Origin of the sequence: Parasphingorhabdus marina DSM 22363, from assembly GCF_900128895.1 — a bacterium.
GTDB lineage: Bacteria > Pseudomonadota > Alphaproteobacteria > Sphingomonadales > Sphingomonadaceae > Parasphingorhabdus > Parasphingorhabdus marina.
This window is the reverse complement of the sequence record NZ_FSQW01000001.1, coordinates 904924-960589: the sequence shown is the minus strand read 5'-3', so window position 1 is coordinate 960589 and position 55666 is coordinate 904924. Positions and strand designations below refer to the sequence as shown.

Genomic DNA, 55666 nt, shown 5'->3' with positions numbered 1-55666 from the left:
ATCTCGGCAGCCGAAATCAGCAATGCCGATGCGATCCATCCCGGCTATGGCTTCCTTTCCGAAAACGCCCATTTCGCGGAAGTGGTCGAAGCGCATGACATCAAGTGGATCGGACCCAAGCCCGAACATATCAAGGTCATGGGCGACAAGGTGGCAGCCAAAAAGACCGCTGGCGAGCTCGGCATTCCGCTGGTGCCAGGATCGGATGGTGCAGTCAGCGAACTCGAAGTTGCCAAACAGGTTGCGAAGGATGTCGGCTATCCGGTGATCATCAAGGCCGCATCCGGCGGCGGTGGCCGCGGCATGAAAGTGGTCAATAGCGAGGCCGAACTCGAGACCCAGATGAAACAGGCGGGGACCGAGGCCAAGGCGGCCTTTGGCGATGCGACGGTCTATATCGAGAAATATCTCGGCGATCCCCGGCATATCGAGTTTCAGGTATTCGGCGATGGCCGCGGCAATGCCATTCATCTTGGCGAACGGGATTGCTCGCTGCAGCGGCGTCATCAGAAGGTTCTGGAAGAGGCCCCATCCCCGGTAATCAGTGCCGAACAGCGCAAGCGGATGGGTGATGTCTGCGTCGAGGCGATGAAGGGCATGGGCTATCGCGGCGCCGGGACGATCGAATTTCTGTACGAGAATGATGAATTCTACTTTATCGAAATGAACACGCGGCTTCAGGTCGAGCATCCGGTGACCGAGATGATCACCGGATTTGATCTTGTCCGCGAACAGATCCGGATCGCCGATGGCCGGGACCTGTCGGTCAGCCAGGACGAACTGGAGTTTACCGGCCATGCCATTGAATGCCGGATCAATGCCGAAAATCCCAAGACCTGGGCACCGTCACCGGGCAAGGTGACCGGCTACCATCCGCCGGGCGGCATGCATGTCCGCGTCGACAGCGGGCTTTACGCCGGTTATTCGATCCCGCCCTATTATGACAGCATGATCGCCAAGCTCATCGTCTATGGCCGCACCCGGGATGGCTGCATGATGCGGCTCGCCAGGGCGCTGGACGAATTTGTCATCGAGGGCGTCGAAACCACGATCCCGCTGCATCAGAAGCTTGTCTACGACGAAGGCTTCCAGTCGGGAGACTATACGATCAAATGGCTGGAAGAGTGGCTCGAGCAGGACGACGGTTAGTCGAACGCAGCCGACGTTCGCCGAAAACCGGTTGGCCTTGTTTTTATTATGATCTCCTGTGACCGGACTTGGTTTTGGGGGAAACAATCATGACATATCACATTCCGGTGCTTGTTTTGGCAGCGTCAGTTGCCGCAACCGCCGCTTGGGCGAACGAAGAACCGGATCCGGCTGCGGCGGAAGAAGCCGTAACCATGGAAACGGACAAGCTGGTGGCCGGCCGCCGGGCGGGCTTCTGGATGTCCGCGGGGCTGTTTGGCAGCATGAACGGGGTCATCAAAAGCGGCGGTGAGGTCAAAGGCCTAGCCTTTGCAGCCCGGACCCTGAACGGCTGGGCCACGACCATGCCCGGCCTGTTTCCCGAAGGTTCCGTCAATGACCGGTCCAACGCCCTGCCCGCCGTGTGGGATGACCGCGAAGGTTTTCTGGCCACCGCAAAGCTCTATCAGGAACGCACCGCAAAATTGGCGGAACTGGCAGCTGCCGGGGACCAGGAGGGGTTTGCGACACAATGGACGGTCGTGCGCCAGACCTGCAGTACCTGCCATGACACCTATCGCAAGAAACGGGATTGATCAGATATGACCATCTCCCGCTCATAGGCTTATTTCGTTCAGATAACTCCAACCTTTCCTGAACATAACAGGTCAGTTCAGCAGACTGACAGGGTTAACAGACTATGACTTGTGCCACTGATGCGGCAAATGGAGTCGCCAGAAACCGGAACGGGGACAAGGACCAGAATCCGGGAACGGGACAAGGAGTAGTGCCATGCGTATTTTTTTCATTACCGGCCTGATGGCGGCCACCATGCTGACGCCCGCAACGGCTTCCGCCGCAGATATCGCACCAAAGATCAACAACGGTGCCAGCATGCTGGCAGTGGACCTGACCGGCAGCGCGGCATTGCAGCGAGACAGCCGTTCCGAGCGACGAGCCAATCGCCAGGGCAATCGCGGTGAGCGCCGCGCCAACCGGCAAGGCAATCGCAGCGAGCGTCGCGCAAACCGTCAGGACAACAGGAGTGAACGCCGGGCAAACCGCCAGGGCAACCGCGTGGATCGTCGCGCGAACGAGGGCCGTCGCCTGTCACATGGTGAGCGCCTCGAGCGTCAGAATATTCGGCGCGCCGCGGATCGGCGAGCCGAAAGACGCGGGGATCGCCGCGCATACCGTCAGGCGGACCGCCGCGCTGACCGCCGTTCGCAACGTCGTGCCAACGCCCGCGGTGACCGCAACCGCGATGGCCGGGTAGACCGGCGTTTCGACCGCAATCGTGACGGACGCATTGACCGCCGTTTCGACCGCAACAATAACGGCCGCGTGGATCGCCGGGTGGATCGCAACCGTGATGGCCGTATTGATCGTCGCTATCGCGAAGCACGACGGGACCGGTATCGGGATAACCGACGCTATAATGATCGCCGCGACCGGTATCGCGACAACCGCCGCGCCTATCGGCAGGGATATCGCGAAGCGCGCCGGGATTACCGGCGGTGGAACCGCAGCTGGCGCAATGACCGGCGCTATAACTGGAAGCGGTACCGGAAATATAACCGCGGTTACTACCGGGTCGGACGCTATTACGCGCCCTATCGCGGCCACAATTATCGCCGCTGGAATATCGGGATCTATCTGGGCTCGGCCTTTTACGGATCGCGCTACTGGATCAACGATCCCTGGCGCTACCGGCTGCCACCGGCCTATGGAGGATATCGCTGGATCCGTTACTATGACGATGTACTCCTGATTGACACCTATGATGGCCGTGTGGTCGACGTGATCTACGACTTCTTCTACTGAAGCCCATAATCGTCACAGAAAGACCCGTTGCCCGGAAAGGCAGCGGGTCTTTTCTATTGCAACTATCGCCGGCTGGTCGCACAATCGATCCCATCAATTTTTTGGGGGATGATGTGTTTCGACTGATTGCATTTCTGGTTTCACTTTCTCTGTCGACGGCGGCGCTGGCGCAGGATCAGGTCATTCTCGCGGGCAATCTGATTGCCGATCCCGAACAGGGGGCAACCGGACCGGCCACGATCCGTGTGCGCGATGGCCAGATTGTTTCGGTCACCTCCGGCATTGACCGCACCAATGTTACGGATGCCGAGATTGTGGACCTGTCCGACAAGACCATATTGCCCGGACTGATTGACCTGCATGTGCATCTGACTGGTGATCCTGGCGGAGACTTCTGGAAACAGGCCACCGAACCGACGGAATGGGGCGTGGTGGTTGGTGCCAAAAATGCGCTGCTGACGGCGAGGGCCGGATTCACGACCGTTCGCGAAGCGGGATCCGCACAATATACAGCCTTCTCCCTGCGCCGGGGCACTGCGGAAGGTACCATCGCCGGCCCGCGCATCATCGCGGCCGGGCCAGCACTGGCCATCGTCGGTGGCCACGGAGATACGACGGGCTTCACCGAATCGATCAACGATCAGCTGGCCAGCGGCTATAGTTGTACCGGACCGGTGGAATGTGCGGAAAAGGTGCGCAAAGCCTCTCGCGCCGGATCCGACATCATCAAGATCACCGCCACGGGCGGAGTGTTGTCGCAGCAGGGTCGCGGGCTGGAAGCACATTTTTCTGACGCGGAAATGCGGTCCATTGCTGACACGGCCCATTCGCTCGGACTGAAGGTCATGGCGCATGCCCATGGGGCCCGGGGAATCGAAGCGGCCGCCCGTGCGGGGATCGACACGATTGACCATGGCACATTTGCCGACGAAGCCGCACTCAGGGTCATGAAATCCAATGGTACCGTGCTCGTCCCGACGTTGATGGCCTTCAAGGGCGTGGGTGAAGGGCTCGGCAAGGGGATTTACACGCCCGTTGTCGAGAACAAGATCCGAATGACGCTCGGGGAAGTTGGCAAGGCCGTAACCCGGGCGCGCGACATGGGCGTCCCGGTGGCCTTTGGCACCGATGCGGGCGTGTTTGACCATGGCCGCAATGCCGAGGAATTTCAGCTGATGGTCAATGCCGGTCTCACCCACCAGGAAGCGGTGGTCAGCGCGACGACCCTGGCAGCGAAAGTGCTCGGAATGGAAAACCGGATCGGGCGCATTGCCACCGGGTACTCGGCCGACATGATCGCCGTCACCGGCAACCCGCTGGAAGACGTGACCCGACTGGAATCGGTGCACTGGGTGATGGTTCGGGGGCGGACAATCGACTGAAGACGCCCTGATGACCAGCCAGCTTTCGAAACAGGAAAACCTGAAATATGCCAATCCGAAAAAACTGGCCGAGCTCGGCCGGTCTGTCGCGGACCGGCTGAACGTCCACCCCCAGGTACAATGGCTCGAGAGCCCGCATGTCCAGTTTTTCGTGCATCAGAATTTTCTGTCCGATTCCGATTGTGCGATGCTGATCGACATGATCGAGGCCAATTCCCAACCGTCAAACCTCTACAAGGGCACCGAACGGGAAGGCTATCGGACCAGTGACAGCTGCAATGTCGATATTGCTGATCCCGATATCCGGCGGATCGATGACTCCATCTGCGATCTGATGGGTTTGCCGAACACCCATAGCGAGATCCTGCAGGGGCAGCGCTACAAGGCCGGACAGGAATTCAAGGATCATCACGATTTTTTCCACGAGAGCGAGCCCTATTGGAAGTTCGAGGCAACCAATGGCGGACAGCGCACCTGGACCGCCATGGTCTATCTGAACGAGCCGGAAGAAGGCGGGGCCACCGCCTTCCCGCAGCTGGAATATCAGGTCGAACCGCGCAAGGGCATGCTGCTCACCTGGAACAATATGGGCCTGGACGGTCGGCCCAATCTGAATACGCTCCACGCGGGAACGCCGGTCATCAAGGGCACAAAATATATCATCACCAAGTGGTTCCGCTTCAATCGCTGGAAAGGCCGCTGGTTCGACTAGCCCTTTCCCCGATGACCAACGGTCGACAGGCTTCGACCAACAACATCGGGGATCGTTGCAGGTGAAACCAGACCGTGTTAGCGAGCCACAACAGTCAGAAATTCGGGAACAGACCATGCTCAGAAAATCACTCCTTCTTCTCGCCGGGACCAGCCTGATTGTCACTGGATGCGCCAGTGTATCCAACAATCGTGAAACAGCGACTACGTCTAATCAAACCGTGGCTAATGCCCAGGAGATGACGGAAGGCGAAAAGCTGAAGGCCCTGTTCACGGCCAGCGACGAAGACAATCTGAAGCGCAATCCGATTTCCGGCATTTTCCGGGGAGACCTGCGCTATGCCGATCAGTTCGGTGATTATATCACCGATGAATATATTGCCGGCGAAAAGGCCGCACAGGAGAAGGAGCTTGCCGAACTGCGCAAGATTGATCGCAGCAAGCTGAGTGCCACCGACAAGATCGCCTATGACGTTTTTGAATATAACAAGAAGCGCGCGCTGATTGGTTATTCCGACGAGATTCTGGCGCTGAGCAATCCGCGTCCGGTCAACCATTTCAGCGGCTTTCACACGTTCTATCCGAATTTTGCATCCGGCAAGGGTGGTGCGCCGTTCAAGACCGTGGCCGATTACGAGAATAACCTCAAACGGCATGCAGGGTATATCCTGCTTGGCGACCGGGCGATCGAACGATTTCGTGAAGGCATCCAGAGCGGAGTATTCGAAACCCGGCTGACGATCGAGAATGTGATTGAACAGCTGGCCACCCAAAATGAACTGGGTCTGGAGAAAACCCCGTTCATGGGTCCTGTGCGCAATTTTCCGGAAGACTTCTCCGACGCAGACAAGACTCGGCTGACGGCGGAATATGAGGAGATGACGAAGAAGCTGTTTGCCGGCAATCAGCGCATGCACGACTTTCTCAAGAACGAATATCTGCCCTATGCCCGGACTGAGACCGGGCTCAACGCGATGAAGGGCGGCGAGCTATATTATGACTATCTGATCGAAGGCACGACGACCTTGCCGCTCAAGGCTGGCGAAATCCATGAGCTCGGTCTGAAAGAAGTTGCCCGGATCAAGACCGAGATGGAAGCGATCAAGGACGAAGTCGGCTTCTCCGGCACCTTGTCCGACTTTTTTGAGCATTTCCGGACTGATCCGAAATTCCATCCGGAATCGCGTGAGGCGCTGACTCAGGGATATTATGATCTCGGCAAGAAGGTCGACGAAAAGATCAGCACACAGTTCAAGGTGCTGCCGAAATCACCGCTGGAAATCCGGCCCTATGACAAGTCGATCGAGAAGTTTCAGGCTGGTGGCTCTTATCAGAGCGGCACGCCGGATGGTTCCCGCGCCGGTGTCTTCTATTTCAACGCCTACGACCTGCCGTCCCGCAACACATCGGGCATGACCACCCTGTATCTGCACGAAGGCGCACCAGGGCACCATTTCCAGATATCACTGGCACAGGAAAATACCGCTCTGCCCAATTTCATGCGTTTCGGCGGCAACACCGCCTATGTTGAAGGCTGGGCGCTGTATTCCGAAAAACTCGGTTTCCCGATGGGCCTGTATGATGACCCCTATCAGCGCTTTGGCCATCTGGATGATGAAATGCTCCGCGCGATGCGGCTGGTTGTTGACACCGGCCTGCACAGCAAGGGCTGGAGCCGGGAAAAGGCGATCAAATATATGCTCGACAACAGCAGCATGGGCGAAACCGACGCGACCGCCGAAGTCGAGCGCTATATTGCCATCCCGTCACAGGCGCTCGCTTACAAGATCGGCGCACTTACCATCCAGCGCCTGAAGGACCAGGCCGAGACGGAACTGGGCACGAGATTCGACCCGCGCGAGTTCCACGATCAGGTGCTGAATACGGGGGCCTTGCCGATGACCGTACTCGAAAAGAAAATCAGCGACTGGATCGCGGCTTCGAAATAGGGCTGACCCCGTCAGAGCGGTTTCAGTCCCGCAAATTGTCGAGCAAAGTCCGTACCCGCGTCAGATCAGGCAATAGTCCGCTCCACAGCGAAGCCGGGATCTTGTCCCGCACCAGATCCGCCACCGGTGCAACCTGTGCCACGGCGGCCTGACGGGCGGCTGCGCCCCTGGCCGTCACCTGCACCCGGCGGACCCGGCGATCCTTTGGGTCATGAACCAGCTCGACCAGTCCCCGGTCTTCCAGTTTCCGGACGGTGGATGACATGGTTGGCTGGGTGACCTGCATGTTGCGCGCCAGTTCGCTGATCGTCTCCTGCCGGTCGAGGCGCAGCAAATGGTTCAGCACCCCGAATTGTGCCGCTGTCATGTCCTTTGGCAGATATTTGCGGAACAGATTCTCCGCCAGCTGATTGATGATACCGATTTCGGTCATCACCTGGAACTCAATCGGATCTCCGGGGAGCCCGGCCTCTTTGGGAGCATCTGTCATCGACCTGCTTTAAGCATCAACGAGTCGGGATTCCAAGGGCCAGCGGGGAGAAGGCGGTGCTACAGGACCATATCCGAGGCGAAACAGTCCCTGCACCCGGGCGGGTTCTTCAACGGCGACCCGGGCATGAAACTCGCGATAGAGATCCGCCATCTCGGGAAATTCCTGCAGGATCTGGCTGACCGGATGCATTGCCAGACCCAGCTTCGTGGCGGCCTGATTGATCCGCACCCAGTTCATGCCGGACATCAGCTGATCCGTCCGGCTGTTGCCCGCCGAAACCAGCCAGCCATAATTGCGGGTCTGTTCGAGGATTTCGCGATACATGTCGATCCCGCTATTATAGACAGTGCTGCCTTTCTCCGAGAGCTTCTCCCGCGAGATGATCCCGCCCAGATACATGGCTTCCATCATCGGTCCGCTCATGTCGATCCCGTCCGGGCTGGCGTTGATCTCCCCGGCTCCGATACGCATCAGGTCGACACTTTCCCTGTGTGTACGGGGCACATCATATTCGACTTGCCATGCCCGCCAGGTCAGGTTGCGCAGGCTGTCCACCATTTCGCTTTCACCCGATGTCAGGAAAGACTGTCCGCTCCCGTCGTTCCCGGTCCCGGCCAGTTCCAGCAATTGGGACAAGGTCTGATCATCGATTGCTCGCGCGGCATAGGCTTCCTTGATGCTGCGCCGCTCCAGCGTTGTTGCAAAGAGCGGGTCGGGCCGGGTCGCCGGATCAGCAACGAGACTGACATGCGCGACGGGACGGTCATCCAGCACCGGCTGGGGTTCTCCATCCGGAAATGGCGTGATGTCGGCCCGGAACCCCTTCTCCGCTGCTGCCTGCCGGAAGAGTTCAAGAAATGCGCCCAGGCCAATCGTGATCTGGCGGTTGGGCGGATCCGTTTCCGGCAATCGTTTGTCGAGATCGCAAAACAGGCTGAAACTGTCCTCTGCCTCCAGCCGCACCAGCCAGGGCTGACGATTGTGCGGATTGGGTGCGAGAATCGCATAGGCCAGTGCATCAAGCCGCGGATCGCCAAAACTCTGGCCGGCCCGCTGCCACGGCTCCTGCGCCCGGGCAATCGACCGGGTCCCGACATATCCGCCCAGACCGGACCCGAGAAGCAACAGGGACGCACCGCCCGTCATCAGGATTTTTCTTCTGGTTGGCATCGCAAATCTCCAAGCAATCTAATATATAGATATCTATGTATACTGAAAAGGGAAGTCAATGGATCGGGCGTCCAATCTGTCCAGATCCCGGAATTTGGGGCGTAACACGGCCCGTTCCGGCGCTGTTTGAGTCAATTCGTCTTAACGATGGGGCGGCATATCCGTCTCCGCTATACGGATCACGATAAAGCCAACTATAGGATTTACACCGCCTCAGGCACAGTTTTCTGGGGTTTTTTGCGAAGCGGAATGCCGAATTCAGGGGTCGGCCAGCCGGATGCAACACCGAAACGTTAACTCTTTTTTAACTTTCTCGGTTAATAAAGGTTAACGAAATCAAAGCGAGTGGGGCATACTTAATTTGATCTGGTCTGCGATAGAAAATGACTTGTGCTTACTCCCCCGAAGCCGCCCTGTCCTCAGCAGAACGCTGTGTTCTGGGAACACTTAACCAGGCTTGGCCATCGGCCGCAACGATGACGCCCGACGTGATCCGGTCCTGCGAGACAGGTGAAGATCAGACGGCATTTGTGGATATGGTTCAGAACCTCAGCGATAACGGCATGATCCTGTATGAGGCGTTCCTGACCGGCGCGTCTTCCGAACCGCGTTTTCTTGACAGCATGATCACGGCACGCGGCAAGGCGGCCCTGCAATCCAGCGAAGACTGATTTTACCTGCTCAATTGTGACTGACGGCAGATGCCAGCGCGGCGATATGCTTCAGGGATTCGAGTTGCTCCGCACTCAGTTCACGGTCATCATCATCCGCGCACGCAATCATCCCGATGGTTGATCCGTCGCCGTTGCGCATCGGTACAGCTGCGTAGAGGCCCAGGTGCTGGGCAACCGCGGTACGCGGACTGCCTAGCTGGCTGATATCGACATCCTGATTTGCGGCCTGCCATGCCTTGTCAAGCGCGGTTGCGTTGTGCGCAATGGTCTGAACATCGCCGTCATCGGCACAATCGCGATCATATATGGTGATCGTCGCAACGGGCGTTGCGGTCAGACGGGCTGCCAGTCGCGCCAGCATATCCAGGTTTTCGGCGATGGAGTCTTGCTTGTTCATATACTCGTGAACCCTTTGGCCAATGTGACCATTACACCAAAGTCTTAAACATCTCGTTAACCATAAGTTCATATTCCCCTAGCCAGAAACCTGCGAAGTTCCAACTATTGCGTTGTAACCAGACGTAACGCGCTTGATTCCAAATGCTTTTTTTCGGCCATTTGCTTTTTACTGGCGCGACTCTATGGCGTTAATATGACAAAAACGCTCCAAAACAGGGCTTTGGCGATTCTCGAGTCGCTTATTGCCTTCGACACGACGTCGCGAAACAGCAATCTCGAGCTGATCCGCTGGGTTGAGGCCTGGCTTGCCGATCAGGGCATCACTGCGCACCGGGTCCTGAATGCCGATGGCTCCAAGGCCAATCTCCATGCGACGATCGGTCCGATGGTCGAGGGCGGCGTAATTTTGTCCGGTCACAGTGATGTCGTGCCCGTCGACGGCCAGGACTGGTCGAGCGATCCATTTGTCCTGACGGAGCGCGACGGGAAGCTGTTCGGGCGCGGGACGTCGGACATGAAGGCCTTTATCGCCCTGGCGCTGGCGGCGATCCCCGAATTTCAAAATGCCCGGCGGCCGGTGCATCTCGCGATCAGTTATGACGAAGAAGTCGGCTGCCTTGGCGCCCCCGACCTGATCGCCGATATCGCGGCCAAATTGCCCAAACCTGCTCTGGCAATTGTCGGTGAGCCAACGATGATGAAGGTTGTCACCGGCCACAAGGGTATCACGGTGCACTCGGTCGAAGTCCTTGGCCATGAGGCACATAGCAGCCTTACCCATCTCGGGCTTTCCGCGAACATGGTCGCCGTAGATCTCATGCATGATCTGGCAAATCTCGCAAGAGAGCTCTGGCAAAAAGCCGATCCCGATTCTCCTTTCGTCCCGCCACATGCGACATTGACCATTGGAACGATGGAAGGTGGCACGGCCGCCAACATCCTCGCGCGGCGAGCCAGTTTCATGTTTGATCTGCGCTGTCCCCCGGGCATTGATCCTGAACAGGTGCTGGCGCCGTTCAAGGAGAATATCCGGTTGCTCGACCGCGACATGCGAGAAGCCTATCCGGGTACCGGGATCACGATCACTCAGCTGGCCAGCGCCCCGCCGCTTGCCCCGCGAGATACGGATGCCGAGGCTTTTGTCCGCAAGCTGACCGGAGACAATAGCGCCGCCGGTGCTGTCGCCTATGCGGCGGAAGCCGGTCAGTTTCAGCAAGCCGGCTTTCCTACCGTCATCTGTGGTCCGGGCTCGATCGAGCAGGCCCATCAGCCGGATGAGTTCATCAGTCTCGACCAGATCAGCCGGGGTGCGGCATTCATGACGCGGCTTGCCGAGGAGTTGCGGCATGGCTGAGTGGACAGACTATCGGGGCCGGACTGCCATCGTGACCGGCGCGGGCGATGGTATCGGAAAGATGCTGGCCATGCATCTCGCCGCAAACGGCATGACAGTGGGCGTGCAGGATATTCGCGAAGAGGCGGCCCATATGGTTGCCGAGGAGATCGGACCAAAGGCCTTCCCGATGGTCTTTGATATCAGCGACCGTGAAGCGACAGCAGCGGCGGCTGAACATTTTGCGGCACAGGATCAGGATCTCGCCATGCTGTGGATCAACGCGGGCGTCGGCGTCGGAGCCTCGCTGCTCGAAGGCAAGCCGGAACAGGTGCGCTGGGCCTGGGAAGTCAATGTACTGGGTCCGATCTGGACCGCGCAATGCTTCGTTCCGCTGATGTCAGCCCGCCCCGCCCATGTCGGAATCACCGCCTCGACGGCAGCTTTGCGTCCGCCGGAAGGCCAGTTTCCGCTCTATGCGGCCACCAAACATGGTACCATGGTGATAGCCGAAGCGCTGCGAGGGGAACTGGCGGCCCGAGACATCGAATCCACCATCCTTTGTCCCGGCCTGCTCAACACCGAAATCTGGGATGGGGCAAAAGCCCGGCCCGAGCGCTTTGGCGGCGAACGGCGAATGGACCCGGAAATTGCGGGCATGTGGCGGGATGCAAAAGGCCCGGACGTGATGTGGCCGGATATCGACCGCATGATACGAAACGGCGGGGGAACGCTGGTATGCGCGACCGATCAGGGTGACACGCGCCAGGCGATGCAGGAACGGATTGACGGGATTGCCAGCGGTCTGGTGGAATTATAGTCCGCTGCCTCAGGCGGCGTCTTCGGTGAGGACCAGCTCGTGGGAAATCAGACCCTGACGCTGCATGCTTTCGGCGAGAATCGTCTCGATCAGTTCGTCATGGCTCCAGCCGACTTCCTTTGCCGCGCGACCATAGATTTTCTCTGACCAGAGATTGCAGTTGAGATTGGTTTCCAGAAAAATCAGCTCGCCGCTGTCGGGGTTGATCCGGAACTCGAACCGGCCATAGTCGAATGGGTGGAATACCTCGCACATGGCTTGGGTGTAGCGTGTGATCCGCGGTTCCCATTCGGGATCGTCAAACAGCACCGTCTCATATTTGCCTTCGCGCACATCCAGATCGCGCTTCTCGGCATAGGTCCGCAGATGGTCCGGATCGGCCTGCTGGAACATCAGCATCGGGAACAGGGCGGGCGCGTTGCCGGACAGGATGGCCGGCACCTCGATATCATGGCCGGCCAGAAACGGCTCGACAATGGCATCATGGCCTTCTTCCTGGATTTCCTCGACTGCGTGCCGGACACCGGTCCAGTCGGATGCATCGCGAACGCCCCAGCTGGCCGAGGAGGCATTGGGTTTGATGACCATGCGCTCGGCCATCGGACAACCCGCTTCGGTTACCGGTGCGCCATGCCGGTAGATCGTCCAGGGTGCCGTCGGAATGCCGCGCGCTGCGGCTTCCAGTTTCGTCAAATGCTTGTCATCTGACAATCCGCGCAATATCGGCGATGCGCCCAGAAAAGGAATATCCAGCCGGGTACAAAGTAGCGGCAGCAGCATTTCGGAGTTCAGAAAACCTGCCCGGTTAAGCAGCGGGAAGACAAAATCCACTCCCGGATCGTTGAACAGGATGTCATAATTGTCGGCGAGCGTCAGCCGGGTTCCCATGCGTTCCAGAACCGACCGGATCTCCCGGTGATAGATAGCGTGATTACCATCTTCGGCATGCAGGGTGTTTTCGGAGAATACATGCTTTGCCACAAGCAAAACGTGGATATTGGCGCGGATATCATCGGGGATGGTGGAACGACGCAATGCTCCAATCTCGCAAACCGGCTGTTCCATCACTTATCCCTCACAATTCCGTACACCAAGAACTTCTCACCGACCCGGATGGGGCATAACCGAAGCAATTTTTGAGAAATAATTCCAGTTTTGCGACCCGCTTTTGACGGTTGCTAGGGCCTATAGATCGCAATTGCGACTGGAATATGGCAGAGAAAAGCGATCGCGACGGAGCGGGTCCGCCATGCCGTAACGTCAGCCGCCAAACTTGGAGATTCGCCCGAAACCGGCTATATTCAGCCATGAAAGAGGAACACCATGCCTGCTGTAAAAGCCGCCAGACCACTGGATATTTTCAACCGCGATGACTGGGAGCGGCTGACAAAGGTGTCAAACTGGCGTGGGATCTGGCTGATGCTCCATGCCTGGGCAATGGTGGCGCTGGTCTGTGGTGGCACCGCCCTGATCTGGAAATGGCACTGGCTTGCCGGACTCATCGCAACCCCGTTTGCCATCGCGCTGATCGGCGGGCGGCAGCTGGGCCTCTCTATCCTCATGCACGAAGGTGCGCACGGGCTGCTGCACCCCAATCGCAAGATCAACAATTTCGTCGGACAATGGCTGACTGGCGCGGCGACCGGCAGCGACCTGCACAGCTATCGGGCCTATCACCTCACGCATCACAAATTTACCCAGCAGCCCGAAGATCCCGATCTGGGCCTCTCGAAACCCTTTCCGACAACGCGGGCGAGTATGAGACGCAAGGTCATCCGTGATCTGACCGGCCAGACCTTTTTCAAGCAACGAAGCAATCAGTTTGCTGTCGCCTGGAAAGGTCTGAAGGCGATGTGGAGCGAACGACAGGATGACGAGTTGCAGTCGCCGAAACGCGATACTTCTGCGGGAACGCCTTTCAACCGCAACGGTGCAGCCGGTGTCGCCGCGCCGGTGACCAATCTCGATGGGGCGAAGCGGACAACCCGGACTGTGGGCCGGTTTTTGCTGATCCAGTTTGCGGTTCTCGCGATCAGTCTTGCCACGCTCGGTATCGGGCCCTTCCTGGTCTGGATCGTGGCACTGGCGACGGGTTTTCAACTGTTTCTGCGGATCCGCAATATCGCAGAGCATGCCTGCACCAGAACCGGCGGGGATGATCCGTTTACCCACGCCCGCACCACCTATGCGAATTTTGTCGAACGGCTGACCGTGGCGCCCTATTGGGTGAATTATCACAGTGAGCATCACCTGTTCATGGGGTTGCCCTGCTACAGCCTCGCAGAAGCGCATGAATTGCTCAAGACTGGTGGTATGGAACGCCGGATGACCATTTCTCCAGGATATCTGGATATCCTGAGAACGGTGACCTCGCCCGTCAGCGACTAGGTTGCAAACCGCCCCAGTTTTTCGGGGACAAGATGGCCAGACTTGGTCCACGCCAGACACCCGTTCTCGCTATAGGGTGCGTGCGTCCATCCGGGCGGTGTCCGCTCCCAGCTTCCTGCGGGATAATGGCCATGTTCGTCGGTCAGACTGCCTTCGAGGATGAAAGTCTCGCTGCCACGTTCATGAACATGAGACGGAAACCGGCTGCCCGCCGCCCAGCGCACGATCTTGACTTCTTCGCCTTCAAATTCGTGGAGCCACGCAAATTCGACACCGGGCTCTCCGCTTTCCTCAAAATCCAGATCGTCGATCTGCAGGGAAAACTGGCGTGCATCGGCCGGGTCAAACTGGTGGAGTTTGACGAGGATTGTACAACCGCTTTCGCTATGGGGTTTGTGGCTCGTCCCGATCGGGTTGCGTACATAGGTGCCGGCAGGAAAATCCCCATGTTCATCGGAGAACACGCCGTCGATCACCAGGAACTCTTCACCTCCGCTGTGCACATGGGGATCGAAATAGCTGCCCGGAGCATAGCGAACGAGAGAAGTCGCACGAGCCACTTCTCCGCCGACGCGGTCCAGCATGCGACGATCCACCCCGGGCAGAGGTGACGGCACCCATTCCATTTCGTCCGGAGTGATCAGGACCCGCTGGTCAAATTCGGCGTGAATTCTCATGATTCCTGTTCCTCTTCAGCTGGCGATACTGGGACGTTCGGCCATGCGCGTTCGCCATTCCATCAGGTTTGTGCATGTTTCCGGGATAGTCACTCCGGCAAAATCTGCAAAGCCAAGTCCGGCATAGGCGGTGATGTCGGCAACAGAGAAGTCGGTCCCCGCCAGATAATCCTGATCCGCCAGAACATCGTCAAGATAGTGCATGGTCTCCACGGCCCGGTCGCGCTGATACTGACCCCAGTCCGGACATTGCCAGGTCTCGATATCCGGTCCCAGCCCCGGCGTCGCGTGATGAAAATAGGCCCCGACCGCATCCAGCAATCCGGCCTCTGCCCGGCGCTGCATCATCGCAACAACCGCCCGCTCCTTCGGCGTTTTTCCGGTCAGCTCCGGCTCGCCGGTCCGGCTGTCCAGATATTCGGTAATGGCGGTACATTCCGATATGGCCGTCCCGTCTTCCAGCTCCAGCACGGGAACGGTTGCCGCCGGATTTTTGGCCCGGAACGCCGCCGTCCGGTGCTCTCCCCCGGGGACGTTGATCGCTACAAATTCTACATCCTCAAACAGACCCTTTTCCTTCAGAGCGATGCGTACACGCGCGGGATTGGGGAATCCCTCAAAGTCATAAATCTTCATTCCGTTGTCCTTTCTACGAATCTATCTAGTGATAGGTAGGTAACACTGGAATCAGACTTGTGCAACACCTATCTTGTGATAGGCAGAATTGCAGGAGACAGAAAATCAGCAATACCCGCGAACAGATACTGGACATTGCCGAAACCGGTTACCGGCAAGGCGGATTTGACGGGCTGAGCTTTCGGGATATCGCGGATGAGCTCGGAATTAAAAGCGCATCCGTGCATTATCATTTCCGGCACAAGGAAGATCTCGGCTCCGCGGTGGTCCAGCGCTATGCTGAGGAATTGCTCGCGCGGCTGGGGGAACCCGACAACCCGGCCGAAACGTCGGGCGATCGGCTCGAACGTCTCATAAATGCCTATAAAGCGGCTTATGCAGAGGGGAAAAGCAGTTGTCTTTGCGCGGTGCTTGGTTCGGTCAATCCTCACCTCCCGCCCGCCGTACAAAAGGCGATCCGACAGTTTTTCTCAAGACTGCTGCTATGGGCTGAACAGGGGAAAATCCGCAATCCGGCCCAGATTGTATCGGCCCTGCAGGGCGCGATGATCCTGTCGGTTGCCACGGGTGATGCCGGCCATCTTGATCGGGTAGCACAAGACCTGGCTGGAGCGACCTGAATGTCGGCATTCTATGTCGTTCCCCTCGCCTTCATCCTGGGGTTTGCGCTCGGGCGAGCCGCCACCTGCACCGTCGCCGCAACCCAGCGCTGGATCGTGGATGGCAAGACCGACTGGCTGTTCGGCTTGCTGATTGTCGCCAGCTGGGCCGCACTGGTGCTGTTCGTCCTGGTTGAATTTACCGGCAGAGCACATATTCCGCTCGATATCGAAATCACTGGCCAGTTGTTTTTTGGGGCGGCGCTGATGGGACTGGGCGCGATGATCAACCGGGGCTGCTTTGTCGGAACGGTGGGCTATATCGGGACCGGAAAATTCAGCTATATCCTGAGCTTTGTCGGCCTCGCCATCGCACTCTGGCTGGCCCGGTCCGATGTCCTGAACCTGTTCGGTCCGGTAGAATTCCTGCCCCGGACACCGGTCTCCGAAAGCGTTACCAAGCAGGTTGCATTAGGCCTATTTGGCCTGTTTTGTCTGGTCAGCCTCTGGATGGTTTTTGTGAAACGCCAGAAAGTCTATCTCGCGCTGATTGCCATCGGAATAAGTGCTGCGACCATTTACGGAACCCGCCCCGAATGGGCCTATACGGCACAGCTGAACAGCTTCCTGCAGGGTCAGGGCCTGTCGGTTGGCAAGACAATCGAACTGGCCGTCATCGCCCTTTTCGCTGGCGCGATCTTCTCCAGCTGGCTCAAGGACAGGTTCCGGCCGGAACTGGGCAGCTGGAAATTTGCGCTCGCCAATCTGAGCGGGGGGTTCCTGATGGGTATTGGCGCCAGTGCGGTTCCCGGCGGAAATGACATATTGCTCATGTGGACGATCCCCGGCCTGACCCTTTACGGCGTGGTCGCCTATCTGGTGATGATAACGGCCATCGCGCTGGCAATGCTGTTCGGGAAGCATGTCATGCCCAAAATCAGCGGCCGGTTTCAGCCCGCATCGGGTGGCGCGAATATTTCCTGAAAAGTAAAGGCCTTGGTCTTCGGACCATATTTCTCGAGAAAGCGGACACGGGCGATCGCCTCTGCCGGATCCGGCCGGTGGCCCTCTGGAATCCACCACAGCGCCATGCGGGACACTGTGCTGTCGAACCATTCTTCCCGGCGCTTCAAAACCGCCACATGATCCATCTGTCGATAGACAAAGTTCCGGAGGGACTCGACATCCTTCCAGACCGACAGATTCACGACAAGATTGGGGTCGACGCTGGAACCCGCGGGGATATCCAGCGCGTTGCCGTTTTCTCCCTGCAGCCGCCACACAAACCCGGGAGCGGCATCGGCCGCCGCATTGACCTTTTCAAGTGCATCGACGAAGTCCTTGTTGACCGGATCATCCTTGGGCCGTCGAAAGTTGGCAACATTGACCTGGGCCAGATGATATCCGCTCATTCCAGGGCTTCGGCGATCAACCGGCGCGTGTTTTCAATGCCGTAAAGCGCAATGAAACTTCCCATGCGCGGTCCCTGGGCGCTACCCAGCAGGGTCTCGTACAGGGCCTTGAACCAGTCCCGCAGATTGTCAAAACCGCCTTCCTTGCCTATCGTGTAGACGATGGTCTGGATATCCTCGGCCGGTGTATCAGGTGCCAGATCAGCCAATTGACCGTCCAGTCGTTCCAGTGCGGCGACTTCGACGCCTTGGGGTTTGCGGCGGTTCAGCGACGGCGCAATGAAATCCCGGTGATAGGCCATGGCATTGCCGATCAGCTCGTCCAGATCCGGATATTTGTCCGGCGTGGCGTCTGGTGCATATTGGCGGAGATAGCCCCAGATCTGCTCGCGATCCGCATCGCCCATTACGCCAACCAGATTCAGCAGCAGGCCAAAGGTCACGGGAATCGTGTCCTCGGGCACATCCCCATTGTGCACATGATGCACCGCATTACCGAGCCGCTTGTCCGGCGCCTGGTCATGCCAGTTGGCGCGGAACTGGAAATATTCGTCCACTGCCTTGGGAATCACGCCCATATGCAGCTGCTTGGCCGATTTCGGTTCGCGGTAAATGTAGAAAGCGAGGCTGGTCTCGGATCCGTAACGCAACCATTCCTCGAGACTCAGGCCATTGCCCTTGGACTTCGAGATCTTCTCTCCCTTTTCATCGAGGAACATCTCGTAGATCAGGCCTTCCGGTTTGCGCGCGCCCAGCACCTTGGCGATCTTGCCTGACTGGATGCCGCTGTCGGTCAAATCCTTGCCATACATTTCATAGTCCACACCAAGCGCGGTCCAGCGCATCGCCCAGTCGACTTTCCATTGCAGTTTGGCGCCACCTGAAAAGATACTGTGCTCGATCAACTCGCCATCATCCTCGAACCTTACCAGTCCGCTTTCAGGGTCGACGACTTCTACGGGCACCTGCAACACATGGCCTGTCTTCGGGCTGATCGGCAATACCGGCGAATAGGTCGCCTGGCGTTCCTTGCCGAGTGTTGGCAGCATGATGTCCATGATCTGCTGATAGCGGGCCAGCACCAGCTTCAGCGTCTCGTCAAACGCGCCACTTTGATATTGTTCTGTCGACGACATGAATTCATAGTCAAAGCCATATTGGTCCAGAAACTCGCGGAGCATGGCGTTGTTGTGCGCTGCAAAGCTGTCATATTTTCCGAACGGGTCCGGTACCTGTGTCAGCGGTTTGTCCAAATGCTCAGCCAGCATGTCCTGATGGGGTACGTTAGTCGGGACCTTTCGGAACCCGTCCATGTCGTCCGAAAAGGCAATGAGCCGGGTCGGATTGCCGGTCAGCGTTTCATAGGCATGCCGCACCATGGTGGTGCGCAGCACCTCGTTGAATGTGCCGATATGCGGCAGGCCCGACGGCCCGTAGCCGGTCTCGAACAGCATCGGTTCTCCGCCCGGTTTGGGAGCGGGCGCACCGCGCTCGCCGCGGTAGCGTTTCAACAGCTTGCGGGCTTCCTCGAACGGCCAGGCCTTGGATTTTTGTGCTGCGTCTCGATAGTCCGTCATTTTTGTCCCGCGATTATCTGGGTGGCGATTGAATAAGTTGGCAATGCGCCAATAAACGCCTTAGCCTGTATAGCAAGTTGCAACAGGACAAAAACTGGAGATTTGGAATGGGCATGTTGATCGCCGGAGTGCTTCTGTGGAGCATTGTGCATTTGATGAAATCCGTAACGCCGGGCGTGCGGGGCAGTATCCGGGGCGCGATTGGCGATGGCTCGCATCAGGGCCTGGTTGCCCTCCTCATTTTGACGTCGGTTGGCCTGATGGTTTTCGGATGGCGATCGGTGCCCGCTGAATTTGTCTATGACGCACCACTTTGGGGTCGCCATCTCAACATGCTGCTGATGTTGGTGGCGCTTTATCTCATTGCCGTGGCACAAGGCAAATCGCGGGTCAAACAGTGGATCAGACACCCCATGCTGACAGGCGTGCTGATCTGGGCCGCCGGTCATCTGGTTGCCAATGGCGACAACAAATCTCTGGTCCTGTTTGGCGGTCTCGGGCTCTGGGCGCTGATTTCAATCTTCACGGTGTCCCGCAACGAAGGCCCCTGGGTCAAGCCCGAAGAAGTTGCCACCGTCGGTCGCGAGGTTTTGAGCGTGGTTGTTGTTCTGGTTCTCTACACCATCTTGTTCGGGGCCCATCGTTTCCTGTCCGGCGTTGCTCTGGTCGGACCCAACGCACCCTGAACCGACTGATCGACCCTTGACCAGGAAACGCCTTCCCTATCCCGCACTCCACGCCAGTCACAGCGGAATCTGGATTTGCGACACAGAAGGCCGTGCACAGGCAATCAGCAAGGGAGAAGCAATCGGACGGGTGGCAGAAACGCCACATGTTTTCCTGAACGCCCCGCTGGTCGGCCAGAGACTGGGTTATCCGGATCTGTCCGGCCTCGACCTGCTGGAGCTTTTTGCGTTCATCCACCCCGCCAGGTTCACCGTGCCAACGCCGGCGGGCCTGGCGAAGACACTCGAAATGGAACTTCCGAATGATGAGTCGGAAACGGCCGCTTTCTATCAGCAAGCGGCCGTCCGGTTGCTGGCCATACTTTCGGATTCGGACTGGGCTGAGAGAGAGGGGGCGTGGAGCAGCGCACAGGCACTGCACCGATTGCGATGGCCGTGGGCGGCGGAAGTATCCCGGCAAATTGAAAAACCGGTGGGCCCGGAACGCTGGCTCTTCTCGAAACTGGCGGAATGGGAAGAAATGTCGCCCCGGCCAGCTCCCAAGGCCGTCCATCTGGAAGAACAGGAGACGCTGGATCAGCTGAACGCACTTACCGGCACCGGATCGGAAGATCGCAAAGGACAGAAAAACTACGCCGCTGCGGTTGCGCAAATTTTTGAGCCTCGAAGGATTCGCGGCGCACCGAATATGTTGCTCGCCGAAGCCGGCACCGGCATCGGCAAGACTCTGGGTTATCTTGCACCAGCTTCCTTGTGGTCAGCGAAGGCCGGTGGTGCAGTCTGGGTTTCCACTTTCACGAAAGCCCTGCAACGACAGCTCGATCGGGAAACACGGCGCATTTATCCGGATGAAAGCGTGTTCCGCGAAAAAGTCGTCGTCCGGAAGGGCCGCGAAAACTATCTCTGCCTGCTGAATCTGGAAGATGCGTTGCAAGGAGGATTTGCGGGCCGGGCAGCAATCCTGGCACATCTTGTGGCACGCTGGGCGGCCTATTCCAAAGATGGCGACATGGTGGGGGGCGATCTGCCAGGCTGGCTCACAACCCTCTTCCGCCGCAACGGCTCCACGGCTCTGACCGATCGGCGAGGCGAATGTGTCTATGCCGGGTGCCCGCACTACAGAAAATGCTTCATTGAGAAGGCCAGCAGGGCCAGCCAGCAGGCAGATATCGTTATTGCCAACCACGCGCTGGTCATGGTGAATGCCGCCCGCGGAAGGGAAAAACAATCTGCGCCAACCCGACTGATTTTCGACGAAGGCCATCATCTTTTTGATGCGGCAGACTCAATGTTTGCGGCCCGGCTCAGCGGGCAGGAGGCGATCGAGATTCGGCGCTGGGTCATCGGACCGGAAAGCCGCAATCGCGGTCGCCGCCGCGGTCTGGCAGCGCGTCTGGGCGATGTGGCCTCCTATGATGAAGAGGGCGGCCGCGCGATCGAAAGCGCCCGTCACGCCGCAGAGGCCTTTCCGGGGGACGGCTGGCTGGCCCGGGTCAACGAAGGCGAGCCTTTCGGGCCGATAGAAGCCCTTTTGGGAGAAGTCCGCAGCATGGTGTTTTCGCGAGATGAGAGCAACAGTGCGGACGCTGGCTATGGCCTTGAAACCGAACTCAGCGATGTTGCAGGCCCGCTCGTCGAGGCAGTGGCCAGCGCGGCAGAATCTATTGATGCTCTGTTACGGCCGTTGATCCAGCTTGGTCAGCGTATGGAGCATCTCATCGAAGAAGGCCCCGACTGGATGGATGCGCCGGCCCGGGCGCGCATGGAGGGGGCCCTGTCCAGTCTGGGGTGGCGCTGCGATACACTGTCAGGATGGCTCGCCCTGCTCTCGCGAATCGGCGGACCCGCAGATCCGGATTTTGTCGACTGGCTAATGGTCGACCGGTTCGAGGGACGCGAATATGACATCGGTATTTGCAGGCACTGGCTGGACCCGACCATACCGGTGACCGAAACCGTCACCAAACCGGCCCATGGCGTAATGATTACTTCCGCCACATTGCGCGGAGGAGGTGACTGGGATACCGCCCGTGCCCGCAGCGGTACCGTACATCTGGAGCATGCGGCGAGCGAATTCGCGGTTGCCAGTCCTTTCAATTATCCGGAACAGGCCAAGGTCATCATTGTGACTGACGTAAAACGGGGAGACATGCCAGGACTGGCAGGGGCCTATGCCCAGCTGATCGAGGCCTCCGGTGGTGGAACTCTGGGACTGTTCACTGCCATCCGTCGCTTGCGGGCAGTCTACGCCCGGATTGCCGATCGCATGGCCCGCAGCGGATTGCCGGTCTATGCCCAGCATGTCGATCCAATCGATACGGGTACATTGGTAGATATTTTCCGCGATGACCCTCGTGCCAGTCTGCTCGGCACCGATGCCCTGCGAGACGGCGTCGATGTTCCGGGAAACAGCTTGCGGCTGGTCGTAATGGAGTCGGTTCCCTGGCCCCGTCCTGACATTCTCCATCGCGCCCGCAGACTGGCTGGGGGAGGAAGCGCCTATGATGACCGGATCATCCGGGCGCGCCTGGCCCAGGCCTTTGGCCGCATCATCCGGCGGGCAGATGACCGCGGACATTTCGTGATATTGTCGCCGGCATTTCCCTCACGCCTGTTCAGTGCCTTTCCGGACGGAACACCAATTGAGCGCATGTCACTCCACCAGGCGCTTGAGGAAATCCGGTCAACAAATCCACATTCCGGACAATCCGGCCTTTCCCGTGACATATCTTTCGGGCATGAAACCGGAATATGAAAAAGCTCTTTCTATTGCGGCATGCCAAATCCAGCTGGGACGATCAGGTCGCCCGGGATTTTGATCGCCCCCTGAACGACAAGGGGAAACGTGCAGCCGCCACCATTGGCACATTTGTAAAACGCGAAAATCTCACTTTTGATCTTGTTCTCGCTTCCCCGGCGGTCAGAGTGATTGAAACGCTGGAGCATTTTGAAGAAGCGTGCGGGCTCGCAATCGAACCACAATGGGATCGCCGGATTTACCTCGCATCGTCAGTAACCCTCATTGATGTTTTGCGCGGTGCAAATGACGAAGCAGAATCGGTGCTAATGGTTGGCCACAATCCCGGCCTGGAAGATCTGGTGTTCGATCTTGTCCCTGATGACGGATCATCTGCAGCCAGGGACGAAGTGGAAACCAAATATCCCACTGCAGCTTTTGCCGAGCTGAGTTTGGCAGTCGAAAAGTGGGAAGATGTTGCCGACAATTGCGGTTCGCTGGACCGGTTCACCCGGCCGCGCGATCTGGACCCTTCGCTCGGCCCCAAATATAACTGAGCAATCAGGCTTCGCTGAGAGCCCGGGACATCCGGTTACGGATATTTTTCAGCTCGGCAACAATCAATCCGCTGTCCTCCTGAACCGCCGGTGCCATCGGGATGGCGGCCGGTTCTGCAGGACGGCGTGATTTTCGCGATGTCAGATATTTGCGCGCACCCTTGATGGTGTAGCCTTCCTCGTTGAGCAGACGGTTTATGGTTTTAACCATCTCGACATCTTCCGGTCTGTAGTGGCGCCGGGCACCGGCCCGTTTCAGTGGCTGTAACATCGCAAACTGGTCTTCCCAGTAGCGGAGGATGTGAGCCTTGATTCCCAGCTCCCTGGAAAGTTCGCCAATTGTCCGGAACGCCCCTTTGTCTTTTGCAATATCACTCATGTTACACTCTCAGGAACTGGTAATTTAGCCCGCGGCTATGATGCGGTCACGCATCGTCTGGCTGGCGCGGAAGGTCAGCACGCGACGCGGTGCGATAGGGACTTCCACTCCGGTTTTGGGGTTTCTGCCAGTCCGCTCACCCTTGTCGCGCAGCACAAATGTACCAAAGCCGGAAATCTTGACATTCTCGCCACTGACCAGCGCCTCGATCATGAAGTCAAGAATGGATTCCACCATGACGGCGCTATCTGCACGCGAAAGACCAACCTGCCGATTCATTGTATCGGCGAGATCTGCGCGGGTAAGTGTGCTGCTGAAGTTCATGTAAATATCTCCCAGTAAGAGATTGAAAATCTTGCTCTTGATATAGGGCAGACTCTCAAATTTGTAAATCTTAACAGTGGATTTTGCCCTTTTTGCGGGATAAGCGGTGACGATGACTGCATCTACAGCCCCCGATTCCGAATCCGCTACTGTTCCGGACATTTCGCTCGCCCAGTTGCTCCAGCAATGCGGAGCAGGCGGGGAGAGCAATCCTGTGCAATTGCCTCAGGGCTGGACGCAAGGGCGTACCGCTTTCGGCGGCCTGTCAACCACATTAGCCTACCATGCTGCCAGCCACATTGAACCTGATCTGCCGCCTTTGCGCTCCTGCCAAGTGTCATTTACCGGCCCGTTGTCAGGAGAACTCACGGCAAAGACGGAAATGCTCAGAAGAGGCCGCAACACGGCGTTTGTGCAGGCAGATCTTTACGGTGAAAAGGGACTCGGCCTGCACTGCAACTTCATCTTTGCGGCACCCCGCACCACCAGCATCACGGCTTTTGAAATGGAGAAGCCCGAATTCCCGCCAATTCCTTCTGCGACAGAGCTTCACAGTGGGCCGGCGCAATTTTTTACTTCGAAGATGGAGTTTGTTGGCAAGCGGATTGACACAAGCATCAAAACCCATCGCCTGACGCGCTGGATGCGGTTGAAAGACCGAAAGGGTCTGGATCCGGTAGCCGAAATCCTTTGCATGGGGGACAGTTTGCCGCCTTCGATCATGGGCATGCTCGACAAAAACGCGATGGTCAGTTCGATGAACTGGCAAGTCAATATTGTCGCGGAAAAGATCGCCACGCAGGACGGCTGGTGGCTGATTGATTCCCGCACCCACCATGCCGATCATGGCGCGTCCAGCCAATATATGTCCATCTGGAACAGCGAGCAGGAACTCATGGCCACCGGGATGCAGAGCGTCGCCTACTACGCCTGATTTTCGGGCCGGATTTTCGCGCATTTCAAAAAAATCCTGCCATTTGCCATTTCGCAACAAGCGACATCGCGATTCGACCTAGACAGTTCTGGCCGCAACAAGCGGCAGATAACAGGGCCTCTTACCCCCCTTTCCTGAATGATCGGGAATCGAGATGCCTTTGATTTAAGGAGAATGACGATGAAAATGACGAAGATACTGGCAGCCTCTGCTGCTGTAGCTGCTCTGTCCATTGGCGCCCCCGCCATGGCTCAGCAAGCACAGGACAATGACAACAACACGACAGGCGCTGCTGGCAACAACAGCGACACGATCGTGGTCAATGACCTGCTTGATGTGTATCTGCAGGCGCAGGACAACTCGCAGGACAATGACTCGCTCACTGTCGGTGATGTGAACAGCAACAACACGGCCAACACCATTACGGCCACGCAATTGCTGCTCGCTGTCAACACCAACTCCAACATGCAGGAAGTTGTTGACATGAACACCACTGGTGGCGGCAACAACAACCACAATAGCGGCGACAACTATGTCAATGGCAGCGCATTTGCAGCCTTTGCCGGTATTCTGGATGCGTCATTCAGCAGTGGCACAAACTCCAATGCCCAGTCGGGCAGCAACATTGCTGCGCAAGGTACAATTACCTTCTGACTGTAAATGGTCGGGCCGGAGCGAACCGCATGCCCCGGCCCGATCACCCTTCGTGATCGGGAGCGAGAACAATGAAAAATTATCTATTGGCACTGATGATTGGTGCTGTCGCATCGAGCGCTACCAACGCTGCAGCGCAATCGGCTACGGAACTGACCGCGCCGGAACTGACCGCTGCGGCACGAACCACGATAGTGCAGCCCGAATCCAGCGCCGAGAATGATGATGTAGTGACACCCGCAGCATCCGATCTGCTTTCCTCCGTCCTGTCGCCTGAAGAGTTGAACAGAATGAGCAGCGGAAACCAGATCGCGATCAACAATCAGGCATTTATTGCCGAGAATACCGGCAACACAATCGATGGCGACTATACTGCAGGCGACGTCAATTTTTCCGACGACGCTTTCTCCAGCTTTAACGGCCTGGGCAATATTGTTGTCAATACCGGTGCCCAGTCTTCCTTGCAGGCTGGCATGAGCATAACGATCAACGTTAACGAGTAGGCCGGAACAATGTCCCGCCAATCTGCATATGCAAAATCGCCCCCGTCACTTGGAAGGCTTCTGAAGCGCAGCACACTCGCTCTTTGCGGCCTGGCTGTTGCTTATAGCGGTACCGCCAGCGCTGAAGTACGCTTGGGTCGGGAAGCGACGGGTGGCGATTTTTCGATTGGTGTGATGACCTGGTGGGACATTCCCTTTCGATCAGTTGTCCGCCAGCGCTATGATTTCAGCTGCGGGTCGGCAGCAGTGGCAACCCTTCTTACTTATCACTATGATCGCCCGACCGACGAACGGGCTCCGTTCCGGGCGATGTGGGCTCTCGGGGACAAGGAAACCATCCGCAAAGTGGGTTTTTCCATGCTCGACATGCGCAATTACCTGCAATCGATCGGCTATCGCGCGGAGGGATTCAATCTGAAACCCGAACAGCTTTATCAAGTGAAGCGGCCGGTAATAGTCCTGCTCGACCTCGACGGCTTCAAGCATTTTGTCGTAGTCAAGGGCCAGACCAAGGATCAGGTTCTTGTCGGCGACTCCATCCTGGGTCTCAGCAAATACTCACTAGAGGATTTCAGCAAATACTGGAACGGAGTCGCGCTGGCGATCGTGGACGGACCGATCAAGAAGCGACCTGTCTACAATCTCGCGGGCGACTGGAACCCCTGGTCGCGTGCTCCACTGGATCAGGTATCCGCCACCGCCGAGGTCGGAGACCTCACCACCCATCTTCCCCCCTTGTATCAACTGACTCCCGAGTTTTTGCTCGATGTCCGGGTTGGTACTGTCAGATGAGAGACGAACAATGCAATATTCTGCCAAAATAGCTTTTTCCCTGGCTCTGGCTTCCATGATTTGCCCCCAGGCCGCTGATGCTGCCCCCCCAGCTGCGGCCGATCTGCCCGCACTTGTTTCAGATGAGGATCTGGACAAGCTGCGTGGCGGATTCGTCTGGTCAGGCCTCAACATTAATTTCGGGGCCGATATCCGGACCTATGTCGACGGCAATCTGCTTTTGCACACCGTCCTTAACTGGACGGAGGCCGGAGCAGAAACAGTCCAGACTGCAGCTCCAGGCCTGACGGCTGCCGATGCGGACTCGTTGCAGAACGGAGTTCTTGCCAACGGCAATATTCGCATGAAAGTCGGAGATTCGCCGGTTTTTCTCATCAATGACGGAAAAACCGCGATCCAGCATGACACATCCGGCGGGATCCGGAACATGCTGATCAACACCGCCAATGGCTTTAACAGCGTCCAGGAAGTGGAAGCCCGTCTTGATCTGTCGGGTTATGAAGGTTTCAACGCCAGCATGGCACTGGACAGGATCAAGGGCGCTCTTGATGTTGCGAGTGACCAGGCCGCTATTGGCGCATTGCTGAATTGAACAAGCTCTCTGTCCCGGACCATTCCCCGGACAAAGATGCCGCTGCAAACGTCGGAGTTTGCAGCGGCCTTTTTTTGGATTCTACAGAGCTATCAGAAGCGGAAGGGGATGCGCATCGTGATCCCGACATCCGGGGCATCTTCGGTGACGCCAAACTGGAACCCCAGATTAAGAGACTGTCGCCGGCTCAACCGGTAAGACATGCCGAAGTTGAATGATCCCACCTGGATATCATTGCTGTTCTGGACCGTGTCCCCAAGCTCGGTGCGGGTAGAAAAGATGTAATTATGACGGTAGCCCAGCGAAAAAGAAAACCTGGGGTTGAGCGCAAACCCGAAGCCGACGCTGGCATTGATCGCATCGCCCGGGTCGACATTTCCGACGAGGACATCGCCGACAATACGGTCAATGTCGCGCTCGATGTTCCAGAGATATCCGAGACCACCATAAATGACTACCGGATCAGAGGGCAGCAGGAAACTGATGCTGGGCTGGATTCCCCAGAAGCCGGAACCGGTAGCGAGACCGGTGGCAACGCCAAATTCGTCAAACGGCACTTCGTAGGGGCTCACACCGGTATCCGTTTTTACGCGCAAGCCTGCCACCCAAATCGGGTTTTGTGCTTTTGGCGTATTGAGCTGGTACCGGAGCGAGAACTCAGCGTCTCCGATATCTGTGGCATTCAGGCCGATTTCCCGGACAATCTGGTCTTCTCGCTGCTGGACGACCTGGATGCGATCCTTGCGATACAGCAAGGGAATGCGGCCCTCGATTTCCAGCCGGCGGGTCAGGCCGTAACGCATCGCAAATGTTCCGATCACGGTATCCCGGTCCGCATCGCTTGCTTCGATAGCCCCGATCTGAATCCCGGGAATCAATTCGATCCCGCGGAATACCAGCCTGTTGGTCGATGATCGGGTATATTCAATCGATGGATCCAGAACAAACTGACCCTGGGGTGTCAGGACGCCCTGGCCTTCCGGGACAGCTTCCACTTTCTGTTCGATATTGGTCGCCTGGGGCGGTGCTTCCCCAACCGGGCTCTCCGGCAAAGGGACATCCGCATCGGGACCCGGTCCTGACTGTACGGCCGCTTCAGCCAGCAAGTCCTGCTGAATTCCTGCGCCGCGCATGCGGGAAAGCCTGAACGGTGACTCGACCGACGGTGCTGCGGCGCGAATCAGATCGTCGCGCAGTTCCAGCTGCCGGATCTTGCTGTTCTGGGTCTGAATCAGGGCACGCTGATCCGCAATCAGCTTCTTCTGCTCCGCCAGTTCTGCACGGATGGCGGTCAGTGCCCCGAGAATATCGGCATTGTCTGTTCCGACGTCCCTGACTTCCGGTTGCGGAGTGGGACGACGGCTATCGGCTGCAACTGGACGCGCCGATTGTTTTGGTTCCTCCTGTCGTTTGGCTTGGGGTTTCAATGCCTGAAGCCTGGCCATGATTCTTGCGGTTTCGGCTTTGGCTTCATCTGGGCTGAGGTCTTTTGAAACCGGCACGGGATCCGGAGCCGTAACCGTTGTTGCAGCTTCGGCATCGATTGCGGTTCCTGCAATAACAATGGCAGGTATCGTGACAAGACAGGATTTCGGTAACGGGGGTATAAATGTCATTGGGGTTCTCCCTTCATGGCTACAGGGACTAAGTCCTCAAGCAGCAGTTCGGTCGCCGAGGCATTGATCGGCGCGGGGGTGAATTTCGGCACAGCCGACAGGGGCGGTGCTGTCCTGATATTCTCCTGCAAGGCGGCAAAGTCCGGAATAGTTGGCAATGGCGACAGAATGCCGGCCATTGACCTTGATCAGTCCCTGGCGGGCGAGTTCGCTGAAGGTCCGGCTGATGGTATGGATCGTAAGTCCGAGAAAATCGGCAATATCGCTACGCGACATCGGCAAACGAATATTCTGGTCATCCAGCGCCTGTTGTTGAAGGCACAAAAGAAAAGCCGCCAGCTTTTCGGAAGCCGTTCTGTGTCCCATGATGAAGAGATACCTTTGCGCTGTCGACATGGCGCGGAACAGCATCGAGACGGTTTCGTCGAGCTGCGGTCCGGGTTGGCGGCCGGAAATGATATCCCCGACGCGGTAGCAACGAACCGTGACTTCGGTGACGGCCTCTGCGGCCGTGCCATAATATCCGTAGTCTGCGCCGAAAACGTCTCCACTGAAGAAAAAACCCGTCAGATGCCGGTTTCCGTCCATATGAAAACGACAGGTACGCACGGTACCACGAACCACTTCATACCAACGCGTGGCTTTTTGCCCTTCGTCAAATATGAGCTGGCCTGGCCGAAACCTGAGTGCGGTTGTTCGCAAGTGTGATTTCGCCCCGTGATTGCTGCGGGGCGGCAAAAGTGTAGATTGCATTCGTGCTGTCTCCTCTCAAGACCTCAGCACGACCCTGAATTTTCGCTGCAGCGGACAGGCTTTGTCCTTGCTGCATCCTCATACGCATCTGTGTTTTTGATGAAGCAATTGTACGGCAGCCGCCCGGCTCCGGTCTATCCTGCGATTCCCCTGTCCAGAATGACAGGCAATTTCCTGTGGCAGTATTTGCTTAGTAGAATCCCCAGCAATTTTCGCCAAAATATGTAAAATGCTGTAAAATCAGATGCTTGATCGGGGCCATTTTATCCTATCCGATGGGCCAGCAGGCAAGTTAAAACGCTAACAATTGTTGCGCAGAAATGTTATTGTCCGATTTCGTCTCGCGACCGTATCTGTGGAGGGAACCACCGTTCATCGCAACAGTCTGGCCAGTTTGGTCGAGAAATTTCACGAGTAATTCCCGGCTCTTTCGAGGCGTCACTGCGTCTTGAACTTTGAGCGAGCGGGGATCTGATCCGGGGGCACATAAGATTGGCACGAGCAATCGTGCGTTTCGCTGCTTCAGGAGGTGAACCAGTTGATGTTACAACATGGAAATTTCAGCAACGGCCCGGTTCTCACATTGCGGGAATCGGAAATATTGGAGTTTGTCGCGCAGGGACTGTCGACCAAGGAAGTCGCACTCCTGGTCGGGATCGCCCCCCGGACAGTGGATCGACATGTTGAAAATGTCCGTCTGAAACTCCGGGCGAAAAACCGGACCCACATGATCGCCTGTGCGGTTATGGAAGGTTTGCTCGATGTCGACAGAAATCCGCCGGAGGAAGCCGTGAACGGCTGAAAGCCTGATATCACTCAATCAGCGCGGCCACCAGTCAAGGCCGCACCAGGACACAGTATCTCAAATTTCGATGTGCCGGCAATGGTGGACAGGATAGGATTCGAACCTATGTACGCTTGCGCGGGCAGATTTACAGTCTGCTGCCTTTAACCACTCGGCCACCTGTCCCCAAAACATCGAGACTTTCAAATGCCTCGATGATTGCGAATTGCCCTGATCGGGCAAGTGCGGCTCAATGACGAAACCGCGCCTGCCTGTCAATGCCCTGTCTCACAATATCAGCCACAAAAACCGGTTATGCCCTGAAAAAAGTGCTGTTCGGACCGGCTGGAGCAGCTAGAGAGAAGCGATGGCACGAAAAAACAGATCGGTGAAGAAAACCGGTGGGGGACTCAAATTCTGGGGCCGTCACGCAATCGCTGCCGCGCTGGCCAACCCATCGCGCAACATCAAGAAAATTTCGGGAACCCGCGATGCCGTGGCTTCTCTCAATCTGCCTGCGGACATTTCCGTCGTGTATTGCGACGTTGCCGATCTCGGCCGGATGATCCCCCGGGATGCTCCGCATCAGGGGCTGGTGGCTGATCTGGATCCCCTGCCCGATATCTGGTTGGGCGACATGCTTGACCAGGCCGCTGAAACGGGACGCCCGATACTGGTTCTTGACCAGGTGACAGATCCGCACAATGTCGGAGCAATATTGCGGTCTGCCGCGGCATTTGACGCCGCCGCGATCGTGACTCAGGACAGGCACGCACCGCCGGAATCGGGAACCGTGGCAAAGGCTGCCTCCGGTGCACTGGAAATTGTACCCTGGGTCCGCGTGGTCAACCTGTCTCGGGCGCTCGATGAAATCGCTGATGCCAGTTACTGGCGAATCGGGCTGGACGGCGAAGGTGACCAGTTCCTTTCCACAGCGATGGGCAACAGCAAGCTGGCTCTGGTCATGGGCGCAGAAGGCGAAGGATTGCGTCAAAATGTCGCGGCCCATTGCGATACCATCGCCCGTTTGCCGATGAGTGAGCAGATGGAAAGCCTCAACGTCTCCAATGCCGCTGCGATCGCCTTATATGCCGAATATACAAGAAAACAGGAGAATTAGATGAAACATTTTGTCCGGATCATTGCGGCAGCCAGCGCGCCGCTGCTCCTCTCAGGTTGCTTTCTGCTGCCGGGAAAATTCGATGCGAATCTGAAAATCCTCGATGGCGATCGCTATGAGTTTTCCTATGCTGGTGAGATTCAGATTACCTTGCCGGATGAAGGCAAAGCGAAAAAACCGTCCAGCGAACCTTTTGATCCAGACAAGCTGAAATGCCGGGATCGGGTCTACAAGAGCAACGGAGAAGTGGACCCCACCCGCCCGGTCTATGGCAATGACTATGACCAATATGCCGATGAAGTGACCGACACAGGTGACGCGGAAAGCGAGAGCAGTTCCAATCGCTTATATGATGTTGTCGCCCGCGAATGCACTGCCGATGAAATTGCGGATCGCAAGAGCCAGTATGACGCTGACCAGGCCCGCAAACAGAAGCGCTACGACGAAGAAGCTGCAATGGCCGGCGCGCTCTTTGGCGGGCCGATCCCGGGTGATGAAGAGAGCCTGAAGGCATTTGCCGCCCAGCTGGGCAAATATGCCGGTTGGGAAAAAGTCGAACATGCCGGAGGCAATATTTTCAATGTCGAATTCCGTGAGACTGGAACAATTGGAAACTACTTCAGCTTTCCCGTTCTGCCCGATGCCCAGATGCAATATCCGTTCTTTCAGCTAATGCGCCGCAATGACGGCGCCATTGAGCTCCTGACTCCCAGCATTGCGGGCCAGGGTGGACTGTTCAACATGATGATGATGAAAGAAGGCGGCGGAAAGGGAGCACCCGAGATTTCTGAGATTGATGGAACATTGACTGTCGAAACCAACGGAACAGTAGCATCCAACAACAGTGCAGACGGATTCGTGGAATCGGGCGGCATGAAAGTGATGCAATGGAAGATCGGCAAAAACGCCGAATCGGAGGATGGCCCCAGAGTTTTAATACGGTTCTGACCCGCTTCTGACGAAAAAAAGGGGAGCTCAGCGGCTCCCCTTTTTTACATCAGCAAGATGATGGCCTCAGTCTTCTTCGGCAATTTTGACCTTGAGCCCGTCCAGCTCATCGGTCACCTCAATCTGGCAGCTCAGCCGGCTGTGCTCGTCACGATGGTCGCTGCTTTCCAGCAAATCATCTTCATCTTCGCTCATGGCCGGCAACTTGTCTTTCCATTCGGGGTCGACATGCACATGGCAGGTCGCACAGGAACAGCATCCGCCACACAGGGCCAGCAGTTCATCAAAGCCGTTGTCGCGGATCGCTTCCATGACATTGATGCCACTGTCCACCGTCACCGCTTTTTCTTCTCCGGACCGGCCGGTTACCATAATCGTTGGCATAGATACCCCTTGAGCTGACTGTTAATTCAAAATCCGGCACGCTATGTCCGTTGCGAACAAAAGAATCAAGGCCCGAGACGGCCAATATCAACGGGAAAAGCGGTCCATGGGCCTATCAAAAGAGACGATATGCATCGGCCTGGATGCCGTCGCCGCACGCGAACCACGCTTCGCCAGCGCCCTGGCTCGGGCCGGCTACCCGGAACCGCGGATCAATCCACCTGGATATCAGACACTGCTCCGGACCATTGTCGGGCAGCAGGTGAGCGTAGCCTCTGCGAAATCTGTCTGGAACAAGCTGGAACAGAAACTGGGGCAGAATTGTCCGGCGGAAGCGCTCGTTACAGCCAGTTTTGACGAGCTGCGCGCCTGTGGCCTGTCCCGCCAGAAACAGGGCTATGCCCGTAGTCTGGCCGAGCTGATTCTGTCCGGGCAGCTCGACCTCGACAGCTTGCCCGCAGATGATGAGGAAGCCATTGCCGTACTTACCCGCGTGAAAGGTATTGGCCGGTGGTCAGCTGAAATCTACCTTCTTTTCGCGCTCGGCCGGGAGGATGTCTGGCCGGCCGGAGATCTCGCAATCCGGGTGGGGGTGGGCTCGATCATGGGACATGACGAGCGTCCTTCAGAACAGGACGTCCGGGATATTTCCGCGCCCTGGTCTCCCCATCGAGGGTCGGTCGCGATCTTCATCTGGCATCACTATAATACCATGGTGATGTAGGCCGGCACGATTCTCGTTACCCGCCCTGGCTACTCAGATATTGAGATTGAGCGGATGGTTCCACCAGGCAATATCGGAAAAGGCCCGCATATCCAGTTCAAACGTCCAGGCGGACCGGTGCTGGTGGGCGATATGGTAATATGTGTCCGCAATCGCGGACGGTTCCATCAGCCCGTCCTTGCCCCGGCCCTTCGCGTCGAGCAATTTCTCGAAATTCTCTTCCCCCATCATTTTCCCAAGCGTGTCCGGCGCGTTAACCCCGCTGTCGATCAGAATATGCGCGACATGGATGTTTTTGGCGGCAAATTCCGCATTGAGCGACTGGCACAACATGCGCCGACCGCCCATGGCTGCGGCATGAGAATGCTGACCGGCATTGCCGCGAACGGCAGATGTCGCCGATGTGACCAGCATTGTCCCGCCGCCGCGCTGTTCCATCAGGGGAAACAGGGTCGATGCGATGCGAAACACGCCTTGGGTCCCCATGCGCCAGCCACGTTCAAACACCTTGAGGCCGGTATCAGACAGGGCACGGTTTCCGATCTGGGCTCCGAGATTATAGACCACGGTCTTGATCGGGCCGATATGGGTTTCAACATCCGCAATCAGCTCTTCCAGCGCATTTTCCGCAATGGCATTGACCAGATGTCCGGAAGCCGAACCACCCTTTTCCTCGATCTCCGCCACCATCCGGTCGAGGCCGTCCTGATCACTGCGCCGGCACAGGGCTGCATGATATCCGTCTGCGGCAAACCGCTTTCCGACATGGCCGCCGATACCGGCACCAGCGCCTATTACCAGACAAACGTCTCCCATGGTCTTCTCCTCTATTTGCTCAAGCCCGGATTCAGTCCGAGCACTTCGATCATGAACGACTTGGGCTTTTTCCAGTTCTTCGTCTTGCTGTTGAACCGAAATCCCAGCGCCGCAATCGCCTCACTCGCAAAATGGACGCAATTGCGTTTGTTGAGATGGTAGCTTTTCTGGGGCATGTCGCGCCACTTTGTCACAACCGACATGAGCCGACGATATCCCTCGTCACCCACAACCACGGTAAAATGCGGATTGCTCTGCTCGATATATTTGGGCTTAGGCGTTTCCACCTTGCCTTTGACCGATCCCCACAGGATTCCCGGTGAGATATTGACGGCGGTGAAGCCATAGCTGGTATCGACCTTTTCTCCGCTATCCAGTTCGCCCTTCATCACAAAAAAGGCATGCGGAAAATTCTTGCCAAAATCATGGGAATAAAAGGTCACTGCAATATCTGCCCGAGCAGGGGATATCGCCACAAACAGCGCGATGATCACAAGCCAGAGGCGCAGTGTCAGTTTCGAAAAACTTCGTCTCGTCACTATTGTCCGTCTCCCTTTCTGATAATGTCATCGAGCCAGCTTGCCGCCTGTGCCGGGGACTGTTTGTCTGTTTCCCGGTCGACTTTGTAGTTGGCTTCCCGCATGTTTTCCACAGTGATCCGCCCGACGAGAGGTTTCAGCGCCGAACGGAGTTTTTGATCCGTCCCGCGATCCGGCGCGAGCAAGACAATGGCCTCATAGGAAGGAATCGCGCCTTTGTTATCTTCCAGAACGACGAAACCATTGGCCGCAATTCTCCCGTCAGAAGAAAAGGCCGAGATCACGTCCACCTCGCCGCTCGAGAGCGCGGGGTACATGAAGGTTGGATTGAATGAGCGGGCCTCTCTGAATGCCAGCGGATAGGCTTGCCTGACCGTCGCCCATTCCGGCCGTTCAAGGAATTCGAGATCAGTCCCGAAAACGAATTCGGAAGAGATCAAAGCCAGATCATCCAGAGTTCGCAAAGACCGGCCTTCGGCATCTTCCGGTCGCACGGCAAACGCATAGGTGTTTTCAAACCCGAGCGCACCAAGCGTTGTCACGCCATGCTGCTGCTCACTCCAGGAAGAAATCTCTTCGATCATCTGCTCCGAAACAATTCGATCATCCCGTTTCATCTGATTGGTCCAGATCGTACCCGAATAGTCGACATAGACGTCGATATCGCCTGCCGCGACAGCCTGAAACACTACCGCGGAACCCAGTGCATCGCGATATCTCACCTGATAGCCGGCGGCCTCCAGACGGGATCCGATCAGACGGGCGAGAATGAATTGTTCGGAAAAGCCCTTCGCCCCGATGACCACGACATCATCTTCGGAGGACTGAAGAGACGGCAAAAGCGCAAAAAGCAGACCGGCGGCAATCGCGGCAGTCCCCGACCAGGCAACCATTTTGCGCCGGTCCCGGATCGCGCGTTCGATCACTCCCAGAATGATGTCGACGACGATTGCCAGGCCAGCTGACGCGAGGCAGCCAGTGAGCACCAGCGTCCAGTTCTGGGTTTGCAGGCCCGCGAAAATAAGATCGCCCAGGCTGGCCTGTCCCACCGTCGTAGAGAGTGTGGCCGCGCCGATGGTCCAGACCGCTGCCGTCCGGATTCCGGCCATGATGGTCGGGGCAGCCAGAGGCGCTTCGACCAGGCGCAATTTTTGGGATGCCGTCATTCCCAGGCCATCTGCAGCCTGACGGGCAGCGGGCGACACACCTGTCAGACCCGTTACCGCATTGCGCAAAATCGGCAGCAAGGCATAGAGCGTCAGCGCCATCAGCGCTGGCAAAAAGCCGAGCGCGGATATCCCGCCACCCAATAGCGCAGAGAGCCCCAGCAACACCGGATAAAACAAGGCCAGCAGCGCCAGCGCCGGAATGGTCTGGATCAGGCTCGCAAACCCAAGGATCACGCCCGCGACCCTGGTGTTGCGCGTGGCCCAGATCGCCAGCGGGAAACAGATGACCATCGCGAGGAGCAGAGCGGAGAAGCTCAGCTGGACATGTGCTGCCAGCAATTCCGGAACCCGGCGGAACGCGTCCTGCCATGCCGTCATGTTCATGACTTGCCCAGCTCACTCAAATGTGCCGCCTGCGCCCGCGGGATGGCCACCAGGGCTTCGGCTTCCGGTCCGACCTGCCCCGACAAAAGCTGTTTCGGTGAGGCATCAGCCTTGATCTGCCCGGCTTCGAGTACAATGATCCGATCCGCCAGATACAGGGCTTCAGCCATGTCATGCGTTACTATGATCGTGGTCAGTCCCAGTCGCTCGTGAAGCGATTTATACTCTCCGGCAAGACTGTCCCGGGTGACCGGGTCCAGCGCACCAAAGGGTTCGTCCATCAGCATCAGTCCGGGCCGCGTGGCCAGTGCCCTGGCCACACCCACGCGCTGCTGCTGACCGCCGCTGAGTTGATGCGGCAGCCGATCGGCCATGTCTTGCGGCAGCTCGACCAGATCCAGCAGCTCCGACACTCGCTCGGCATGACCAGTTTTCTCGCCCGCCAGTTCCAGGCCGATGGCGATGTTGCGCGCGATGCTCATATGGGGAAACAGGCCGATATTCTGGAAAACATAGCCGATCCGGCGACGCAAAACATGCGGGTCCACTGCGTCCACCAATTCCCCGTTGATCAGAATGCGACCGGATGTCGGTTCTACCAGCCGATTGATCATTTTCAGCAAGGTGGATTTGCCGGAGCCCGACAAACCGACCAGCGCGATCATCGCACCTGCCGCGATATCGAGCGTGACATTTTCAACCGCTTTGACGTCCTCATAGTACCTGCTGACATTTTGCAGGCTGAGCGCAGGTCCGGTTATGGCTGGGGCAATCGACATTGCGACGTCTTGTGACGCGGATTGGCACTTATGTCCAATGCCACTTGACGGTGGCTGCAAAAACGTCTGCAATGAACATCATTGTAAATAGGATCGGGAGAGGGTTCATGGCCTATAGTGAAGGGCAGAAGTGCATGTTTGTCACCGGCGGTGCGTCGGGACTGGGCCGTGAGGTTGCGCGCTATTTTGCCAGCAAGGGCTGGTATATCGGTATTGCCGACATCGATGAAGCCGGAATGGCGGAAACTGCATCCATGCTGCCCGAAGGTCAGAGCAGCACCCATGTTCTCGATGTCACCAATCGTGCGCAATGGGCGTCAACCGTGGCCGAATTCACTGCCGCCACCAAGGGGCGGATGGACGTATTGTTCAACAATGCCGGGATTGGCAGCGGCGGTCCGATCGAGGAAATGACCGACGAAGATATTGACCTGATGATCGCGATCAACTTTACCGGCGTCATCAGCGGGACCCGAGCCTGTTTCGAAGCGCTGAAAAATACCGAAGACAGCTGTGTTCTCTACACCGCGTCCGCAGCCGGCATATATGGCGTTGCGGATTTGAGCGTCTACAGTGCCACCAAATTTGCGGTGCGGGGACTCGCCGAATCGCATGATATCGAGTTCCAGAAACACGGCATCCGGTCGCGGTCCCTGATGCCCGGTTTTATTGACACCAATATCATTTCCGAAGTGGCGGAGGGAACCAATCAGACTGGCAAGGAACGGCTCGAAGAGGCAGGAGTGCTCGTCAGCCCTGTCGCGATCATCGGGCCGGCGGCATGGGAAGCCGTGCACGGCAACAAGGTCCACACGCCTGTCAACAAGATGGCGAAACAGCTCGCCTTTGCCGCGCGCTGGATGCCGGGCAGATTGCGCAAGCAGCAGACTCAGCTGGCCGATGTCGGCGAAGTGCTAGGGCCGGCGGAAAAAACAGACGCCTAGAGAAACGTCTCTATCGTGGTGGCGAGATCAATATCCCGCTGGGAAAGGCCGCCATTTTCGCCGGCATCATGGGTGGTCAGCGTGATGTCGACACGATTATAGACGTTGAACCATTCCGGATGATGGTCGGCCTTTTCGGCGTGAAGGGCCACACGGCTCATAAAGGCATAGGCCTGGGTGAAGTCCGCAAAACGAAAGGACCGGCTGATCGCATCTCGCTTCTCGTCATATTCCCAGTCGGGCAATTGTGCGAGCGCGGCCTCGCGTTCGGACTGATTGAGCTGTGCGACCATGTTTCAAACTCCTGAATGCCGATCTGCTCCCGAAACCCAATATACTTGGCAGAGCAGTCATTTCATGGCTTAAGTCTCGCGCATGAACTCCGGGGCGTCAACCGAAATTGGAAAAGGCAGCAATATCACGCTGTCGGCAACAGGATTGTCCTGTGTCCGTGGCGGGAATCTGCTGTTCCGTAATCTCGACCTGGAGCTCCGCTCGGGACAGGCGGGCATGTTGACCGGACCCAATGGCGTCGGCAAATCCAGCCTGCTGCGCCTCATCGCCGGACTATTGCCGGCCTTTGCCGGCGAGATCCAGGTGACAGGATCGGTGGCGCTGTGTGATAACAAGCTGGCACTGGATGAGCATTTGCCGCTTGAGGCCGCGCTACAGTTCTGGGCCCGAATGGATGGCCGAAATACTGAAGATGTCGGGCAAGCCATGACCGCCGCTGGTCTGGCGCATCTGGCGGAAGTGCCGGTCCGCTATTTCTCCACCGGGCAGCGGCAACGCGCCCGGCTTGCCCGGACCTTTCTGGGCGGCGCAGATATCTGGCTGCTCGACGAACCGGTCAACGGCCTCGACAGGGACTCGGTGGACCAGCTGGGCGATGTGCTGCAAGCCCATTTGCAGCGTGGCGGGATCATATTGGCGGCGAGCCATATTCCGCTTCCGATTCCTGCGGATCTGGCAATCGATCTGCAGCCGCTGGAGCAGGAACTGGAACAACTGGACGCCTGTTTGTGATGTCGGCACTTTCCAACATGATCTGGCGCGATGTGCGGCAAAGCTATGCCAGCGGCGGGACCTGGTTGCCGGTAATATTCTATCTTTCTGCCGCAACATTATTTCCCTTTGCGGTCGGGCCCGATCGCGAATTGCTGCTGGAAACGGGCGGCGGAATTCTCTGGATTGCGGCCCTGCTGGCAACCTTGCTGCCACTCGACCGGCTGGTCCAGCCCGATCTAGACAATGGCCTGCACGACCAGCTGATCGTCCGCGGCATTACCGACGAGCTGATCGCTTTTGGCCGGCTGATCTCGCACTGGCTGGCCTTTGGACCACCGCTCCTCTTTGCGGCGTTCCTCGCCAGCGGCCTGATGGGTCTCGAAGGTCCGCCGCTGGTCACCTTGCTGGTCAGTCTCGCTATCGCGACACCGGCGCTGGCCGGGCTGGCGGTGATGATCGCGGCTCTGACGTCGGGGCTGAAAGGTGCTGGCGCACTGGGCGGTTTGCTGCTGGTCCCGCTCGCCATCCCGCTGCTGATTTTCGGTGCCGGCAGCCTGTCCGACCAAAGTGGCAGCGCCCTGCTTTTTCTCGGTGCGGTTTCGTTGCTGCTGGTTGCGGTCACTCCGTTCGCAGCTGGTGCGGCCCTGAAAGCGGCACGGGAATGATGAAGCAACCGGTTCGGGGGAGTTTATGAAACGTTTGGGCAAAATCCTTATCACGCTGGTTCTGCTGGTCAGTCTTGGTCTCGCCATCACCTGGGCGACTGCACCCGACCCCAAATTCAATCCGGCCAGTTTCGAGGATGAACCCCTGGTGGAAGGCATTGCACCGCTCGATACAGCGGTTACGCTGGCACAATATCGCGATGAGGCCGGCAATATCCGGACCATTCAGGTTCATGGTTTTTCCGGCGAAACGGTCGTCGGAACAGATCTGGCGGAAATGGGTGCCACATCGGGCGACGACCCGTTCGCAGCACTGGCATCAGCCGGTTCCACCCCCTTCGACGCGGAAGCTCTGCAGGCCTTGCCCCGGATGGAAGTCGCGATGTCGCGCCTGCTGCCCTCCGGCAGCTCCGGTGACCGGCATATCGGTACCGGCACCAATTTTCCGGAACATGCGGAAGAAGCCAATAGCGGTTCGGTCTTCAGTTTTCCCAAATTCGGCCGCGCCACTCCGGCGCGCACGACGGTGAAGACCAGGCCCGGCATATTGCTGGATTATGAGGTCGAACTGTGCATTCGCTTCGACCGGGACATTGCCTCCACCGCTGATTTTGACGCAGCGATGAAGGGAGTTTTCCTGTGCGGGGATTTTACTGACCGCAATGCCATTGTCGAACTGGTGGACCCCGACAATCTCGATTCCGGGTCCGGATTCAGCGATGCAAAAAGCGGACCGGATTTCTTCCCGACCGGTCCGTTTCTGGTGATCCCGAACGACTGGTCAGCCTTTGTCGCCGATTTGCGCATGACCACCAGCGTCAACGGCGAAGCCCGCCAGGATGCGCGGGGCCGAGAAATGACGCTGGACTTTCGGCAACTGGTCGACAAGTCATTGGCCGACATGTCCGAACGCCGGTTTCTGTACAGGGACGGCCATGAATATCTGTCGCCGGGCAACAGGATCAGCCGGGAAAGTACATTGATGTCGGGAACGTCCGAAGGGGTGATCATGGGACAACCCACCCGGGGCGACATTATCGAGGGTCTGACTGACTATCTGCTGGCCGGCGGACCGGTATCGGGAAGCGGTCTGATCGACACCGTCAAACAGACCTTCATTCGCAACGAGCTGGAGTCCGGCTATTATCTGCAACCCGGAGATACCGTCCGCTATGGATCGTCCTGGCTCGGAAATATCCAGGTGACGGTTGTCGACTAAATTCCGCCGTCGGTCACTTCGTAACCCGCCTCTTCCAGCCCGGCTTTCAGGGCCACACGGCAGGTTTCCAGCTCATGGGCATCGGTGGACCGCACGACAAAATTGGCGCCGACCGTCCCGTTGCGGAAGAAGGGATAACTGCCGATCTGACATCCCTCATGTGCCTTTTCCGCGGCGCGCAGAACATCGGCAATTTCACTTTCCGGAGCCCAGGCACCCAGTGTTGATGACAGCAAGGGAGCGCCGCCTTCGAGTGTGCCCGTCAACGCATCGAGCATACCGGCGGTGATGTGCGGAACACCCGCCATCAGATAGAGATTGCCGATCCGGATCCCCGGCGCACCGGACATGCGGTTTTCGATCAGTTCTGCGCCATCGGGTACCCGCGCCATGCGCAGGCGGCCTTCATTGACGCCGCCCTTGTCGGCATAGTATTTTTCAAGAATCGCGCGGGCCGTCGGGTGGATGATGACATCCACGTCCAGCGCTTTCGAGACGGCATCGACGGTTATGTCGTCATGGGTGGGCCCGATGCCGCCGGTGGTGAACAGATAGTCATTGCGCTCGCGCAAAATGTTCACCGCTTCGGCAATGGCGTCCATGTCATCGGCAATCACCCGCACCTCTCCCAGCCGGATCCCCTGGACATTCAGCCATTTGGCAATCTGGGAAATATTCTTGTCCTGGGTGCGTCCGGAGAGAATCTCGTCTCCGATGACGATCAGGGCAGCGGTGTAGATACGAGAATTGCTCATCGCGCCGGATATAGAGCAGTTGGCAGATTCATCAATGATTTCGTCGCTTGATGTCAGCGCCCGTCCGGGCCTCCGGAACCCGCATGATCGGACACGGGCGGGCGGGCGATCTCGCCAAGCGGCACATGCCGCCAGACCGGATCGCGTCCCAGCCGGGCATTATACCGGATATTGAAGGTGAAGGGATCAGGGTCGGATGCGAGGAGATCCGGTCCGTAAAGCGGACGAACCGCGTCCCGCTCATATCCCATCAGGCCCAGCAGTGTCGGGAATATGCGGTAGTGACTGGTCCGGTCATGATGCTCCTGTGCGGCGTCGCGCCATGGTGATCCACCGCCAATGACCACCAGCGGGACCACCGCTTCCTCGATTTCGGGATCGGCCGTGCAATGGGTGGCGGTCCCGTCGTCTGGCTCTTCATGCAGATGCTGACCATGATCGGCGGTGTAGACAAGCCTGTTGTTGTCCATCGACGCCTGAGCGAAAAGACGATCAAAGAACCCGCCGACCTGCCAGGTCAGACTGTTGCGATAGCTGTTGCGATAACGGACCCAGTTGCTCGCCCGTCCGTCGAGCTCGTCGCGCGATGCCATGTCGGTAACATTGGCAAATTGCCCGCGTTCCAGCATCGGCCGGTAATGGGCATGGCTGTCCGGAAACTTGTCGTTGACCGGGAAATGGGCGCCGACCTTGTTGATCAGGATGAACTGCGCGTGGTTATCGCTCAGAAACCCGGCCAGTTTGTCGGCCACCGCATGGTCGCGGTCGCGCACCGGTACATCCCCCAGCTGAATCCACTGGTCGATTTCCCGGCTTTCAGTTTCCGTCATCTGATTCTGCCGGGTCCCTCCGGTCCGCTGGGCATCGATATAGATGGTTTCCCGGCCCGCAGCGGCAGCAAAGGCCCATATTGAGGGGCCCCGTTCTGCCCGGTTCTGATAATTGTCTCTGGTGCCGCCATAACGCAGCGAAAGATTGCTTCCGACACTGCAATGGGTGATCGAGACGGCGAGACCGAAATTGTGGATGGCGCTCCTCTCATCCGTGCGATCGAGCCCGGAATAGACGCCATGCTTGTCATTGATGTCCAGATAGGCGCCGGCGATGCTTTCGTCGACGATCAGCACGATGTCGCCCGCAGGTTGCTGCTGGACCGGTTTCCATGTGACGGTTTCGCGCGGCGCGCCGGATCGGGTGAGCGTTTCATATCCCTGCAAGGCTCCGAAGCTCAACCCGAAATGGGAGGATGGCAGGCCACTGCCCCCTTCCCCGCCGCGCAAGAACAGAAGGATCGTCAGCATCAAAAGGATCGGCAGCGCCAGCCACGCCGCGATCCTTTTCCACCAGACGATGGACGTGCCCGGCTGCAAGCCCGTGCCGACGAGAAGCAGACCAGCCTTGACCGCTGCCAGTGCCATGACGCCGGCCTGTTGCTGGAAGGCACTGGTCAGGTCCCCGGCGCTCTGCACCATGGTGACAAAGGCATCATAGGTCATGAAATCGCCGACTGCCCACTGATATCCGTCAACCAGCCAGGACCCACTGGCCAGCAATATAGCCAGCGTCCATCGCACCCCGCTCTGGCGGATGAACGCCGCGCCAATCGCGCTGGTCAGACATAAAACGAACAATATGAGATAGGCCGTCAGCCCGACAATCTGCAGAGACGGCGTGGTCAGCATGTCGATACGGCGAAGGACCTCCTGCCCGCCGAGCAGCAGGGACAGAAGAATCAGCAGGATTTTCCAGCGGTTGCGCATGCGGTCCCTGATCGGCGGTTGAAACGCGGCAACCTATCTGAACAGGGTTAATTTTCGCCGAATGAGAGCCGCAGCCAAGGAACGCAATCGGGTATCGCCAAATCCGGTGCCAATCGCTATATGACAGCCATGACTGATTATCTGACCGTAGAAGAAGAAACCCCGCAAAGCCGCACCGGTGCCATCAAGCTGCACGGGCCGGAAGGGTTCGAGGGCATGCGCAAGGCCGGCCGGCTTGCCGCCGAAATACTGGATGCCCTCGTGCCGCATGTCGTGCCCGGCGTCACCACCGGCGCGCTGGACGACATGGTTCGCGAACATGCCTTTCGCGAAAATGCCGTGCCCGCCACCCTCGGATACCGCGGTTTCACCCACAGTTGCTGCACCTCGATCAACCATGTTGTCTGTCACGGCATTCCCGGCGAGAAGAAGCTGAAAGAAGGCGATATCGTCAATATCGACGTGACGGTGATTGTCGACGGCTGGCATGGCGACACCAGCCGGATGTTCCTGATCGGAAAAACACCGGTCAAGGCCAGTCGCCTGGTGCAAACCACCTATGAATGCCTGATGCTCGGCATCGAACAGGCGAAACCGGGCAATCACATGGGCGACATTTCGCATGCGATCCAGACCCATGCCGAAGCCAATCGCTACAGCGTGGTGCGCGATTTTTGCGGACATGGTCTCGGCCAGATGTTCCATGACGCACCGGAAGTCGTGCATGCCGGACGCCCCGGCACCGGTCCCGAACTGCGTCCGGGCATGTTCTTCACCATCGAACCGATGATCAATGTCGGCAAATATGCGGTCAAAATGCTCGAAGACGGCTGGACCGCAGTGACCCGCGACAGGTCGCTGTCCGCCCAGTTTGAACATAGTATCGGCATCACCGAGAGCGGTTGCGAGATTTTCACCAAAAGCCCGGCCGGACTGGATTGCCCGCCCTATAGCTGACGGTCTGCCGCTTTCTCTCCCCCGCACTTGACCTGTGGCCCCCTGTTTAGCTAGTCGATTAAAAACGGCAGAGATTATAGGATCCGCCGGGTGGGAGAGACATGATGCGCAAGTTCGGACTATTACTGGCACCGCTGTTTCTGGCAGCGTGTGGAAGCCAGGCGGACAACGAGACAGCGGCAGCAGATCCCGATGTGCCGACCGAATGGTCAAGCATCGGCTTTGATGCAAAAGAACAGCGCCACAGCCCGCTGACCCAGATCAACACGGATAATGTCAGTGAACTGGGCATAGCCTGGTTCAAGGATCTGCCCGATGCCAGGGGCCAGGAAGCCACGCCGATTGTGGTGGATGACAAACTCTATATCTCGACCGCCTGGTCCAAGGTCTTTGCCTATGATGCGAAGACAGGCAAGGAACTGTGGTCTTATGATCCCGAAGTGCCAGGCGACAAGGCCGTCGATGCCTGCTGCGACGTGGTGAACCGGGGCGTTGCGATCTCCAAGGGAAAATTGTTCTTCGGGACGATTGACGGCCGGCTGATCGCACTGGATGCCAATACCGGGGCGCGGCTCTGGGAGACCCAGACCACCGACAACAGCAAGCCTTATACGATTACCGGCGCACCGCGGGTGGTGAAGAACATGGTGATCATCGGCAATGGCGGGGCCGAGTTTGGCGTGCGCGGATATCTGTCCGCCTATAATGTCAGTGACGGAGCGATGAAGTGGCGCTTCTACACGGTACCCAATCCCGAAGGGAAACCGGATGGTGCGGCGAGCGACGAGATTTTCGCGAAAGCCGCCAACAAGACCTGGGGCGAAGGTGGCAACTGGCGCGAGTCTGGCGGTGGCGGCACGGTTTGGGACAGCATCGTCTATGACGAGGAACTGGACCAGCTCTATTTCGGCGTGGGCAACGGCAATCCCTGGAATCACAGCGTCCGCTCGGGCGGCGAAGGCGACAATCTGTTCCTGTCCTCAATCGTTGCGGTTAACCCGGATACCGGCCAATATATCTGGCACTATCAGGAAACACCGGCGGAAAACTGGGACTATACCGCGACCCAGCATATCATCCAGGCGGATCTCGAGATTGACGGCAAGCTCCGCAAGGTCATCTATCATGCGCCGAAAAACGGCTTTTTCTTTGTCATCGACCGGATCGACGGGACACTGATCAGCGCAGAACCCTTTGTCGATGGCATCAACTGGGCGACCGGCTATGATCTCAAAACGGGTCGTCCGATCGAAACAGCGGAAGCGCGGTATAACAAGACCGGCGAGCCATTTGTTGCGATCCCCGGCGCGCTGGGTGCGCATAACTGGCATCCGATGAGCTATAATCCGGCGACCGGACTGGTTTACATTCCCGCCCAGCAAATCCCGCAGGGCTATGAAAATCCCCAGACCGAACTCGAGAAGCGTCGCCAGCGGCTCGGCTTCAATGTCGGCATCGGCTGGGCGATTGGCCAGCTCCCGGATGACAAGGATGTCTACAAGGCCGCCATCGCGGCCACGACCGGCAAACTGGTTGCCTTTGACCCGAAGGCCGGCAAGGTGGCCTGGTCGATCGACCATCCGGCCGCCTGGAATGGCGGGACCATGACCACGGCCGGCAATCTTGTGTTCCAGGGCACAAGCGTCGGACAGTTCAAGGCTTTTGCTGCTGACAGCGGCGAGGAACTGCTCAGTCTCGACATGCAATCCGGGATCGTCAGTGCGCCATCGACTTATATCGTGGATGGCGAGCAATATGTCGCGTTTCTGACCAGCAAGGGCGGTGCATTTCCGCTGGTTGCCGGTGTCGCCGGCGGGGCATCGCGCCAGGTCCCCAACATTCCGCGTCTGGTCGTCATGAAACTCGGCGGCACGACCAAATTTCCGGATCTGCCAGAGGCGACCGAGGTTGTCTGGAACCCGCCCGAACTGACGGGCACGCCGGAACAGGTTGCGATGGGCAAGGCACTCTACGGACGCAATTGTCTGGTGTGTCACGGAGACAGCGCGATCGGCAACGGCTTCACCCCGGATCTGCGGGTCTCGGGCGTATTGCCTGATCCGGACGGCTGGGCATCGATCGTCATGGGCGGTGCGCTCAAGCAGCACGGCATGGTCGGCTTTGCATCACAGATCAGCACCGAAGAGGTCGAGGCCTTGCGCCATTATGTGGTCGAACGGTCCAACTGGACCAAGGCCAATGTCGCCGACATCAGTGCTCCGGTCCCGCGCTGATCGCCGCCCGATCAGTGCCTAATTTTTAGGCGAATCGTGCAAAGCCTGCCTGTTTTTTGGGCGGCATTGAAACTGCCCTGAATAGGCTCTAGCCTGCGTTTCAGCGATTCCCGGGCCGATTCTCTTTTGGCACGGGATTTGAATATGTCCGGGCGATTGCGCCCGGCTCCGGCACCATATTTGCACGCCGGAAAACAAGGGACACGGGGACGAATATTCAATGAAAAAGATCGAAGCGATCATCAAGCCTTTCAAACTCGACGAAGTGAAGGAAGCACTGCACGAAGTCGGTGTGTCCGGTATCACCGTGACCGAGGCCAAAGGCTTTGGTCGGCAGAAAGGCCACACCGAACTCTATCGCGGCGCCGAATATGTGGTCGACTTTCTGCCGAAGGTAAAACTGGAAGTCGTTGTCGACGACACGCTGGCAGAACGCGTGGTCGAGGCCATTTCGGCTGCGGCCCAGACCGGACGGATTGGCGACGGCAAGATTTTCGTCATTCCTGTCGAATCCGCGCTGCGCATTCGCACCGGCGAAAAAGACAGCGACGCGATCTGATTTTCACCAGAAACTATCCATCAAAACCATAATCAAGGGACTATATAATGGGCAATACACCTGCAGATATCATGAAGATGATCAAGGAAAACGAAGTCGAATGGGTCGACGTGCGTTTCACCGATCCACGCGGCAAATGGCAGCATCTTTCCATGTGTGCCGACGTCATCGACGAAGACGTTCTGGAAGAAGGCTTCATGTTTGACGGATCGTCCATCGAAGGCTGGAAAGCGATCAATGAATCCGACATGATCCTGCGCCCCGATCTCGACGCGGTCTATATGGATCCGTTCTCCGCCACATCGATGATGATCCTCGTCTGCAACATTGTCGAGCCCGGCGACGGATCGCTCTATGGCCGCGATCCGCGTTCGACCGCCGTTCGCGCCGAGGCCTATCTGAAGTCCACCGGCATTGGCGACACAGTCTATGTCGGACCCGAGCCCGAATTCTTCATGTTCGACGATGTGAAGTTCGAAGACGGCTACGACCGAAGCGGTTTCAAGATTGATGATGTCGAACTGCCGACCAATACCGGCCGGGATTACGAGATCGGCAATATGGGACACCGTCCGCGGGCCAAAGGCGGATATTTCCCTGTCGCACCGGTCGACAGCGCCATGGATATTCGCGGCGAGATGGTTGCCACGATGATGGAAATGGGCCTGCCGATGGACAAGCACCATCACGAAGTGGCTGCAGCGCAGCACGAGCTCGGTATCACCTTTGGCACTCTGACCGAAACCGCCGACCGCACCCAGGTTTACAAATATGTCGTGCAACAGGTCGCCCATGCCTATGGCAAGACTGCGACCTTCATGCCCAAGCCGATCAAGGAAGATAACGGGTCCGGCATGCACACCCACATGTCGATCTGGAAAGACGGCAAGCCACTGTTCGCTGGCAATGAATATGCCGGTCTTTCGGAAACCTGCCTCTATTATATCGGCGGTGTGATCAAGCATGCCAAGGCTTGCAACGCGTTCACCAACGCCACCACCAACAGCTACAAACGTCTGGTGCCCGGCTTCGAAGCACCGGTTCTGCTGGCCTATTCGAGCCGCAACCGCTCGGCTTCCTGCCGGATCCCGTACGGCGCCGGTGACAAGGCCAAGCGCGTGGAATTCCGTTTCCCTGATGCGCTCGCCAACCCCTATCTCTCGGCCGCTGCGCTGCTGATGGCGGGTCTCGACGGCATCGAGAACAAGATCCACCCCGGTGAAGCCATGGACAAGAATCTCTATGACCTGCCGCCGGCGGAACTGGAAGCTGTCCCAACGGTGTGCGGTTCGCTGCGCGAAGCGCTGGAAGCGCTGGAAGCCGATCACGAGTTCCTGTTGAAAGGCGACGTGTTCAGCAAGGACCAGATCGAGGGCTATTGCGAACTCAAATGGGAAGAAGTCAGCCGTCTGGAAACGACGCCGGCTCCCGTCGAGTTCGACATGTACTATTCCGCCTGACGAACAGTCAGATCAGAAAAAGAGGCCTGGAGCAGGACACTGCTTCGGGCCTTTTTCTTTGCGCCTTGCAATTTTGGAAGCTCAACCGTCGGCAGCGAAACAGAGCAGCTTGCCGGTGCGGGCCGCGATATCTTTCTTGTCCAGATCCGGTCCAAAAGCCTCTTCGGTATCGGGCTGTTTGTTCCGGAGATCTCGCGTCGTCTGGTCAGACAGGATCACGACAATGTCGGTGTCCGGCTCAAGCGCAAAGGGAAATTCATGCCATGTTCCGACATGCATCAGGAAGCCTGCCGACCCGTCAAAGCGCAGCGCGCACGCCTTTGACAGATCCGGAAGATCTTCTGTGCCCGGTGGTGCCATGACCACCACAAACGACTTTCCGGCAAATGAGATGAAGGCCTGAGTATGCTGAAAATGGCGCTCCATGTAGCGCACTTCGGGCGCGCGCGGATCGACCGAGGCCAGGGACAATTCCACCGGATGCTCGCTGGAAAAGGGCGCTGGCCGACTGACCCGCACAGCGCCCTTGTAATAGTCCAGCGGCATCAGTTCCGCGCCGGACGCGGAACCGATCAGATGGCCGAACGGCGCGACATTTTCCGGCGTGGCCTCTGCGACCGGGAGCAGAATTTTGTCCGTCATGATTTTGCGGCTCCGGGCAGTTTGATTCAGGATAGATGCGCCAGCATGCCGGGCAAGTTCCGGTAATGCAACGGTTGGATCGATGCGTCTGACCCTTGCGAGGCTTGCCGGGCCTTCCCGGATCGTCCATGACCGGCAGATGACCCGGATATCTCTCGCGCTTTTCGCAATACCTGCCCTCCCATTCCTGCTCGCCGCCTGCACCCAGGTGCCGCCGGCAACGGCCAGCTCGGCCTCCGCGGCGCCCAGCCCGGCCGAGACATCCCCCGCGGCCAGCACGCTGCCTGGTCGCTATTTCCTTCGCGGCGTCATGGAAACTGCCGCCGGACTGGAGCTTTTCCCGGATGGAACATTTCGCTGGTATCTTATCGTCGGCGCGCTGGATGTGGTGGGCAATGGCAGCTGGAATCTCGAAGGCGACCGCGTACGCCTGATGTACGAGGATGTGCAAACCAACGGCAAGATTCCCGAACTGACCGAAACCGTCCTGATCCGAACCGGCGACAATCTGAAACCGGCCGATGGATCGCGCGGCATCTATGTCCGGGCGAAACCTCCGATACCCAAATCCGGTCCGCCTGATCAGTAGTCGCGGCTTACCTGTATATTCGCGCTCTGCCGGCCGAGCGTCGAAATGCTCGACAGGATCGACAACCATCTGGTGATCTGGAACTCCAGCCGGGTGGCGCTATAGCCCTTGCCATCGGTGATCAGTTCAACATAGGCCCGGCGCGTAATATATTTGCCGGCAGCAATCGACGTCCCTGACCCGGTATCGGTATCCGAGGGCAATATGCGCAACCGGTCCAGCCCGACAGCCTTGCGCAACTGATTGATCGGATCCAGCCCGCCGCCGCTGTTGAGCGATGCCACCGCAGCCGCCAGCTGCACCGCCTCTGGCGCGGACAAGTCGGATATCGACGCGCCAAAGAGAATACGGGACAGCAGCTCGTCTTCCGGAAGCGCGGGCACGCTGGCAAAGGCAATCTCCGGCCGGTTTCCTGTACCCGTTACATTGATCGTGGCATTGAGCCCGGTCAGGTTCGCTTCCGCCTCGATGTCCAGTATCGGATTGGGGGGCTGGTTGCCGACAAAGCGGATCCGTCCCCGCTGCAACTGGAAGCGCCGACCGGCAAAGGTATAATTCCCGCGCACGAGATTGGCGCTGCCGGTCAGGGCAAAATTGTCGACGGGCCCCGACACCCGCAAATCGGCCCGCCATTCGCTGCTCAGACCGAGGCCTTCAACCTGCAGGCGATTGGGGGCATTGGCATTGATCGCAAATCGCCAGGGCCGGCTGCGCGAGCGCCGTGGGCGTTCATCCGCCCGCCGGTTGATCTCGGTCACCCGAATATCCGGCAGCGCGACGGTTTCCGATGCCCGGCCGAATTGAAAGAAGCTGCGATTCAGGACCACGTCCCCGGAAATCTGACCACCCTCAGCCGAGCTGCGGATCTTGATTGGTCCGCTCACCGTGGCAGCAAAATCATCGCGCGCAATCAACGCCGCACGCTCGGCATTCACATCAAAAGTGATTCCGATATTGTCATTATCGGCAACAGCGAAATCGAAACTGCCGCTGCCGCTGACGGTTCCGCCACCCCGAGTTTGTCCCGAAACGGCCGGCAATATGAGACGCGACCCATCAAACTGGCCGGATGCCTTTATCCCGGAGATCACCGTGCCGGTCAGCGGGCTTTCCAGCCTCGCACTGGTGGTCCGCAACTGTCCCTCGATTTCCGGACTGGCGAGGGTTCCGCCGATATCGGCACTCATGGCCACTGGCCCGGTCAGGTCAAAAGTCTCCACCCCGGTCAGACGCCACAGGCTTTCCGCTGCGCCGTTGAACCGGGCCTGCGCAAAAAGCGGGCGGTTGCGCAGCTCGTCCTGCCAGCGCCCGTTACCCAGTCCGGTCACCCGTCCCTGGAATCGCCCGATGGTTTTCCCCGCCTGTGACTTGATGACTCCGCGCGCCGCAGCATTACGCCGGGAAACCGCCACATTGAGCCCGAGGTCGACTGGCGTGGACGTGAGAATCAGGCCGGAGCGGGTGAGGTTGCGGATTTTCAGACTGGCATCTCCCACCGGCAACCGTGATCCGCTTTGCGTTAGCCTGATCGAGCCGCTGGCCTCGCCACCCAGCTCGAGGTCATCATAGACGATATCCAGCAGCGACAGGGGCAGGCGCGTCAGTTGCAGATCCAGTCGCGAATCGTCATCACCCCATTTTCCGGACAACCGGGCGGTGCCATTCCCGTACCGCAGAACCGTCGGCGATGCGGCCCAGCCGTCGCCGGCTCGACGCAACTCCAGAGGACGGGCAAAGCGCAGACTGCGCCCTTCAAAGACACCATTTCCGGTCATGACATAGCGATCCGGCGTGATATCTGCCTTCGCCTGGAAATCAAAACTGCTGCCCCGTGTCCCGGCAATCGAGAAAGTCGCCTGTCCGGTGCCGTTGGTCAGCGTGGCGTTTCCGGCGATACGGCCAATCATCACCTCGCCCCGGCTGATACCCTGGGCCCTGACCGTTGCCGTGATGTCGGACTGCCCCTCGACCAGCAGAATATCGGCATCCAGCGACCCGGCCCGGATCAGTATCGGCGGCTCGCCATCAAAGCGGGCATTGCTGGCTTCCAGTTGCGCACGGATCAGCTGCCGGTTTGCGGCATCTGCGCTGGTACCGGGCTCAAACATCACGCTGCCCTCGACCCCGCCACCAGTCACATTCAGATTACCGGCCAGTCCCAGGCTGGTCGGACGGATATTGCCGGATGCCACGGTGTCGGACACCAGCAGCCGGTTGATCCGCACAACGGTTTGTTCTCCGGCGACCAGCACGATCCGCCCATCCCCTTCAAACGGTCCCAGCGTCGAGCCGCCGGCAGTGGTAAAGGCAAAGCCGCTATCGACCGGTTCCAGATCGAGCCGGACCCGGGACAGACCCGCAGCCGGGAGCGGGCTATCCAGCAGCAAGGCAATATCCGGACGCGCAAGACGGCCGTCCAGTTCCAGATCAAAGCTGCCATACTGGCTGTGGTCACCGCGCCCGGAAAAGGAAAACTCTGCGGCGGTCCGCTGTATCCCCTGCCCCTGAAACCGAAGATCCGGGGAATCAATTTTCAGATTGCTGAATCGCAACCGATTGTCCGGCCCCAGGCCGAGCCCGGTTTCCAGAACGGGCAAACCGCCGGCCAGTCCACCCAGAAACCCATTGTCCATCCGGCGCATGCGCGTGGTCGCATCACCGCTCAGCTCCAGCCCGGTACTGCCGGTTCCAACCGAGATATCAGCCGCAATATCGGCGAGGCCCACGCCGCGAACCAGGAATCCCGGAGCGCGGGCATTCAGACCGATGGCCAGCTCTCCGCTGTCCAGCAGTGCCTCGAGATCCGCCACCGCGGTGACACTTCTTGTTGTCAGGCCGATATCCGACGCAAACAGCCGCGCGCCTTCCAGCCGCAAAACGCCCTGCCCGTTCAGATCCGAAGCGAGTTGCTGCAGCAATTCACCATTGCCGACCAATGTGCCGGATCGAAACTCCAGCGGAAAACTCCAGCCATCCGGATCCCGTTTGCCGGCCCCTTCCACCCGGACTCCCGTCATCAGGGACTTGCCCAACGCGAGTTGGGGGGCGGTCAGCAGATACTGGTATCGCAGCTCCGGCAAACACCCGTTGAGCAGTGCGCGAAACTGCAGGTCCTGGGCACGGAGCGATGGCGAGAGTGCAGAAGGGTTGCGCACGCGCATGTCGAGGCGCATCGCGTCGAACGAACTGGCGCGGGTGTTGAAGCCCCCATTGGCCGTCAATGTCGCCGCGACCGAGCGCAGTTGTGCATCCAGCCCGACCCGGCCATCGTCCACCGTTGCGGTGCCATTCACGACCAGTTGCGGCGCGGCAATGGTTCTGGCCAGGCCCGCCGGAAGGAATGTGGCGGCGATATTGCCATCATAGCCGAACAGGCCATCTCGCGCGGTCAGCTCAAGCTCGGCCAGTGTGCGCTCGCCGCTGGTGGCAGCAAAATTTCCATCCCATTTCTGCCAGTCGCCTTCACCTGCCACCACAATGCTGCTGTCATTTTGCAGACCCAGAAAGGCGGCAATCACGCCGCCGGCAGGGGCGGTGATGTCGGCATTGAGATCCAGCTTCTGGTTTTCCGGCTCGGCATTGAGATTGAGAACCAGCTTGTCGCCGCTCCCGGTTGTTGCGGCATCCAGGTTCACCATCGCCCGGCCCGCGCGAACGTCTATCGCTCCGGCAATATTGGCCTGTTGTGCCGATCCGGTAACGGCCGCCGCCAGTTCCAGTTCTGCCGCCTGGAATTCGGCGATATAGATATCAAAATCCGGCAGCAACGGCCGATCTGTACCGGTGTCGACAAGTTCAGGGACACGTTCCAGTCGTGCCTGTTCGACCACCGCGCTGGAGATATTGAGCTCGTTGAAGATCCATGCAGTGGGGCGCCAGTCAATGCGGGTGGATCCGGCCCGGAAAAACGGCCCCCTGGGATCGCGCAATTCCAGATCGACAATCCGCATCTTGCCGTAGATCGAACCCTCAATCGCCCCGATCCCGATCTCCAGACCATCCTCGCGCTCCAGCCCTTCAATCTGGGCAATGACAAATTCATGCCCTTTCCGGGAATCGAGCCAGATTATGGTTCCAGCCATCACCGCCAGAAACAGAAGCATCATCCCGACAAGTGCGATCAAAACCGGTCGCCGTTTCAAAAATGGCCGCTTGTCTGTGCTGGTCGTTTCTTCGGCCATCAGAATGCCTGACCCAGTGACACATAGACTGCGATGCGGGAATCTCCCGGCTGCCGGTTGAGCGGCGTGCCGACATCAACCCGGATCGGCCCGAAGTCGCTATAATAGCGAACTCCGAGGCCGGCACCGTAACGCAGTCCGGAAAAATCCGGGAGGGAATCGGTGTAGACATTGCCCGCATCGATAAAGGGGACAACGCCGAAATTGCCGAAACGAACGCGGGCTTCCAGAGAGAATTCGACCAGCGAGCGGCCGCCGACCGGGTCATTGCCCGCATCCCGCGGTCCTATTCTCTGAAACCCGTAACCGCGAACCGAACCTCCCCCGCCCGAATAGAGCCGACGGGAAGGCGCGATCCGGTTATTGCCCGCCCCGGCAATCGATCCCAGCCGGACCCGACCAGCGAGAACCACCCGATCAGACGCCGGAAAATAGGCGCTGCCGTCAATCTGGCTGCGGACGTAGAAGAAACTGCCGGACTGCAACGACGCCTCCGGGGCGACCCGGGCACCGAGCCGAAAGCCGCTTGTCGGATCCAGCAGGTCGTCACTTCCGTCATAGGTCAGCGAAACAGGCAACGAACCGATGAAGAAAGTGTCCCGGGATTCGGCGAGATTGTTCGCGGTAATATCGCGTTCCTGTGAGGCAATCAGCTCGACACCGGCCGACCAGTTCCACTTCTTCTGAAAGATCAGATTGCTCTGCCGCTCCAGATTGGCGCCCACCGAAAAGGTGCGCGCTTCAAACGCCGCACGGTCAATATTGCTCAGCGCGACGCGCCCGTTCAGGACATTGTCACGACGACGGTAATTGTTGCGGCGATAGGTGATGCTGCCGGACTGCTCCTGGGTGGCGAGCACGCCGGTCAGCCGGATCAGCCCCTCGGGAGGGAACAGGTTGCGATGTTCCCAGCTGACTTCCGCTCTGGCGCCCTCGCCCGTTCCGTACCCAAGCGCGCCCGAAATCGTCCGCAGCGGTGCCGGTGTCAGTCCGACGGCGATATCCACCTGCCCGGGATCTTCCGATTTCACCGGTTCCATCCGGATCGTCGACACCAGGCCAGTAGCGATCAGCGCCCGGCGCAAGTCTTCCAGTTCCGATTGCTGAAACCGGTCTCCCTGTTCAAACCGCGCGATCAACTGGACATGCTCCGCGTCGAACAATTGTTCGTCCTCCATCACGATGGAACCGAAATCATAGCGGTCACCCGGTGTGACAATGATTGACAGGTCGCCTTCCCGTTCCGCATGATCGATAATCAGCTCGGGCTGCGATGTTTCAGCAAATGGATAGCCACTTTCCGCAAAGGCCGTATCCAGGTCATTCCGTTCAGCCACAATCCGGTCG

General features: G+C 58.2%; 56 protein-coding genes and 1 tRNA gene (2 of these 57 running past the window's edge). 33 read left to right on the top strand and 24 right to left on the bottom strand.

What is annotated here, in order from left to right; translation table 11 throughout:
* The 6 genes from accC to BUQ90_RS04790 form a co-directional block, all read left to right on the top strand.
* Positions 1-1149, top strand: partial view of an acetyl-CoA carboxylase biotin carboxylase subunit gene (accC, locus tag BUQ90_RS04815; RefSeq protein ID WP_074203955.1) — the 3' portion only. The gene continues 201 nt to the left of window position 1, outside the view; 1149 of the gene's 1350 nt are visible here — the last part of the coding sequence; its start codon lies off the left edge, out of view; it ends in the stop codon at positions 1147-1149.
* An 89-nt stretch (positions 1150-1238) separates the two neighbouring features.
* A complete protein-coding gene (locus BUQ90_RS04810) occupies positions 1239-1724 on the top strand; it encodes a c-type cytochrome (RefSeq protein ID WP_074203954.1) in 486 nt (161 codons plus the stop codon).
* A gap of 196 nt (positions 1725-1920) precedes the next feature.
* On the top strand, positions 1921-2952 hold the full coding sequence (locus tag BUQ90_RS04805) for an RcnB family protein (protein WP_143182721.1): 1032 nt from the start codon (positions 1921-1923) through the stop codon (positions 2950-2952).
* A gap of 113 nt (positions 2953-3065) precedes the next feature.
* Positions 3066-4334: a metal-dependent hydrolase family protein gene (locus BUQ90_RS04800; protein WP_074204885.1), complete on the top strand. Its 1269-nt coding sequence runs from the start codon at positions 3066-3068 to the stop codon at positions 4332-4334.
* Positions 4335-4344: 10 nt separating this feature from the next.
* Positions 4345-5046, top strand: a complete 702-nt coding sequence (locus BUQ90_RS04795; protein ID WP_074203953.1) for a prolyl hydroxylase family protein — start codon at positions 4345-4347, stop codon at positions 5044-5046.
* Positions 5047-5161: 115 nt separating this feature from the next.
* A complete protein-coding gene (locus tag BUQ90_RS04790; RefSeq protein ID WP_074203952.1) occupies positions 5162-6994 on the top strand; it encodes a DUF885 domain-containing protein in 1833 nt (610 codons plus the stop codon).
* Between the two features lie 22 nt (positions 6995-7016).
* On the opposite strand, the gene BUQ90_RS04785 is transcribed toward BUQ90_RS04790, so the two are convergent.
* Together BUQ90_RS04785 and BUQ90_RS04780 are read right to left on the bottom strand one after the other, a co-directional pair.
* Complete coding sequence (locus tag BUQ90_RS04785) at positions 7017-7484, bottom strand: MarR family winged helix-turn-helix transcriptional regulator (RefSeq protein WP_084192489.1); 468 nt, start codon at positions 7482-7484, stop codon at positions 7017-7019.
* 9 nt (positions 7485-7493) lie between these two features.
* Positions 7494-8657 (bottom strand): Acg family FMN-binding oxidoreductase, encoded by a 1164-nt coding sequence (locus BUQ90_RS04780; protein WP_074203951.1) that lies wholly within the window; start codon positions 8655-8657, stop codon positions 7494-7496.
* Between the two features lie 383 nt (positions 8658-9040).
* On the opposite strand from BUQ90_RS04780, the gene BUQ90_RS04775 reads away from it, so the two are divergent.
* On the top strand, positions 9041-9328 hold the full coding sequence (locus BUQ90_RS04775) for a hypothetical protein (RefSeq protein ID WP_143182720.1): 288 nt from the start codon (positions 9041-9043) through the stop codon (positions 9326-9328).
* 10 nt (positions 9329-9338) lie between these two features.
* Here the strand turns inward: BUQ90_RS04775 and BUQ90_RS04770 are convergent, their stop codons facing one another.
* Positions 9339-9728, bottom strand: a complete 390-nt coding sequence (locus BUQ90_RS04770) for a GAF domain-containing protein (protein ID WP_074203949.1) — start codon at positions 9726-9728, stop codon at positions 9339-9341.
* Positions 9729-9923: 195 nt separating this feature from the next.
* Between BUQ90_RS04770 and argE the strand changes: the two genes are divergently transcribed.
* Positions 9924-11084, top strand: coding sequence for an acetylornithine deacetylase (gene argE / locus BUQ90_RS04765; protein WP_074203948.1), 1161 nt, complete (start codon positions 9924-9926; stop codon positions 11082-11084).
* Positions 11077-11883 carry an SDR family oxidoreductase gene (locus tag BUQ90_RS04760; protein ID WP_074203947.1) on the top strand — a complete coding sequence of 269 codons (807 nt, stop codon included), beginning with the start codon at positions 11077-11079 and terminating at the stop codon, positions 11881-11883. The genes argE and BUQ90_RS04760 overlap by 8 nt, the downstream gene beginning before the upstream one ends.
* Before the next feature lie 9 nt (positions 11884-11892).
* On the opposite strand, the gene BUQ90_RS04755 is transcribed toward BUQ90_RS04760, so the two are convergent.
* The gene (locus BUQ90_RS04755) at positions 11893-12948 is read right to left on the bottom strand and encodes a D-alanine--D-alanine ligase family protein (RefSeq protein WP_074203946.1); all 1056 of its coding nucleotides are present in this window, start codon (positions 12946-12948) and stop codon (positions 11893-11895) included.
* Between the two features lie 258 nt (positions 12949-13206).
* Here BUQ90_RS04755 and BUQ90_RS04750 point away from each other — a divergent pair, with 258 nt between their 5' ends.
* The gene (locus BUQ90_RS04750; protein WP_074203945.1) at positions 13207-14271 is read left to right on the top strand and encodes a fatty acid desaturase family protein; all 1065 of its coding nucleotides are present in this window, start codon (positions 13207-13209) and stop codon (positions 14269-14271) included.
* Here the strand turns inward: BUQ90_RS04750 and BUQ90_RS04745 are convergent.
* Both BUQ90_RS04745 and BUQ90_RS04740 read right to left on the bottom strand, forming a co-directional pair.
* A complete protein-coding gene (locus BUQ90_RS04745) occupies positions 14268-14948 on the bottom strand; it encodes a cupin domain-containing protein (RefSeq protein ID WP_074203944.1) in 681 nt (226 codons plus the stop codon). The two genes, BUQ90_RS04750 and BUQ90_RS04745, sit on opposite strands and share 4 nt — an antisense overlap.
* A gap of 15 nt (positions 14949-14963) precedes the next feature.
* A complete protein-coding gene (locus BUQ90_RS04740) occupies positions 14964-15584 on the bottom strand; it encodes a glutathione S-transferase family protein (protein WP_074203943.1) in 621 nt (206 codons plus the stop codon).
* Between the two features lie 59 nt (positions 15585-15643).
* On the opposite strand from BUQ90_RS04740, the gene BUQ90_RS04735 reads away from it, so the two are divergent.
* Both BUQ90_RS04735 and BUQ90_RS04730 read left to right on the top strand, forming a co-directional pair.
* A complete protein-coding gene (locus BUQ90_RS04735; protein WP_074203942.1) occupies positions 15644-16204 on the top strand; it encodes a TetR/AcrR family transcriptional regulator in 561 nt (186 codons plus the stop codon).
* Positions 16205-17167, top strand: coding sequence for a YeeE/YedE thiosulfate transporter family protein (locus tag BUQ90_RS04730; RefSeq protein WP_074203941.1), 963 nt, complete (start codon positions 16205-16207; stop codon positions 17165-17167). It abuts the gene before it with no gap.
* Here BUQ90_RS04730 and BUQ90_RS04725 read toward each other — a convergent pair.
* The gene (locus tag BUQ90_RS04725) at positions 17134-17595 is read right to left on the bottom strand and encodes a DUF3291 domain-containing protein (protein WP_074203940.1); all 462 of its coding nucleotides are present in this window, start codon (positions 17593-17595) and stop codon (positions 17134-17136) included. The genes BUQ90_RS04730 and BUQ90_RS04725 overlap by 34 nt on opposite strands.
* The gene (locus tag BUQ90_RS04720; RefSeq protein WP_074203939.1) at positions 17592-19172 is read right to left on the bottom strand and encodes a lysine--tRNA ligase; all 1581 of its coding nucleotides are present in this window, start codon (positions 19170-19172) and stop codon (positions 17592-17594) included. Before BUQ90_RS04720 ends, BUQ90_RS04725 begins: the two co-directional genes overlap by 4 nt.
* 107 nt (positions 19173-19279) lie before the next feature.
* Between BUQ90_RS04720 and BUQ90_RS04715 the strand changes: the two genes are divergently transcribed.
* The 3 genes from BUQ90_RS04715 to BUQ90_RS04705 are packed head-to-tail and all read left to right on the top strand — an operon-like array spanning position 19280 to position 23152.
* On the top strand, positions 19280-19858 hold the full coding sequence (locus BUQ90_RS04715; protein WP_074203938.1) for an NnrU family protein: 579 nt from the start codon (positions 19280-19282) through the stop codon (positions 19856-19858).
* A gap of 16 nt (positions 19859-19874) precedes the next feature.
* Positions 19875-22613 carry an ATP-dependent DNA helicase gene (locus tag BUQ90_RS04710; RefSeq protein WP_074203937.1) on the top strand — a complete coding sequence of 913 codons (2739 nt, stop codon included), beginning with the start codon at positions 19875-19877 and terminating at the stop codon, positions 22611-22613.
* The gene (locus BUQ90_RS04705; RefSeq protein ID WP_074203936.1) at positions 22610-23152 is read left to right on the top strand and encodes a SixA phosphatase family protein; all 543 of its coding nucleotides are present in this window, start codon (positions 22610-22612) and stop codon (positions 23150-23152) included. The genes BUQ90_RS04710 and BUQ90_RS04705 overlap by 4 nt, the downstream gene beginning before the upstream one ends.
* A gap of 4 nt (positions 23153-23156) precedes the next feature.
* Here BUQ90_RS04705 and BUQ90_RS04700 read toward each other — a convergent pair whose 3' ends face one another.
* Both BUQ90_RS04700 and BUQ90_RS04695 read right to left on the bottom strand, forming a co-directional pair.
* On the bottom strand, positions 23157-23531 hold the full coding sequence (locus tag BUQ90_RS04700; RefSeq protein WP_074203935.1) for a MerR family transcriptional regulator: 375 nt from the start codon (positions 23529-23531) through the stop codon (positions 23157-23159).
* Between the two features lie 24 nt (positions 23532-23555).
* Positions 23556-23855 carry an integration host factor subunit alpha gene (locus BUQ90_RS04695; RefSeq protein WP_074203934.1) on the bottom strand — a complete coding sequence of 100 codons (300 nt, stop codon included), beginning with the start codon at positions 23853-23855 and terminating at the stop codon, positions 23556-23558.
* A gap of 112 nt (positions 23856-23967) precedes the next feature.
* Between BUQ90_RS04695 and BUQ90_RS04690 the strand changes: the two genes are divergently transcribed.
* From BUQ90_RS04690 to BUQ90_RS04670, 5 genes are all read left to right on the top strand, one after another.
* Positions 23968-24789, top strand: coding sequence for a thioesterase family protein (locus BUQ90_RS04690; protein ID WP_084192487.1), 822 nt, complete (start codon positions 23968-23970; stop codon positions 24787-24789).
* Between the two features lie 180 nt (positions 24790-24969).
* Positions 24970-25443, top strand: coding sequence for a hypothetical protein (locus BUQ90_RS04685; protein ID WP_074203933.1), 474 nt, complete (start codon positions 24970-24972; stop codon positions 25441-25443).
* 71 nt (positions 25444-25514) lie between these two features.
* Positions 25515-25946, top strand: a complete 432-nt coding sequence (locus tag BUQ90_RS04680) for a hypothetical protein (protein WP_074203932.1) — start codon at positions 25515-25517, stop codon at positions 25944-25946.
* A gap of 9 nt (positions 25947-25955) precedes the next feature.
* Positions 25956-26738, top strand: coding sequence for a C39 family peptidase (locus BUQ90_RS04675; RefSeq protein ID WP_084192486.1), 783 nt, complete (start codon positions 25956-25958; stop codon positions 26736-26738).
* A gap of 10 nt (positions 26739-26748) precedes the next feature.
* Positions 26749-27330 (top strand): hypothetical protein, encoded by a 582-nt coding sequence (locus tag BUQ90_RS04670; protein WP_074203931.1) that lies wholly within the window; start codon positions 26749-26751, stop codon positions 27328-27330.
* Between the two features lie 92 nt (positions 27331-27422).
* Here the strand turns inward: BUQ90_RS04670 and BUQ90_RS04665 are convergent, their stop codons facing one another.
* On the bottom strand, positions 27423-28946 hold the full coding sequence (locus BUQ90_RS04665) for a transporter (RefSeq protein ID WP_204244733.1): 1524 nt from the start codon (positions 28944-28946) through the stop codon (positions 27423-27425).
* Positions 28947-28982: 36 nt separating this feature from the next.
* Positions 28983-29699: a helix-turn-helix domain-containing protein gene (locus BUQ90_RS04660; protein WP_084192485.1), complete on the bottom strand. Its 717-nt coding sequence runs from the start codon at positions 29697-29699 to the stop codon at positions 28983-28985.
* Between the two features lie 541 nt (positions 29700-30240).
* Between BUQ90_RS04660 and BUQ90_RS04655 the strand changes: the two genes are divergently transcribed.
* Positions 30241-30501, top strand: a complete 261-nt coding sequence (locus BUQ90_RS04655; RefSeq protein WP_074203929.1) for a helix-turn-helix domain-containing protein — start codon at positions 30241-30243, stop codon at positions 30499-30501.
* A gap of 82 nt (positions 30502-30583) precedes the next feature.
* Here the strand turns inward: BUQ90_RS04655 and BUQ90_RS04650 are convergent.
* Positions 30584-30669: transfer RNA gene (locus BUQ90_RS04650), tRNA-Tyr, on the bottom strand.
* Between the two features lie 181 nt (positions 30670-30850).
* Between BUQ90_RS04650 and rlmB the strand changes: the two genes are divergently transcribed.
* Positions 30851-31603: a 23S rRNA (guanosine(2251)-2'-O)-methyltransferase RlmB gene (gene rlmB / locus BUQ90_RS04645; protein ID WP_074203928.1), complete on the top strand. Its 753-nt coding sequence runs from the start codon at positions 30851-30853 to the stop codon at positions 31601-31603.
* On the top strand, positions 31604-32551 hold the full coding sequence (locus BUQ90_RS04640; RefSeq protein WP_074203927.1) for a hypothetical protein: 948 nt from the start codon (positions 31604-31606) through the stop codon (positions 32549-32551).
* Between the two features lie 66 nt (positions 32552-32617).
* On the opposite strand, the gene BUQ90_RS04635 is transcribed toward BUQ90_RS04640, so the two are convergent.
* Complete coding sequence (locus BUQ90_RS04635; protein ID WP_074203926.1) at positions 32618-32935, bottom strand: 2Fe-2S iron-sulfur cluster-binding protein; 318 nt, start codon at positions 32933-32935, stop codon at positions 32618-32620.
* A 106-nt stretch (positions 32936-33041) separates the two neighbouring features.
* Here BUQ90_RS04635 and BUQ90_RS04630 point away from each other — a divergent pair, with 106 nt between their 5' ends.
* Positions 33042-33659: a DNA-3-methyladenine glycosylase family protein gene (locus BUQ90_RS04630; protein ID WP_074204880.1), complete on the top strand. Its 618-nt coding sequence runs from the start codon at positions 33042-33044 to the stop codon at positions 33657-33659.
* Between the two features lie 33 nt (positions 33660-33692).
* On the opposite strand, the gene BUQ90_RS04625 is transcribed toward BUQ90_RS04630, so the two are convergent.
* From BUQ90_RS04625 to BUQ90_RS04610, 4 genes are read right to left on the bottom strand one after another with little or no spacing between them, the layout of a single operon-like run.
* Complete coding sequence (locus BUQ90_RS04625) at positions 33693-34475, bottom strand: SDR family NAD(P)-dependent oxidoreductase (RefSeq protein ID WP_074203925.1); 783 nt, start codon at positions 34473-34475, stop codon at positions 33693-33695.
* 11 nt (positions 34476-34486) lie between these two features.
* The gene (locus BUQ90_RS04620) at positions 34487-35014 is read right to left on the bottom strand and encodes a hypothetical protein (RefSeq protein WP_239447353.1); all 528 of its coding nucleotides are present in this window, start codon (positions 35012-35014) and stop codon (positions 34487-34489) included.
* Positions 35014-36561 (bottom strand): ABC transporter permease/substrate-binding protein, encoded by a 1548-nt coding sequence (locus BUQ90_RS04615; RefSeq protein WP_074203924.1) that lies wholly within the window; start codon positions 36559-36561, stop codon positions 35014-35016. The genes BUQ90_RS04620 and BUQ90_RS04615 overlap by 1 nt, the downstream gene beginning before the upstream one ends.
* A 2-nt stretch (positions 36562-36563) precedes the next feature.
* Positions 36564-37346, bottom strand: coding sequence for an ATP-binding cassette domain-containing protein (locus tag BUQ90_RS04610; RefSeq protein ID WP_074203923.1), 783 nt, complete (start codon positions 37344-37346; stop codon positions 36564-36566).
* A gap of 107 nt (positions 37347-37453) precedes the next feature.
* Between BUQ90_RS04610 and BUQ90_RS04605 the strand changes: the two genes are divergently transcribed.
* Positions 37454-38290 (top strand): SDR family oxidoreductase, encoded by an 837-nt coding sequence (locus BUQ90_RS04605; RefSeq protein WP_074203922.1) that lies wholly within the window; start codon positions 37454-37456, stop codon positions 38288-38290.
* Here the strand turns inward: BUQ90_RS04605 and BUQ90_RS04600 are convergent.
* Positions 38287-38583 carry a 4a-hydroxytetrahydrobiopterin dehydratase gene (locus BUQ90_RS04600; protein WP_074203921.1) on the bottom strand — a complete coding sequence of 99 codons (297 nt, stop codon included), beginning with the start codon at positions 38581-38583 and terminating at the stop codon, positions 38287-38289. The genes BUQ90_RS04605 and BUQ90_RS04600 overlap by 4 nt on opposite strands.
* Before the next feature lie 82 nt (positions 38584-38665).
* Between BUQ90_RS04600 and ccmA the strand changes: the two genes are divergently transcribed.
* From ccmA to BUQ90_RS04585, 3 genes are read left to right on the top strand one after another with little or no spacing between them, the layout of a single operon-like run.
* A complete protein-coding gene (gene ccmA / locus BUQ90_RS04595; RefSeq protein ID WP_074203920.1) occupies positions 38666-39316 on the top strand; it encodes a heme ABC exporter ATP-binding protein CcmA in 651 nt (216 codons plus the stop codon).
* Positions 39316-39963 carry a heme exporter protein CcmB gene (locus tag BUQ90_RS04590; RefSeq protein ID WP_074203919.1) on the top strand — a complete coding sequence of 216 codons (648 nt, stop codon included), beginning with the start codon at positions 39316-39318 and terminating at the stop codon, positions 39961-39963. The genes ccmA and BUQ90_RS04590 overlap by 1 nt, the downstream gene beginning before the upstream one ends.
* Before the next feature lie 25 nt (positions 39964-39988).
* Complete coding sequence (locus tag BUQ90_RS04585) at positions 39989-41182, top strand: fumarylacetoacetate hydrolase family protein (RefSeq protein WP_074203918.1); 1194 nt, start codon at positions 39989-39991, stop codon at positions 41180-41182.
* Here the strand turns inward: BUQ90_RS04585 and BUQ90_RS04580 are convergent.
* Together BUQ90_RS04580 and BUQ90_RS04575 are read right to left on the bottom strand one after the other, a co-directional pair.
* Positions 41179-41937, bottom strand: coding sequence for a competence/damage-inducible protein A (locus tag BUQ90_RS04580; RefSeq protein ID WP_074203917.1), 759 nt, complete (start codon positions 41935-41937; stop codon positions 41179-41181). The genes BUQ90_RS04585 and BUQ90_RS04580 overlap by 4 nt on opposite strands.
* A 53-nt stretch (positions 41938-41990) precedes the next feature.
* Positions 41991-43697, bottom strand: a complete 1707-nt coding sequence (locus BUQ90_RS04575; RefSeq protein ID WP_074203916.1) for a sulfatase-like hydrolase/transferase — start codon at positions 43695-43697, stop codon at positions 41991-41993.
* A 129-nt stretch (positions 43698-43826) separates the two neighbouring features.
* Between BUQ90_RS04575 and map the strand changes: the two genes are divergently transcribed.
* The 4 genes from map to glnA all read left to right on the top strand — a co-directional run bounded on the left by map (position 43827) and on the right by glnA (position 48907).
* Complete coding sequence (gene map / locus BUQ90_RS04570) at positions 43827-44654, top strand: type I methionyl aminopeptidase (RefSeq protein WP_074204878.1); 828 nt, start codon at positions 43827-43829, stop codon at positions 44652-44654.
* A 101-nt stretch (positions 44655-44755) separates the two neighbouring features.
* Positions 44756-46888: a PQQ-dependent dehydrogenase, methanol/ethanol family gene (locus BUQ90_RS04565; protein WP_074203915.1), complete on the top strand. Its 2133-nt coding sequence runs from the start codon at positions 44756-44758 to the stop codon at positions 46886-46888.
* A gap of 220 nt (positions 46889-47108) precedes the next feature.
* Positions 47109-47447 (top strand): P-II family nitrogen regulator, encoded by a 339-nt coding sequence (locus BUQ90_RS04560; RefSeq protein ID WP_074203914.1) that lies wholly within the window; start codon positions 47109-47111, stop codon positions 47445-47447.
* Between the two features lie 47 nt (positions 47448-47494).
* Positions 47495-48907, top strand: a complete 1413-nt coding sequence (gene glnA, locus BUQ90_RS04555; RefSeq protein ID WP_074203913.1) for a type I glutamate--ammonia ligase — start codon at positions 47495-47497, stop codon at positions 48905-48907.
* Positions 48908-48988: 81 nt separating this feature from the next.
* Here glnA and BUQ90_RS04550 read toward each other — a convergent pair whose 3' ends face one another.
* Positions 48989-49549: an ureidoglycolate lyase gene (locus tag BUQ90_RS04550; protein WP_074204877.1), complete on the bottom strand. Its 561-nt coding sequence runs from the start codon at positions 49547-49549 to the stop codon at positions 48989-48991.
* 82 nt (positions 49550-49631) lie between these two features.
* On the opposite strand from BUQ90_RS04550, the gene BUQ90_RS17520 reads away from it, so the two are divergent.
* Complete coding sequence (locus tag BUQ90_RS17520; RefSeq protein WP_143182718.1) at positions 49632-50138, top strand: hypothetical protein; 507 nt, start codon at positions 49632-49634, stop codon at positions 50136-50138.
* Here the strand turns inward: BUQ90_RS17520 and BUQ90_RS04540 are convergent.
* Together BUQ90_RS04540 and BUQ90_RS04535 are read right to left on the bottom strand one after the other, a co-directional pair.
* The gene (locus BUQ90_RS04540) at positions 50132-54319 is read right to left on the bottom strand and encodes a translocation/assembly module TamB domain-containing protein (RefSeq protein ID WP_074203911.1); all 4188 of its coding nucleotides are present in this window, start codon (positions 54317-54319) and stop codon (positions 50132-50134) included. The genes BUQ90_RS17520 and BUQ90_RS04540 overlap by 7 nt on opposite strands.
* Positions 54319-55666: the 3' portion of an autotransporter assembly complex protein TamA gene (locus BUQ90_RS04535; protein ID WP_074203910.1), read on the bottom strand. It continues 758 nt past the right edge of the window; only the last 1348 of its 2106 coding nucleotides appear in the window; the start codon falls outside the window, past its right edge; its stop codon occupies positions 54319-54321. The genes BUQ90_RS04540 and BUQ90_RS04535 overlap by 1 nt, the downstream gene beginning before the upstream one ends.

What these genes read in the sequence shown, in the direction of transcription:
- BUQ90_RS04605 (WP_074203922.1), top strand. Translation starts at nt 37,454, where the DNA reads ATGGCCTATAGTGAAGGGCAGAAGTGCATGTTTGTCACCGGCGGTGCG.
- BUQ90_RS04585 (WP_074203918.1), top strand. Translation starts at nt 39,989, where the DNA reads ATGAAACGTTTGGGCAAAATCCTTATCACGCTGGTTCTGCTGGTCAGT.
- BUQ90_RS04655 (WP_074203929.1), top strand. Translation starts at nt 30,241, where the DNA reads ATGTTACAACATGGAAATTTCAGCAACGGCCCGGTTCTCACATTGCGG.
- BUQ90_RS04590 (WP_074203919.1), top strand. Translation starts at nt 39,316, where the DNA reads ATGTCGGCACTTTCCAACATGATCTGGCGCGATGTGCGGCAAAGCTAT.
- BUQ90_RS04730 (WP_074203941.1), top strand. Translation starts at nt 16,205, where the DNA reads ATGTCGGCATTCTATGTCGTTCCCCTCGCCTTCATCCTGGGGTTTGCG.
- BUQ90_RS04560 (WP_074203914.1), top strand. Translation starts at nt 47,109, where the DNA reads ATGAAAAAGATCGAAGCGATCATCAAGCCTTTCAAACTCGACGAAGTG.
- map (WP_074204878.1), top strand. Translation starts at nt 43,827, where the DNA reads ATGACTGATTATCTGACCGTAGAAGAAGAAACCCCGCAAAGCCGCACC.
- ccmA (WP_074203920.1), top strand. Translation starts at nt 38,666, where the DNA reads ATGAACTCCGGGGCGTCAACCGAAATTGGAAAAGGCAGCAATATCACG.
- BUQ90_RS04770 (WP_074203949.1), bottom strand. Translation starts at nt 9,728, where the DNA reads ATGAACAAGCAAGACTCCATCGCCGAAAACCTGGATATGCTGGCGCGA.
- BUQ90_RS04635 (WP_074203926.1), bottom strand. Translation starts at nt 32,935, where the DNA reads ATGCCAACGATTATGGTAACCGGCCGGTCCGGAGAAGAAAAAGCGGTG.
- BUQ90_RS04745 (WP_074203944.1), bottom strand. Translation starts at nt 14,948, where the DNA reads ATGAGAATTCACGCCGAATTTGACCAGCGGGTCCTGATCACTCCGGAC.
- BUQ90_RS04610 (WP_074203923.1), bottom strand. Translation starts at nt 37,346, where the DNA reads ATGTCGATTGCCCCAGCCATAACCGGACCTGCGCTCAGCCTGCAAAAT.
- BUQ90_RS04600 (WP_074203921.1), bottom strand. Translation starts at nt 38,583, where the DNA reads ATGGTCGCACAGCTCAATCAGTCCGAACGCGAGGCCGCGCTCGCACAA.
- BUQ90_RS04580 (WP_074203917.1), bottom strand. Translation starts at nt 41,937, where the DNA reads ATGAGCAATTCTCGTATCTACACCGCTGCCCTGATCGTCATCGGAGAC.
- BUQ90_RS04720 (WP_074203939.1), bottom strand. Translation starts at nt 19,172, where the DNA reads ATGACGGACTATCGAGACGCAGCACAAAAATCCAAGGCCTGGCCGTTC.
- BUQ90_RS04785 (WP_084192489.1), bottom strand. Translation starts at nt 7,484, where the DNA reads ATGACAGATGCTCCCAAAGAGGCCGGGCTCCCCGGAGATCCGATTGAG.
- BUQ90_RS04675 (WP_084192486.1), top strand. Translation starts at nt 25,956, where the DNA reads ATGTCCCGCCAATCTGCATATGCAAAATCGCCCCCGTCACTTGGAAGG.
- BUQ90_RS04725 (WP_074203940.1), bottom strand. Translation starts at nt 17,595, where the DNA reads ATGAGCGGATATCATCTGGCCCAGGTCAATGTTGCCAACTTTCGACGG.
- BUQ90_RS04695 (WP_074203934.1), bottom strand. Translation starts at nt 23,855, where the DNA reads ATGAACTTCAGCAGCACACTTACCCGCGCAGATCTCGCCGATACAATG.
- BUQ90_RS04690 (WP_084192487.1), top strand. Translation starts at nt 23,968, where the DNA reads ATGACTGCATCTACAGCCCCCGATTCCGAATCCGCTACTGTTCCGGAC.
- argE (WP_074203948.1), top strand. Translation starts at nt 9,924, where the DNA reads ATGACAAAAACGCTCCAAAACAGGGCTTTGGCGATTCTCGAGTCGCTT.
- BUQ90_RS04615 (WP_074203924.1), bottom strand. Translation starts at nt 36,561, where the DNA reads ATGACGGCATGGCAGGACGCGTTCCGCCGGGTTCCGGAATTGCTGGCA.
- BUQ90_RS04685 (WP_074203933.1), top strand. Translation starts at nt 24,970, where the DNA reads ATGAAAATGACGAAGATACTGGCAGCCTCTGCTGCTGTAGCTGCTCTG.
- BUQ90_RS04540 (WP_074203911.1), bottom strand. Translation starts at nt 54,319, where the DNA reads ATGGCCGAAGAAACGACCAGCACAGACAAGCGGCCATTTTTGAAACGG.
- glnA (WP_074203913.1), top strand. Translation starts at nt 47,495, where the DNA reads ATGGGCAATACACCTGCAGATATCATGAAGATGATCAAGGAAAACGAA.
- BUQ90_RS04630 (WP_074204880.1), top strand. Translation starts at nt 33,042, where the DNA reads ATGGGCCTATCAAAAGAGACGATATGCATCGGCCTGGATGCCGTCGCC.
- rlmB (WP_074203928.1), top strand. Translation starts at nt 30,851, where the DNA reads ATGGCACGAAAAAACAGATCGGTGAAGAAAACCGGTGGGGGACTCAAA.
- BUQ90_RS04670 (WP_074203931.1), top strand. Translation starts at nt 26,749, where the DNA reads ATGCAATATTCTGCCAAAATAGCTTTTTCCCTGGCTCTGGCTTCCATG.
- BUQ90_RS04640 (WP_074203927.1), top strand. Translation starts at nt 31,604, where the DNA reads ATGAAACATTTTGTCCGGATCATTGCGGCAGCCAGCGCGCCGCTGCTC.
- BUQ90_RS04750 (WP_074203945.1), top strand. Translation starts at nt 13,207, where the DNA reads ATGCCTGCTGTAAAAGCCGCCAGACCACTGGATATTTTCAACCGCGAT.
- BUQ90_RS04810 (WP_074203954.1), top strand. Translation starts at nt 1,239, where the DNA reads ATGACATATCACATTCCGGTGCTTGTTTTGGCAGCGTCAGTTGCCGCA.
- BUQ90_RS04575 (WP_074203916.1), bottom strand. Translation starts at nt 43,697, where the DNA reads ATGCGCAACCGCTGGAAAATCCTGCTGATTCTTCTGTCCCTGCTGCTC.
- BUQ90_RS04780 (WP_074203951.1), bottom strand. Translation starts at nt 8,657, where the DNA reads ATGCCAACCAGAAGAAAAATCCTGATGACGGGCGGTGCGTCCCTGTTG.
- BUQ90_RS04805 (WP_143182721.1), top strand. Translation starts at nt 1,921, where the DNA reads ATGCGTATTTTTTTCATTACCGGCCTGATGGCGGCCACCATGCTGACG.
- BUQ90_RS04755 (WP_074203946.1), bottom strand. Translation starts at nt 12,948, where the DNA reads ATGGAACAGCCGGTTTGCGAGATTGGAGCATTGCGTCGTTCCACCATC.
- BUQ90_RS04795 (WP_074203953.1), top strand. Translation starts at nt 4,345, where the DNA reads ATGACCAGCCAGCTTTCGAAACAGGAAAACCTGAAATATGCCAATCCG.
- BUQ90_RS04740 (WP_074203943.1), bottom strand. Translation starts at nt 15,584, where the DNA reads ATGAAGATTTATGACTTTGAGGGATTCCCCAATCCCGCGCGTGTACGC.
- BUQ90_RS04700 (WP_074203935.1), bottom strand. Translation starts at nt 23,531, where the DNA reads ATGAGTGATATTGCAAAAGACAAAGGGGCGTTCCGGACAATTGGCGAA.
- BUQ90_RS04680 (WP_074203932.1), top strand. Translation starts at nt 25,515, where the DNA reads ATGAAAAATTATCTATTGGCACTGATGATTGGTGCTGTCGCATCGAGC.
- BUQ90_RS04705 (WP_074203936.1), top strand. Translation starts at nt 22,610, where the DNA reads ATGAAAAAGCTCTTTCTATTGCGGCATGCCAAATCCAGCTGGGACGAT.
- BUQ90_RS04715 (WP_074203938.1), top strand. Translation starts at nt 19,280, where the DNA reads ATGGGCATGTTGATCGCCGGAGTGCTTCTGTGGAGCATTGTGCATTTG.
- BUQ90_RS04660 (WP_084192485.1), bottom strand. Translation starts at nt 29,699, where the DNA reads ATGCAATCTACACTTTTGCCGCCCCGCAGCAATCACGGGGCGAAATCA.
- BUQ90_RS04775 (WP_143182720.1), top strand. Translation starts at nt 9,041, where the DNA reads ATGACTTGTGCTTACTCCCCCGAAGCCGCCCTGTCCTCAGCAGAACGC.
- BUQ90_RS04565 (WP_074203915.1), top strand. Translation starts at nt 44,756, where the DNA reads ATGATGCGCAAGTTCGGACTATTACTGGCACCGCTGTTTCTGGCAGCG.
- BUQ90_RS17520 (WP_143182718.1), top strand. Translation starts at nt 49,632, where the DNA reads ATGCGTCTGACCCTTGCGAGGCTTGCCGGGCCTTCCCGGATCGTCCAT.
- BUQ90_RS04625 (WP_074203925.1), bottom strand. Translation starts at nt 34,475, where the DNA reads ATGGGAGACGTTTGTCTGGTAATAGGCGCTGGTGCCGGTATCGGCGGC.
- BUQ90_RS04665 (WP_204244733.1), bottom strand. Translation starts at nt 28,946, where the DNA reads ATGACATTTATACCCCCGTTACCGAAATCCTGTCTTGTCACGATACCT.
- BUQ90_RS04550 (WP_074204877.1), bottom strand. Translation starts at nt 49,549, where the DNA reads ATGACGGACAAAATTCTGCTCCCGGTCGCAGAGGCCACGCCGGAAAAT.
- BUQ90_RS04790 (WP_074203952.1), top strand. Translation starts at nt 5,162, where the DNA reads ATGCTCAGAAAATCACTCCTTCTTCTCGCCGGGACCAGCCTGATTGTC.
- BUQ90_RS04760 (WP_074203947.1), top strand. Translation starts at nt 11,077, where the DNA reads ATGGCTGAGTGGACAGACTATCGGGGCCGGACTGCCATCGTGACCGGC.